Source organism: Streptomyces sp. NBC_01261 (assembly GCF_036226385.1).
Classification (GTDB): domain Bacteria; phylum Actinomycetota; class Actinomycetes; order Streptomycetales; family Streptomycetaceae; genus Streptomyces.
In genome coordinates, this window is sequence record NZ_CP108463.1 from 7977058 (window position 1) to 8033988 (window position 56931).

Consider the following 56931-nt stretch of genomic DNA (forward strand, 5'->3'; position numbering starts at 1 on the left):
AGCCGCGCATGGTGCGGAAGCGGGGGAAGACGTCCTTGAAGACGCGCGCCTCGATGTGGTGGGCGCCCGGCATGCCGTTGGCCGTGGGCGGGCCCTCGTAGAACACCCACTCGGGGCGCCCCTCGGACTGGTCCAGGGTCTTGGCGAAGATCTTCTGCTCGCGCCAGAAGTCGAGCACGGCGTGCTCCAGCGCGGGCAGGTCGACCTGGGCGGGCACCTGGCGGTACGTCGGCGTTGTCATCAGCGAGCTTCCTCCGGCGGACTTCTTGCCTTCCGTCCGGAGGGACGAGAGCTACGACTTTCCGTACGCCGTGTGCGGCGCGCTCCCGCGGTACCACCCTCCTTGGCTCCCCGGTGCGTCCAGCACACCGGTGAGCCCCCTCATTGGGGTCGCGATACCGGGTCTACCGGCCGCTGCTGGTGGGCTGCGGCTTTCTTCCGGCGGCTCCGGGGTGATCTTCACGTCGCGCCGGCCCCCGGGCTTCCACCGTCCCCGGGTCGCTCTTGGCTGCGTACGCCGCTACTCGTCCCCATCCACGCTTCTCGCTCCGGCCAGTGTACGGCGCCGCACGGACAGCGGCCGACCGGTTTTGCGGGGGTCGTGGCGGGAGGCTTGCGCACGCGTTTCATGACTCGAACGGCGCTGAACACGCGTTCGATGTTCGGGGTGTCGGACTCGGCGGATTACCCGGCGGGGAGCTGGGCACAACGCATGAAGGCTTGCCGCGCGGGGCCAGGGGGGTGGACGAACCGGGCGGCGTGCCCCGTTGCCGCGGGACCCAAGTCGATTTATCGTCCCAGCACGATTCGCGTGCGTGATCACACAATGTGAAGGGGCCGCGGCCATGGTGGCGAAGAAGACCGCAACGAAGAAGACCGCGGCGAAGAAGGCGGTCGCTACGAAGGCGGCTTCTTCGAAGAAGGCGACCGGGGAAGGGGCCGAGAGACCGGGGGCCGTCAAGAAGGCGGTGGCCAAGGAGACGGCGGCCGAGGGGACGGCGGCCAAGAAGAGCGCCGCGAAATCCACGGCGACGACAAAGGCGGCGGCTACGAAGTCCGCGGCTACGAGGACGACCGCTACGAGGACGACCGCTACGAAGACGGTCACCAGGAAGACGACCGCTACGAAGGCGACGGCCGTCCCGAAGGCCACGGACGCCAAGAAGACGGCTGTGAAGAAAGCGGCCGTGAAGAAGACCGCTCCTGAGAGCACGTCGGCGAAGAGCGGCCCCACGAAGAGCATCGCCGGCGCGAAAAGCGGTTCCGCGGAGAGCACCACGGGCACGAATCGCACGACCACGACCGGCACGAAGAGCGCGACCGGCACGAAGAAGAGCGCGGCCAAGAAGGCAAAGGCGGGCGCGGCGCAGGCCGCGGAGCAGACGGGAGCCACGACGGTGGTTGCGAAGAAGACTCCTGGCACGGCCACGGCGGCGAAGCGGGCCGTTCCGAAGGCGCGGGTCGCGGCGGTGCCCGGCGAGCTCGCGGTGCGCCCCGGCGAGGACCCCTGGACGCCCGAGGAGGTCGAGGAGGCCCGCACCGAGCTGCAGTCCGAGGCAGCGCGGCTGAGCGAGGAGATCACGTCCACCGAGCAGGCCCTCGCCGGTCTGATGCGGGACTCCGGGGACGGCGCGGGCGACGACGACGCCGACACCGGCACCAAGAACATCACGCGCGAGAGCGAGATGGCGCTGGCCGCCAACGCGCGCGAGATGCTGATCCAGACCGAGCGCGCCCTGGGGAAGCTGGACGCCGGCACCTACGGCCTCTGCGAGAACTGCGGCAACCCGATCGGCAAGGCCCGCATGCAGGCCTTCCCCCGGGCCACCCTCTGCGTCGAGTGCAAGCAGAAGCAGGAACGCCGGTACTGAACGCCGGTACTGAAGCCCCCGACAGGTGTGCCGTACCCTCATCCTGAGTTAGGCACCTAGGTCGAGGGACTCACGTGGCAGAGGCGGAGCGCATCATCGGTACGCCGGATACCCCAGAGGCGGCGGGGGCAGAGCCGGAGCAGGGGGACACCGCGTCGCCCCCCAGGGGCAGGCGCCGGATCGCCGTGCTGTTCGTGGTGGCCGCCTTCGCGTACACCCTCGACCTGGTCAGCAAGCTGCTCGTGGTCGCCAAGCTGGAGCACCACGCGCCGATCGAGGTCTTCGGGGACTGGCTGGAGTTCCACGCGATCCGCAACCCGGGCGCCGCCTTCGGGTTCGGCGCGGCCTTCACGGTCATCTTCACGATGATCGCGGCCGCCGTGATCGTGGTGATCGCCCGGCTGGCGCGCAAGCTCTACAGCCTGCCGTGGGCCATCGCCCTCGGGCTGCTGCTCGGCGGTGCGCTCGGCAACCTCACCGACCGGATCTTCCGCTCGCCCGGCATCTTCCAGGGCGAGGTCGTCGACTTCATCGCGCCCAAGGGCTTCGCCGTCTTCAATCTCGCCGACTCGGCGATCGTGTGCGGCGGCATCCTGATCGTGCTGCTCTCCTTCCGCGGTCTCGACCCGGACGGCACCGTCCACAAGGACTGAGCGCGGATTCGCGAGGGCCGACGGCGGGTCCGCGAGGCCTGAGCGCTCCGGCTCGGGTAAGGCGGTGTCGGACCCGTCCGGCATACTCGACCGGGTGAGCACAGTTCCCGAGATCCGAAACCTGCCCGTGCCCGACGGCCTGGAGGGCGAGCGTGTCGACGCCGCCATCTCCCGCATGTTCGGCTTCTCCCGCACGAAGGCCGCCGAGCTGGCCGCGTCGGGGAAGGTCACGGTCGACGGCTCGGTGGTCGGGAAGTCCGAGCGGGTGCACGGCGGGGCCTGGCTTGAGGTCGAGATGCCGCAGGCGGCGGCGCCCGTGCAGATCGTCGCCGAGCCCGTCGAGGGCATGGAGATCGTCTACGACGACGATGACGTGATCGTGATCGTGAAGCCGGTCGGCGTCGCCGCCCACCCCAGCCCCGGCTGGACCGGGACCACGGTCATCGGCGGGCTGGCCGCCGCCGGGTACCGCATCTCGACGTCCGGTGCCGCCGAGCGCCAGGGCATCGTGCACCGCCTCGACGTCGGCACGTCCGGCCTGATGGCCGTCGCGAAGTCGGAGCGGGCGTACACCTCCCTGAAGCGCCAGTTCAAGGAGCGCACGGTCGACAAGCGCTACCACACGCTGGTCCAGGGCCACCCGGACCCGACCAGCGGCACCATCGACGCCCCCATCGGCCGGCACCCGAACCACGACTACAAGTGGGCGGTCACCGCCGAGGGCAAGCCGTCCGTCACGCACTACGACCTCATCGAGGCGTTCCGCTCGGCCTCCCTGCTCGACGTGAAGCTGGAGACCGGCCGCACCCACCAGATCCGCGTGCACATGGCCGCCCACCGCCACCCGTGCGTCGGCGACCTGACGTACGGCGCCGACCCGACGTTCTCCAAGCGGCTGCGGCTGACCCGCCAGTGGCTGCACGCCGTCCGGCTCGGTTTCGAGCACCCCGCCGACGGCCAGTGGGTCGAGTTCGAGAGCGGCTACCCGGACGACCTCCAGCAGGCCCTGGACCTGGTGCGCGAGGAGACGTACGCATGAGTCCGACGCCCTACGCGGTGCGCGTCGCCGAGGACCCGGCCGACCGTGAGGCCTGCTTCGCGGTGCGCAAGGACGTCTTCGTCGTCGAGCAGGGCGTGCCCCAGGAGATCGAGTACGACGACTACGACGCCGTAGCGACGCATGTGCTCGCCGTGCGCGAGGACGGGGTGCCGCTCGGGACCGGGCGGCTGTTGTACGGCGAAGTGGCCGTGGCGAAGACCGGCGGGGATCCGACCGTGGGGTCTCTGGGGCGGCTGGCCGTCACCAAGGAGGCGCGGGGGCTCGGGGTCGGGGTCGCGCTGGTGCGGGCCATCGAGGACGCGGCACGCGCGCGTGGGCTGGCCGCCGTGGATCTGCACGCGCAGACCCATGCGCTGGGGTTCTACGAACGGCTCGGCTACGAGGCGTACGGTCCGGAGTTCCCGGACGCGGGCATTCCGCACCGGGCGATGCGGCGCCCTCTGTGACCGGCTCCACAACCTGAGGGCGTCGAAAGAGCTGGTCGGGCGGGCGGCGTGGCAGGCTGGGGTGTCCGCTGTGTGAACGTCGAGATCCCGCCGGAGCCCTGACCGTGGATCAATTGGCCCTGCTTTTCGTCCTGTTGCTCGGGGCCGTGGTGAGCGTCCCGCTGGGGGACCGGTTCGGTCTGCCGGCGCCGGTGCTCATGACCCTCCTCGGGATAGTCCTCGCGGTGGCCGACTTCGTGCCGAACGTGAACGTCCCGCCCGATCTGATCCTGCCCCTGCTGCTGCCACCGCTGCTGTACGCGGCCGTACGGCGCACCTCCTGGCGGCAGTTCACGGCCAACATCCGGCCCATCTTCCTGCTGGCCGTGGCGCTGGTCTTCGTCACCACCCTCGCCGTGGCCGCCGTCGCGAGCGCGATCGTGCCGGGGCTGCCGATCGCCGCCGCCGTGGCGCTCGGCGCGCTGGTGGCGCCGCCCGACCCGGTCGCCGCGACCGCCGTCGCGGGGCAGTTGGGACTGCCGCGCCGGCTGGTGTCGATCCTGGAGGGCGAGGGTCTCTTCAACGACGTGACGGCCATCGTGCTCTACCACGTCGCGATCGCCGCCGCCGTCAGCGGGAGCTTCGAGTTCTGGCGCGCCGGGCTCGACTTCGTGCTGTCCGCCGTCGTCGCCGTAGCGGTCGGAGTGGCCCTGGGATGGGCCACGAACAAGCTGATGTCGGCCCTCGACGACGCCACCCTGCAGATCGGGCTCACGCTCCTGGTGCCGTACGCCTCGTACGTCCTGGCCGACGAACTGCACGGCTCCGGGGTGCTCGCCGTGCTCACCACGGCGCTGTTCCTGGCGGAGTACTCCCTGGGTGCCGATGACGTGTTGACCCGGCTCGCCGGGGCGACCGTGTGGGATGTCGTGGACACGCTGGTCACCGGGGTCGCGTTCGGGCTCATCGGGCTCGAACTGCACAACGCGATCCGTACGGCGTCCGGGCGGTGGGGCGAGATGCTCGGCTGGGCCGGCACGATCGTCGGTGTCGTCGTGGTCGTACGGCTGGCGTGGTTGCTGCCGGCGACCTGGCTGACGAAACGGCTGCACGCCAAGCGGGACTACGACGAGGAGATCCCGACGTCCTGGCGGGAGACCGTGATCATGTGGTGGGCCGGGATGCGCGGGGTGGCGTCCGTGGCGCTGGCGCTGGCGATTCCGCTGACCATGGACGACGGGTCGGCGTTCCCGGACCGGGACGAGATCGTGTTCATCGCGTTCGGGGTGATCATGGCGACGCTGGTGCTTCAGGGGCTCACCCTGCCGTGGCTGGTGAAGCGGCTCGGGGTGCGGGCCGACACCGACAGCGAGAAGGCGTTCGAGAAGGAGCTGGCGGTGCGGGCGGCGAAGGCCGCGAAGCGGAGGTTGCGGGAGATCGAGGATGTGGAGGAACTGCCGGAGGAGCTGTCCGAGCAGTTGTTGCGGCGGGCGTTCGACATCGGGGTGCGGATCTCGCCCGAGGTGGGGGACGGGGAGCGGCGGGAGGCGTACGAGAAGCGGGTCAAGCGGGTGAAGCGGATGCGGCGGATCCAGGGGGAGATGATGAGCGCGGCTCGGCATGAGGTGTTGGCGGCGCGGAGTGAGCCGGGGGCGGATCCGGAGATCGTGGACCGGGTGCTTCGGCATTTGGATGTGCGTAGCTTGAGGTGAGCCGCGTTGCCCACCCGCGCACCGCCTGTTCACCGTGGGCTGGAGGGTGGGCGTTTGGGGTGGGGGTTCGGCGTCGTTGGCGGCTGCGGGTCGACATGCTTGCCCGCGGACCGTCGGCGGCTGTGGGTTGAGCGCTGTTGGTGGGGCGCCGTTCGAATTGGCTCGTGTTCGCTCTCGCTCTGTTTGTAGGCTCGCACCATGGCTCGCAACGTTGTAATCAGTGGTGGCGGTACGGGAATTGGGCTCGCCGCGGCGCATGCCTTCGCGGCTGACGGGGACCGGGTGTTGCTCCTCGGGCGTAGACGCGAGGTGTTGGAGAAGGCCGGGGTGCCGGGGGCGTTGACGTACGCCGGGGACCTGAGTGAGCCCGAAGTCGTGCGCGGGGTAGGGCGGTTCGTCGCCGAGGAGTTCGGCACGGTGGATGTGCTGGTGCACGGCGCGGGCGGTACCGGGGCGTTGGAGCCGGGGAGCGCGAGCGCTGATCCGCTGGACCGTGTCGCGCACGACTGGACCGTCAACTTCCGCATCAACACCCTCAGCGCCGCGCTGCTCACCGAGGCGCTGAAGCCCCGGCTCGCGGAGCCGGGCGGGCGGGTGCTGTTCGTGAGTTCCATCGCCGCGTACCGGGGTTCGGGGAGCGGGGCGTACGGCGGGGCCAAGGCGGCGTTGCATCCGTACGCCTATGACCTGGCCCGGGATCTCGGCCCGCGCGGCATCACCGTGAACGTGGTCGCGCCCGGGTACATCGAGGACACCGAGTTCTTCGGGCCGCAGATCGATCCCGCCCGGCGTGAACGGCTCATCAACGACACGTCGACCGGGCGGGCCGGTACGCCAGGGGATGTCGCCGCGACCTTGCACTGGCTCGCGTCCCCGGCTGCTGGGCATGTGACGTCGCAGGTGATTCAGGTCAATGGCGGTGCTGAGCGGGGGCGTTGAGGGGCTTGGCCTGACTGGCCGGGGATGGGCTCGGGATTGGCTGGGGTTTTGGTTCTGGTCAACGGCGTTGCCGGGCACGGGGATTGAGGTGCCGGGGACGGGCCACGGCTCGGGCGTTCGAGCCGGGGAGGGTTCTCGCCGGGCACGGGCGCTGCGAGCTTGGGCCGGTTGGTCGCTCTGGCTGCCCGGGGCCGGTTGGCTCGCTGGGTGCCTGGGGCAATGGCGGTGCTGGGCGCGGGGTGTTGGGCACGGGGTGTTGGTGGGTGCCCGGAGTTGTTCAGCCGTAGCCGGCTCCCGCTGCTCGCCCGTAGCCGGTCCCCTGGTCGCTTCGCGGGTCGCCCGGTCCAACGACGTTGCCCAGCAGGGGCGTTGAGGGGCCGGAGCCGCCCGGACACGGTCGGGCTCTGCCGTTCGTAGGCGAGGGGTGCTCGCCCGGCACGGGTGTTGAGGCCTTGAATCGGCCAGCCGCCAGCCGCCAGCCGCCCTTACCCCCGGCCGGCCGTCGGCGGTGCCACACCCCAACGGCAAACGCCCACCCCTCAACCGACGATGAACGAGCGGGCGTGGGTGGCCAATTCGGCCGTGGCCGTCAGCCGACCGGCATGCCCCGCCCCGCCCCGCCCAACCCTCACCCCCGGTTACCCCCCGGAGGCTCGTGCGCCGCGCGCCCGACGCCTCCACCCGTGCCGTTCGGCGACGGATCCTCCCCCGGGATCGGTGCCGCGTCCGCCGTGTTGACGCGGGGGAGGGCGTACGGATGCTCCACGTACAGCCAGCGGATCATCTGTTCGCGGACCGTGACCCGTACCGTCCAGATGTCGTCCGCGTCCTTGGCCGTGACCAGGGCGCGGACCTCCATCGTGTTGGGGGTGGTGTCCGTGACGACGAGGCCGTAGCTGCGGCCGTCCCAGGCGGGGCAGGCGCGCAGGATTTCGCGGAGCTGGGTGCGCATCGCGTCCACCGGGGCCGAGTGGTCGACCTGGAAATAGACGATGCCGGTCATCTGGGGGGTGCCGCGGGACCAGTTCTCGAAGGGCTTGGACGTGAAGTACGACACGGGCATGGTGATCCGGCGTTCGTCCCAGGTCCGGACCGTCAGGAAGGTCAGGGTGATCTCCTCGATCGTGCCCCACTCGCCGTCCACCACCACCGTGTCGCCGATGCGGACCATGTCGCCGAAGGCGATCTGCAGTCCCGCGAAGAGGTTGGCGAGCGTGGACTGGGCCGCGACACCGGCGACGATGCCCAGGACGCCCGCCGAGGCCAGCAGGGACGCGCCGGCCGCGCGCATCGCGGGGAACGTCAGCAGCATCGCGGCGACCGCCACCACGCCGACGATCGCGGCGACCACCCGCGTGATCAGCGTCACCTGGGTCCGGACCCGGCGGACCCTGGCCGCGTCGCGGGAGGCACGGGCGTAGCGCGCGTACGACGACTCCACGATCGCCGCCGCGACCCGGATCATCAGCCACGCGGTGGCGCCGATCAGTACCAGGGTCAGGGTCTGGCCGATGCCGATCCGGTGTTCCTCCAGGAGCTGTGCCTGGTCGTAGGAGGCTCTGAGGAAGGCCGCGCAGAGTACGAGCTGGTACGGGACTCGCCCTCGGCGCAGCAGCCCCCACAGCGTGGTGTCGTCGTGCCGGGCGTCCGCCTTGCGCAGCAGCAGGTCGGTGACCCAGCCGATGAGCAGCGTGAGGACGACGGAGCCGCCGATGACGATCAGCGGGCGCAGTACGTTCTCCATGTGTCCGACCGTACTGGCACGATGGCTTCATGAACATCATGCTCTTCCACTCCACGTACGGTCTCCGGCCGGCGGTGCGCGACGCCGCCGAGCGGCTGCGCGCGGCGGGCCACGAGGTGTGGACCCCGGACCTCTTCGAGGGGCGTACGTTCGAGACGGTCGAGGAGGGCATGGCCTTCAACGACGGGATCGGGAAGGACGAGGTGCTGAAGCGGGCCGTGCTCGCCGCCGCCCCCTATTCGGAGCGTGGCCTCGTCTACGCCGGGTTCTCGCTCGGCGCCTCCGTCGCGCAGACCCTCGCCCTCGGCGACGAGAAGGCCCGCGGCCTGCTCCTCCTGCACGGCACCTCGGACATCGCGGCCAACGCCTCCGTCGACGATCTGCCGGTGCAGCTGCATGTCGCCGAGCCCGACCAGTTCGAGACCGACGACTGGCTCAGCTCCTGGTATCTCCAGATGGGCAGGGCGGGCGCCGACGTCGAGATCTACCGGTACGCCGGGGCCGGCCACCTGTACACCGACCCCGACCTCCCGGACTACGACGAGGAGGCCGCCGAGGCCACCTGGCGGGTGGCACTCGGCTTCCTGGAGACCCTTTAGAAGCGCGGCCTACACCGGTTGAGAGCCCTCCCTACACCGGGTCGTACGTCCGCTCCACCTTCTGCGTGCCGCTGCGCGTCCGGTACGACCGCTCCCAGGACGAGGTCGCGGTGGCCGAGGTGCGGTCGGACAGGACGTAGTAGTCCATCTGCGCGCGGTCGGCCGTGATGTCCAGGACGCCGTAGCCGTGGCGGTCCGTGTCGACCCAGTGGACGTGCCGGTTGGCGAGCTGGATGACCGGTGCGGCGAGCGCGGAGACCGTGCCCTCGGGGACCTTCACGATGTCGTCGAGGTTGTCGGAGGTCACCGACGTGATCACGAACTCGGTTGCCGCAGAGGGCGAGAGCGGGTAGGTGCCGGCGTCCACCGGCACGTCGTTGGCCCAGGACATGTGGATGTCGCCGGTGAGGAAGACCGTGTTGCCGATGGCGTTCGAGCGCAGATGGGCGAGGAGTTCACGGCGGTCGTCGGTGTAGCCGTCCCACTGGTCGGTGTTGACGGCGAGACCCTCCTGCGGCAGGTCCAACAGCTTGGCGAGCGGCTTCAACAGGTCGGCGGAGAGCGCGCCGACGACGAACGGCGCGATCATCACCGAGTTGCCGACCAGCCGCCACCTGGTGTCCGAAGCCTTCAACCCGGCCTTCAGCCAGTCGAGTTGGGCGCGTCCCGTGATGGTACGGTCCGGGTCGTCGACCGAACCGCTGCCCGAACTCGCCTGCTGCGAACGGAAGGAGCGCAGGTCGAGGAGCGAGAGGTCCGCCAGCTTGCCGAAGCGCAGACGGCGGTAGGTGGTGCCCGCGATCGCCGGGCGGACCGGCATCCACTCGAAGTACGCCTGTTTCGCGGCTGCTTGACGGGCCGTCCAGGTTCCCTCGGCGCCCTCGGTGTGGTTGACCGCGCCGCCGGACCAGGCGTTGTCCGCGAACTCGTGGTCGTCCCAGATCGCGATGACCGGTGCTTTGGTGTGCAGCGCCTGGAGGTCCGGGTCGGTCTTGTACTTGCCGTGCCGGGTGCGGTAGTCGGCGAGCGTGATGATCTCGTTCAGGGGCGCGTGCTGCCGTACGACCGTGCCGCGCGCCGCGTACTCGCCGGACTTGTACTCGTAGATGTAGTCCCCGAGATGCAGCCACGCGTCGAGGTCGTTGCGGGCCGCGAGATGGCGGTACGACGAGAAGTAGCCCGCCTCCCAGTTGGCGCAGGTGACGACGCCGAAGCGCAGGCCGGTCACGGTCGCGTCCGTCGCCGGTGCGGTGCGGGTGCGCGCCGCCGGGGAGTCGGTGCCGCCGGCCGAGAAGCGGAACCAGTAGTCGGTGGCCGGTGCCAGGCCGCGGATGTCGGCCTTGACGGTGTGGTCGGAGGCGGCGGTCGCGGTGAGCGAGCCCCTGGAGACGACGGTGGTGAACGCCTTGTCGGTGGCTACGGTCCAGCTCACCTCGGTGTCCGGGCCTAGCCCCGAGCCGGGGACCGCCTCGGCGGTGGGTGTCACCCGGGTCCACAGCAGGACGCCGTCCGGGAGCGGGTCCCCGGAGGCGACGCCGTGCAGGAAGGCGGGGGTGTCGGTGGCGGCCCCGGCGGGCAGCGCGGCGATCAGCGGGCCGGCCAGGACGGCGGTGGCGGCCGCGGCCTTGACGACCGTACGGCGGCGCGGGGAGGGCGAGTTGACGCTCTCGGGTGCTCTGTATCGACTGGTCACGAGCGACCAGGTTACTGACCGGTATCAACGAGAGCGGGCGAACTCGTAAAAGTTCGCCCGCTCTTCGGCTGCGCGTCGTGCGAGCAGGCTCAGGCACGGAGTCGCGACAAGGCTCAGGCCTTGAGGGCCGCCGTGATCGCCGTGGTGAAGTCGGCCACCGTCATCGGCGCGTTCTGGCCGTCCGAGCCGGTCAGCGTCTTGCCGTCCATCTTCAGGGTCGGCGTGCCGGTCACCCCGCTCTTGTCGAACGTCGCCGACATGTCCAGCGCCCACTTGTCGTAGGTGCCGGCCTTCACGGCCTTCTGGAAGGCCGCGTTGTTCTTCAGGGCGGAGACCGTGTTCGCGACCTTGATCAGGTACGCGTCGTCCTTGAACTTGTCGCTCGTCTCGTCCGGGTGGTACTTCGTCGAGTACAGCGCGGTCTTGTACTCCAGGAACGCCTCGGGGCTGACGTTCAGCGCGGCGCCCATGGCGCTCAGCGCGTTCTTGGAGCCCTCGCCGTTGTCCTTGTTGTCGATGAACGTGGCGCCGACGTACTGGATCTTGAACTTGCCGGCGTCCCAGTCGCTCTTCACGGTCGAGCCGACGGTCTGCTCGAACTGGGCGCAGATCGGGCAGCGCGGGTCCTCGTACATGACGAGGGTCTTCTTGGCGGTGCTCTTGCCGAGGACGACCGTCGTGCCGTTGGTGCCGGTGGTGTTGGCCGGCTTGACGAGCTTGTCGTCCTTCGCCGACTCCCAGTAGCCGGGCTTGTTGTTCTGTACGACCGCGTAGCCGATGCCGCCGGCTATCGCGAGGACCGCGACGACCGAACCGGCGACTATGAGTTGCCGCCTGACCTTGGCGCGCTTGGCCTGGCGCTCGCGCTCGGCGCGCAGCCGCTCACGGGCCTGCGTCTTGGCCGCCGCGCTGTTCCGCTTGCTCATGTTGGTGATCTCCATATGGGACGCGTACACGTCGTACGCGGAATACGTGTGGGGAAGTGATGTGTGCTCAGGTACCTGTGGGGTGTTCAGACCGCGGGCAGGACCGAGCACGGCGGTCCACGCCGTCCCAGGGAGTGCACCAGCAGCCGCTCACGGGCGGTGGCCCTGCGGTGCGTGGCGCGCGGCAGCCGGCGGACCGGCGCGGTGCGCCGGGCCGACACCGCGGCGACGGCCAGCAGCAGCGGGCGGAAGCCCACCGCCGTTGCCGCGCGCAGCAGTTCGGCCACGGCTCGCTCGCCGCGGCGCAGATAGGCGGCGGCCAGCAGGCCCACGCCGATGTGCGCGCCGAGCAGCAGCCAGGCGGCGGTGGCGTCGGTGTGCGCGAGCAGCGCCGCCGCCTGATGGGGATCGTCGGTCACCCGTGCCAGCGAGGTGCCCACACCGCCGCCGCTGCACAGCACGTCCAGGCCGACCGCGCGCAGCGGTCCGGCGACCGGGCCGCCCGCCTTGCCGTAGCAGGCGTGCTGGCCGGTGGTGAAGACCGTGTCGGCGGCCAGCTCCAGCGGGATCAGCAGTGCGGCGATCCGGCCGAAGCCGCGCTCGCGGCCCGCGAGCGCGTAGGCGATCACGAACACGGTGGCGGCGATCGCCGCCACCGTGCCGAGCGGAAGCGGAACCCGGGACAGCAGCACGTGCGACGCGGTGCTGAGCGTCACGACCAGTGCCGTGAACAGCGCCGCGCGTACGGCCCTGAGCTGGATCCCGGATATGTCCATAGCGGAGATGAGTCTGTCATGTGCTCCGGTAAGGGACCCCTAAAGGGTTCCTGTGAGCGTACGGATGGTTACAGACCCGGAATCCGGCCGTTGCGGAACAGGTCGACGAAGGTCTGGTGGTCGCCGCGCGCGCGTGCGCCGTAGCTGTGCGCGAAGTCGACGAGCACGCCCGCGAAGCCGTCCTCGTCGGCCGCGATCGCCGCGTCGATGGCCCGCTCTGTGCTGAACGGCACCAGGGACTCGCCGGACTGGTCGTCGGCCGCCGCGTGCATCGTGGCCGTGGCCCGCCCGAGGTCGGCGACCACGGCGGCGATCTCCTCCGGGTCGTCGATGTCGCTCCAGTCCAGGTCCACCGCGTACGGCGACACCTCGGCGACCAGCTGCCCGGTCCCGCCCAGCTCCGTCCAGCCCAGCCACGGGTCCGCGTGCGCCTGGAGGGCGCGCTGGGAGATCACCGTGCGGTGGCCCTCGTGCTGGAAGTAGTCCCGGATCGCCGTGTCCGTGATGTGCCGCGAGACGGCCGGCGTCTGGGCCTGCTTGATGTAGATCACCACATCGTTCTCCAGGGCGTCGCTGTTGCCCTCCAGAAGGATGTTGTACGACGGCAGCCCGGCCGAGCCGATGCCGATGCCCCGGCGGCCGACGACGTCCTTGACGCGGTAGGAGTCGGGGTGGTCCAGAGAGGACTCGGGAAGCGTCTCCAGGTAGCCGTCGAAGGCCGCGAGGACCTTGTAGCGGGTCGCCGCGTCCAGCTCGATGGAGCCGCCGCCCGGCGCGAACCGGCGCTCGAAGTCACGGATCTCGGTCATCGAGTCCAGCAGCTCGAAGCGGGTCAGCGAGCGGGCGGTGCGCAGCGCGCCCAGAAGCGGGCCGTCGGCCGTGTCCAGCGTGAACGGTGGCACCTCGTCGCTCTTCGCGCCGGTCGCCAGCGCGTGCACCCGCTCGCGGTACGCGCCCGCGTAGACCTGCACCAGCTCGGTGATCTGCTCGTCACTGAGTGCCTTCGCGTACCCGATCAGCGCCACGGAGGCGGCGAAGCGCTTGAGGTCCCAGGTGAAGGGGCCGACGTAGGCCTCGTCGAAGTCGTTGACGTTGAAGACCAGGCGGCCGTTCGAGTCCATGTAGGTGCCGAAGTTCTCGGCGTGCAGGTCGCCGTGGATCCACACGCGCGAGGTGCGGTCGTCCAGGTACGGGCCGCCCCGCTTCTCGGCATCGAGGTCGTGGTAGAAGAGGCACGCCGTGCCCCGGTAGAACGCGAACGCCGAAGCTGCCATCTTCCGGAACTTCACGCGGAACGCGGCCGGGTCGGCGGCCAGGAGCTCGCCGAAGGCGGTGTCGAAGACGGCAAGGATCTCCTCGCCGCGGTGCTCGTCGTTGAGCTGCGGAACCGACATCGCTCTGTGCCTCCTGGTACGGGTGGTGCGTGACATGTGACGGGTCTGTCGTCACTTTCCAACGCTTGAAGGTACGTGGGAGTGCCCGCCGAGTGTCAGTGGGCAGGCATAGGATTCGGTCTCGTCCCCCCAGACCGTCCGCTGCCCTTTGTCGATCGTTTCCCCTGTTGTCCCTGGAGGCCAAGCCGTGTCAAAGCCGCCGTTCACGCACCTGCACGTCCACACCCAGTACTCGCTGCTGGACGGTGCCGCGCGGCTGAAGGACATGTTCGACGCGTGCAACGAGATGGGCATGACCCATATCGCGATGTCCGACCACGGCAACCTGCACGGGGCCTACGACTTCTTCCACACGGCGAAGAAGGCGGGCGTCACACCGATCATCGGCATCGAGGCGTACGTCGCCCCGGAGTCCCGGCGCAACAAGCGCAAGATCCAGTGGGGTCAGCCGCACCAGAAGCGCGACGACGTGTCCGGTTCCGGTGGTTACACCCACAAGACGATCTGGGCGGCGAACAGGACGGGCCTGCACAACCTCTTCAAGCTGTCCTCGGACGCGTACGCCGAGGGCTGGCTCCAGAAGTGGCCGCGCATGGACAAGGAGACCATCTCCCAGTGGTCCGAGGGGCTCATCGCCTCCACCGGCTGCCCCTCGGGCGAGCTGCAGACCCGGCTGCGCCTGGGCCAGCCCGAAGAGGCGCTGAAAGCCGCCGCCGAGTACCAGGACATCTTCGGCAAGGACCGCTACTTCCTGGAACTGATGGACCACGGCATCGAGATCGAACGCCGGGTCCGTGACGGTCTGTTGGACATCGGCAAGAAGCTCGGCATCCCGCCCCTGGTGACGAACGACTCGCACTACACGTACGCCCACGAGTCGGTCGCGCACGACGCCCTGCTCTGCATCCAGACCGGCAAGAACCTCTCCGACCCGGACCGCTTCCGCTTCGACGGCACGGGCTACTACCTGAAGTCCACCGACGAGATGTACGCCGTGGACTCCTCGGACGCCTGGCAGGAGGGCTGCCGCAACACCCTCCTGGTCGCCGAACAGATCGACACCTCCGGCATGTTCGAGGCGAAGAACCTCATGCCGAAGTTCGACATCCCGGACGGCTTCACGGAGATCACCTGGTTCAAGGAGGAGGTCCGCCGGGGGATGGAGCGCCGCTTCCCGGGCGGCATCCCCGACGACCGCCAGAAGCAGGCGGACTACGAGATGGACGTCATCATCCAGATGGGGTTCCCGGGCTACTTCCTCGTGGTCGCCGACTTCATCATGTGGGCGAAGAACAACGGCATCGCGGTGGGCCCAGGCCGTGGTTCCGCGGCCGGTTCGATCGTCGCGTACGCCATGGGCATCACCGACCTCGACCCGATCCCGCACGGCCTGATCTTCGAGCGGTTCCTCAACCCCGAGCGCGTCTCCATGCCCGATGTCGACATCGACTTCGACGAGCGCCGGCGCGTCGAGGTGATCCGGTACGTGACGGAGAAGTACGGCGCCGACAAGGTCGCCATGATCGGCACCTACGGCAAGATCAAGGCCAAGAACGCCATCAAGGACTCCGCGCGCGTACTGGGCTACCCGTACGCGATGGGCGACCGGCTCACCAAGGCGATGCCCGCCGACGTCCTCGGCAAGGGCATCGACCTCTCCGGCATCACCGATCCCAAGCACCCCCGCTACGGCGAGGCGGGCGAGATCCGCGGGATGTACGAGAACGAACCGGACGTCAAGAAGGTCATCGACACCGCCAAGGGAGTCGAGGGCCTGGTCCGGCAGATGGGCGTGCACGCGGCCGGCGTCATCATGTCCAGCGAGCCCATCGTCGACCACGCACCGGTGTGGGTGCGCCACACCGACGGCGTGACCATCACGCAGTGGGACTACCCGCAGTGCGAGTCGCTCGGCCTGTTGAAGATGGACTTCCTGGGCCTGCGCAACCTCACGATCATGGACGACGCCATCAAGATGGTGAAGTCCAACAAGGGCATCGACCTGGAGATGCTCGCCCTCCCGCTGGACGACCCCAAGACCTTCGAACTGCTCTGCCGCGGCGACACGTTGGGCGTCTTCCAGTTCGACGGCGGCCCGATGCGTTCGCTGCTGCGCCAGATGCAGCCCGACAACTTCGAGGACATCTCCGCCGTCTCGGCCCTGTACCGGCCCGGCCCGATGGGCATGAACTCGCACATCAACTACGCCGAGCGCAAGAACAAGCGGCAGGAGATCACCCCGATCCACAAGGAGCTGGAGGAGCCCCTTGAGGAGGTCCTCGCGGTGACCTACGGGCTGATCGTGTACCAGGAGCAGGTGCAGAAGGCCGCCCAGATCGTCGCCGGATACTCGCTCGGCGAGGCCGACATCCTGCGCCGCGTGATGGGCAAGAAGAAGGCCGACGAGCTGGCGAAGAACTTCACCATCTTCCAGGCCGGCGCCCAGAAGAACGGCTACAGCGACGAGGCGATCCAGGGCCTGTGGGACGTCCTGGTCCCCTTCGCCGGCTACGCCTTCAACAAGGCGCACTCCGCCGCGTACGGCCTGGTCTCGTACTGGACCGCCTACCTGAAGGCCAACTACCCGGCCGAGTACATGGCGGCGCTGCTCACCTCGGTCAAGGACGACAAGGACAAGTCCGCGATCTACCTCAACGAGTGCCGCCGCATGAAGATCAAGGTGCTCCCGCCGAACGTCAACGAGTCGGTGCACAACTTCGCCGCCCAGGGCGACGACGTGATCCTCTTCGGCCTGGAGGCCGTGCGCAATGTCGGCACGAACGTGGTCGACTCGATCATCAGGTCCCGCAAGGCGAAGGGGAAGTACGGCTCCTTCCCCGACTACCTGGACAAGGTCGAGGCCGCCGCCTGCAACAAGCGGACCACCGAATCCCTCATCAAGGCCGGTGCGTTCGACACCCTGGGGCACACCCGCAAGGGCCTCACCGCGCACTTCGAGCCGATGATCGACAACGTGGTGGCGGTCAAGCGCAAGGAGGCCGAGGGGCAGTTCGACCTCTTCGGGGGCATGGGCGAGGAGGACACCAGCGAGCCCGGCTTCGGACTCGACGTGGAGTTCACCACCGACGAGTGGGAGAAGACGTATCTCCTCGCGCAGGAGCGGGAGATGCTCGGTCTGTACGTCTCCGACCACCCGCTCTTCGGCCTGGAGCACGTGCTGTCCGACAAGGCCGACGCGGGCATCGCCCAGCTCACCGGAGGTGAGCACTCGGACGGCGCGGTCGTCACCATCGGCGGCATCATCTCGGGCCTCCAGCGCAAGATGACCAAGCAGGGCAACGCCTGGGCGATCGCCACCGTCGAGGACCTCGCGGGCTCCATCGAGTGCATGTTCTTCCCGGCGTCCTACCAGCTGGTGTCGACCCAACTCGTCGAGGACACCATCGTGTTCGTCAAGGGCCGCCTCGACAAGCGCGAGGACGTGCCGCGCCTGGTCGCGATGGAGATGCAGGTCCCGGACGTGTCCAACGTGGGCACCAACGCGCCCGTGATCCTCACCATCCCGGCGACCAGGGTCACGCCGCCCATGGTCACCAGGCTCGGTGAGATCCTCAGTCACCACCGGGGCGACAGCGAGGTCCGCATCAAGCTCCAGGGCCCGACCAGGACCACGATCCTGCGTCTGGACAAGCACCGGGTGAAGCCCGACCCGGCGCTGTTCGGCGACTTGAAGGTGCTGCTCGGCGCGGCCTGCCTGGCCGGCTGAGCGACCGTACGACCGAGGGGCGCGTCCGCCAACGGACGCGCCCCTCGGTGTATGCCTGGATCTCGACAACCCTGTATACGGAGATCAGTTGTGGCCGAAGCGCTTCTCCCGGCCCTTGCGGGCCATGTCGCTCGGAGTCGCCTGGGTTATGCGCTGTTCGGCCTGGTCCTGTGCTGAGGACGACCTGGTCTCCTCCGAACCGCGCTCGGGTGCCGAGGACTTCTGCTGATCGCGATTGTTCTTCCTGTTCTTGGCCATGGTGATCTACCTCCTGAAGGGATCTCGGGGCCAGGATCGGGATCAGATTCACATAGGCTGATAGAGATCGCATTTCGGATAATTACGGTCTGTGACAGGGTTGGTAGAGGAGTCGAGTCCGCAAACGCCACGCCGAAGATCGAGTTCGGGCCGTTAACCCCTGCGCGGTCGGGCAGACTCGAAGCAAGCCCGAAGCAAACCGACCGGGAAGAGGGTGAGTCGCGTGGACCGCTGCATCGTCCTGGTGGACGCCGGGTATCTGCTGGGGGCCGCAGCAAGTCTCCTCGCCGGAGAGCCCTCGCGTTCCAGGATCACCGTCGATCACGCCGCCCTCATCCAGGGTTTGCGCGAGCGAGCCGAGTCCGACACGGAACGACCCCTGCTGCGCATCTACTGGTTCGACGGCGCCCCCGACCGCGTCCCGCAGCCCGAGCACCGCAGGCTGCGTGTGATGCCCCGTGTGACCGTCCGCCTCGGCGCCCTGACCCGCAGCGACGGCCGCTGGGCGCAGAAGGGCGTCGACGCCGCCATGCACGCCGAGCTGACCGAGCTGGCCCGCAACCGCGCCTGCTCCGACGTCGTGCTCGTCACCGGTGACGGCGATCTGCTGCCGGGCATGATGGCCGCCAAGGAGCACGGCGTCGCCGTACACCTGTGGGCCGTGCAGGCGGCGGACGGGGACTACAACCAGTCCGAGGACCTGGTCGCCGAGGCCGACGAGCGGCGGGTGCTGGACCGGACCTGGATCACCAAGGCCGTACGGGCGAAGGATCTCGGCGGGGTGTGTGCGCCGCCGCCGGTGCCGCGGCCGGAGATCGCCGCGATCCTGTCCGCGCCGCTGCCGGAATCCGCGCCGAGAGCGGCGCGCGAGCGGGCCCCGGGGGAGGGCGAGCACGCGACCGCCGAGGCCGGCTCGGAGAACGGTTCGCAGGAGCGGGTGCCCGCGCACAAGGGCGTGCCCACCCCGAAGGACCTGGCGAGCCTGAAGGCCCCGGGTGCCGCCGCGCCCGCGCAGCAGCCCGCGAGCGCGACCCTGCGCTGGTCCTCCGACAAAGGGTGGGTCGACCGGCCGGGCGGCGCCGCAGAGCCGCCCGAGGTCGCCTCGATGCCGACGCTGGCGCAGCTGACCACCGCCGAGCAGCGCTGGGCCGACCGCGAGGAGGACATCACCACGGTCGGCGGCGACCCCTACGAGGTGGGCCAGGTCTTCGCCCGCCGCTGGATGGGCCGCCTCGGCGACCACGGCAGCCACCTGCAGAAACTGTCCGGGATGTACCCGCGCGTCCCGCACCGCATCGACGGCGAACTGCTGCGCTACGCCGCCCGGTTCGGCCTCCTCGCGCACAAGGACGACCAGATCGACGAGCACGACCGGTACGCGATCCGGGCCGGTTTCTGGCGCGAGATCGACGTACGGACGGCGGCCGAGCACGCCCCGGCCGGAGAGTGAGCGGAGCCGGCCGGTCCGGTGGCCGGGCGGCCTCGCGGCGGGACGGCTTTACCGACGAATGTGCCGTTCTCGACCGACCCGCGAACGGGCGGGGCTCCCGGACCCCGTAGTCTCGTCCCGTGAGTACGCGCGCGGGAGTGGCACTTCGACACGGTGACGATGTCGTGTGTGCGGTGCGCGGGCTCAGCAAGACCTATCCGGCGGTGCGCGGCCGACGCGGTGCGCCGGGAACCCCCGAGGTGCGGGCCACCGACGACGTGACCCTCGACATCCGCCGGGGCGAGATCTTCGGACTCCTCGGGCCCAACGGCGCCGGCAAGTCCACCCTCGTACGCCAGCTGACCGGGCTCATGCGGCCCGACGCCGGCAGCGTCGAGATCCTCGGCCACGACATCGTCCGCCACCCGGAGCGGGCCGCGCGGATTCTCGCCTACCTCGGCCAGGAGTCCTCCGCCCTCGACGAACTCACCGTGTCGCTGGCCGCCGAGACCACCGCCCGGCTGCGCGGCCTGGACCTGCGCGAGGCACGCGCCGAGCGGGACGCCGTACTGGACGAGTTGGGGCTGACGGCCATTGCCGGGCGGCCGCTGAAGAAGCTGTCCGGCGGGCAGCGGCGGCTGGCGTGTGTGGCCGCCGCGCTGGTCGGGGAGCGGTCGCTGCTGGTGCTCGACGAGCCGACCACCGGGATGGATCCGGTGGCGCGCAGGGCCGTGTGGTCCGCCGTCGACCGGCGCCGGGCCGAGCGCGGGTCCACCGTGCTGCTCGTCACCCACAACGTCATCGAGGCCGAGACCGTCCTCGACCGGGTCGCCGTCCTCGACCAGGGCAAGGTCATCGCCTGCGACACTCCCGCCGGGCTCAAGGAACAGGTCGCGGGCGAGGTGCGGGTCGAGCTGGTGTGGCGGGAGAAGCCACCGCTGGACGTCCCGGAGGTCGCCGCGCTGCGGGACCGGGCCGTCGAGTCCGGCCGCCGCTGGACGCTGCGGCTGGCCCCCGAGGAGGCCCGGGTGGCCGTCGCCACGGTGACCGGCGGGGCCGCGTTCGCCGCCCTGGACGACTTCACCCTGGCCACGCCCAGCCTGGAGGACGTGTACCTGGCACTGGGCGGAATCGCGCAGGGGCTGGTGAAGGCATGAGTGCACGGGCCGTCGTATCCGTATGGGACAGGGCGACCGCCGTTGTATCCGTAGGGGACAGAACGGCTTCCGGCGTCGAGAGGAGCAGCGCGACGTGAGTGTCGTATCCGCCGATGTTCTGCCCAGTGGCCCCCTGGCCGTGCCGGAGGCCACCGCCTCGGGCGCGGCCGAGCTGGGGCCGAAGGCCAGGCTGTGGCCCTCCATGGCCGCCGTGTACCGGGCCCAGCTGTCCCGGGCGCGGGTCGCGCGGATCCCGCTGCTGTTCGTGGCGACCTTCCAGTCGGTCGGCATCCTGATCATGATGCGCGGGGTCGTCGACGGCGGGAGCCACGACGCCCAGTTCGTCGTCGCCGGCTCGTCCGTGCTCGTCGTCGCCTATGTCGGGCTCAACCTGCTCGCGCAGTACTTCGGGCAGCTGCGCGGCAGCGGCGGACTCGACCACTACGCCACCCTGCCGGTGCCGCCCGCGGCCGTGGTGCTGGGCGCGGCGGGGGCGTACGCCTCCTTCACCGTGCCCGGGACCGCGCTCACCGCCGTCTTCGGGTGCGTGCTGTTCGGGCTGCCGATGGGGAACATCTGGATCCTGGCGGCGGTGATCCCACTCGCCGGGGCCGCGCTCGCCGGGCTCGGGGCGGCCCTCGGGCTGCTTGCGCCGCGCCCTGAACTCGCCACGCTGCTGGGGCAGTTGGGCATGTCCGCCGCGTTGTTGCTGGGTGTGCTGCCTGCCGACCGGATGCCGGACGCGGTGCGGTTCCTGCGGGATCTGGTGCCGTCCACCTACGGCGTGGAGGCGTTCGCGCAGACGTTCGGGGCGCATCCGGACTGGGCGCTCGTCCTCGGTGACCTCGCCGTATGCGCCGGGGTCGGGGTCGTTTCGCTGGCCGTCGCCGCCTGGGCGTACCGTCGGGCTGCCGTCCGGTGACGCGCCGCACAGCCGGGCCTGGCACGATGGCACTGTGACCGCACCGCTGACTCCGCCTCCGCCGCCGCGTGACCAGTCCTCCCCGCACGACGCGTGGCAGCCGCCGGGCGACCCGGACTCCCCGAGCGACCCGGGTGCCGGGCATCCCGTGCACGCCGTTCCGCAGGAGGCGTCCTACGGCCAGGACGGGCCCGGGATCAAGACCGAGCTGATCGAGGCCGTCGTCGTCACGGTCGCCTCGGCGGTCGGTGGGCTGTTGCTCGGGGTGTTGTGGTGGTGGCTGGCGCCGCATGTTCCGCTCGTCGGGGACGTGGTCGACAAGAGCTGGGTCGTGTACCTCAAGGACTCCGAGGGTGAGCAGGCCGTGGGGGTGGACGGAACGTTCACTCTGCTCGCGGTGGCTTTCGGGGTCGTGAGCGCGCTGGTCGTCTTTCTGCTGCGGCGGCGTGGGGGAGTGCCGCTGGTCGCCGCGCTGACCCTGGGCGGGCTGCTGGCATCGTTCATCGCCTGGCGGCTGGGGCTGTGGTTCGGGCCCACCAAGGATGTGCTCGCGCACGCCAAGGCCGTGGGCAAGGGGGTCACGTTCTCCGCGCCGCTGAAGTTGGGGGCGAAGGGGGCGTTGCTGGCCTGGCCGGTTGCCGCGCTGGTCGTTCATCTGGGGCTGACGGCGTTGTTCGGGCCTCGGGATCCTGAGCCGGGGTATGTGCAGCAGGGGGCTGGGCCCACGGACGGGTACGGGGCTCCACTGGCCTAAGGGTTTTCGCCCCCGCCGCCCCTCCCCGTCCCGTCCCCAGGGGTTGCCGCCCCTTCAGCCCCGCCCGGGGGCTGCGCCCCCGGACCCCCGTCGGCCTGAACGGCCTCGTCCTCAAACGCCGGACGGGCTGGATGCAGCGGGCCTGTACCGAGAGGCACCGGACCCTACGCCGGCCGGCGCCCGTGATTGGCCCTGTGCTTCCGTACGCGCCACTTTCGTTTCCGCGTTTTCTTCGACATGTCTCTCGTGCTTAACCGAGGACGGGCGCGGCGTCGAGAGGCTACGCGCGGCCGATGGGGGCCAGTACCGCGGACGTGAGGGTTTTCAGGTCGTCGGGGGAGAGTTCCACCTCCAGGCCGCGGCGGCCGGCGGAGACGCAGATCGTGGGGTGGGTGGTGGCGGAGGTGTCCAGGACCGTGCGGAGTTTTTTGCGTTGGCCCAGGGGGGAGATGCCGCCCCGGACGTAGCCCGTGGTGCGTTCGGCGAGGGTCGGGTCGGCCATCGTGGCGCGTTTCCCGCCCACCGCCGAGGCGAGTGCCTTCAGGTCCAGCTGGCCCGCCACCGGGACTACGGCCACTGTCAGCGTCCCGTCCACGTCCGCCAGCAGGGTCTTGAAGACCCGGTCCGGGGAGACGCCCATCGCCTCGGCCGCCTCCTCGCCGTAGGAGGGGTGGGACGGGTCGTGGTCGTAGGCGTGGAGGTCGTACGGCACCCCTGCGGCTGTCAGGGCGACTGTCGCCGGGGTGCCGCCCGACTGCTGTTGTTTTGACTTCTTGGCCATTGGTTTGTCTGGTTTCCGGGGTCAGTTCAGGCTTGTCGGGCCTCGGGTCAGGTCCGATGCCGGGAGGGACGGGAGGTTGCGGATGATGGCCGTCTCGGAGCGGAGGAGCTTCAGTTCGTCGCGGAGCCGGGAGGCGGTGTCGGGGGCCTGGAGGAGGCGTTGTTTCGTCGCCGTGTCGAGCATCATCGCGGCGGCTACCAGGTAGGAGACGACCGCCGGCTCGTCGGGGAGTTCGGCCTCGCCCGTCGACAGGGTGCGTTCGCGGGCGCCCGCCAGGCGCTTCTGGTACTGACGGAACGCGCGTAGCACGCCCTCGGCCAGCGCGCCCGCCTCGTCGCCCTTCTCCTCGGGCAGCTCCTCCAGCTCGGCCGTCAGGAACGGGCCCGAGGCGTCCACGGAGAGCAGGCGCATGCGGGTCGTGCCCGTCGCCAGCACCTCGAAGGTGCCGTCGGCGCGCTCGCGGATGGTGGCCGCGTCGGCGACACAGCCCACGGAGTGGAAGGCCTTGAGCGGGTCGGGGCCGAAGCCGGCCGTGGGGCCGCGTTCGGGCACGGCCGTCTGGTCGGGCATGCCCGGGGCGGTCGATGCCACCTCGTGGCCGTCGCGGATGGTCACGACGGCGAATCGGCGCGAATCCTCCTCAGGGGTCTTGAGCAGATCGCGCATCATGGCGCGATAGCGCTCCTCGAAAATGTTCAGAGGAAGCACGAGCCCCGGGAACAGAACCGAGTTCAGGGGGAAGAGCGGCAGCCGGACGGTGGTCACGGCGCCAAAGCCTAATGGTCGCCGGAGCGGGCACGTCCGTCGTGCTCGCTCCGTGGATACCCGGGTGCGTCCTCGAAGGCCCACGGCTGCGTCGGAATCGCCCGCAGAGCGGGGGGAACCGGGCCGCCGAGGGGGACGTCCGAGGCCACCGCCATCCGTACGCCGTCCCGGATTTCCAGGAACTGGCCCAGCGGGTCGTCCGAGATCCGGTCCCAGGGGAACGACGTGGCGTACGGGCCGATCAGGCGGAGCTGGTCCAGCGCGTCCGTCCAGCGTTCGAGGCGGATGAGGACGTAGGTCAGGAGGTTGCGGACCTCGGCGGGCCACGGGTCCGCCGCCGCGTACCTGGCCGAGAGGGCGATGGCCAGGTCGGCCGCCGCGTCCAGGCGGGCGCGGGGCACCGTAGGAGCGCAGCCGTCGGTCAGGCACGCGAAGGCCGCGCGTACCGGCAGCGCCTGGACGAGTGAGCCCGGCAGGGCGTCCTGGGCGGCCGGCTCGGCGAAGTCGAAGCACTCGCGGTGGGAGCAGCGGGCGGTGTGGGGCGTGTCGCCCCACTGCGCGCAGCAGGCCGCCGACAGGTACTGGAGGGCCGCCACGTGGCAGCCGTAGTGGTGCGGGGAGCGGCGGACCGCTTCGCCCCACAGCCGTTCGAACTCGGCGTGCCCGGCGTTCGTGCCCCGCGCCCGGTCCAGCGCGATCCGCCACGGCACCGGGTCGAGTGGTTCGGCCTCGGCCGCCGCCGTGATCAGCGGGCTCAGCTCGCGGAGCAGTTCGGCGCGGGCCGGTGACTCCCAGCCGTGGTCCATCGCCAGCTGGGCCGCGAGGAGGAGCGCGTCCGGGTCCTGCGGGGCGGCCGCGCACCAGTCGTCCAGCCACTCGGGGCGGCAGCGGGCGAACGCGGCGAGCCGGCGCGTGTGGCGGTCGCGGTCCTCCCACTCGGCCGCGGCGCGGGTGGCGGCCAGCAGTTCGGAGGCCGGTCCGTACTCGCCACGCCCGGCCGCGACCAGCGCGGGGCCGAGCCGGTCGTCGGGCGCGTCGAGGAGGACCTCGTCGTCGGCCGGCAGCCCGGCGGCGAGCCGCGAGGTGTGCCTTGCCATCCGGGCGGTGCGGATGAACGCGCGCAGCAGAGCCATGGTGTCGACCATTGAAAGACCGCCGATCCGGAGTGCGCCAGACCGATTGAGTACCCGGCTGAAAGTTGTACGCGCTTCGGTCAAGCCCAGGCAAAAGGTGACTGTTGCTCAACTGTTCGAGTGCTGTGCGCGGGCCTCGGCCGGAAGGGTTCTAGGCGCGTCTGAGCAGCCGTGTGGCGCCCGCCGCGACCGTCGTGGCCAGGATCCACCCCAGCAGGATCAGCGCCACCGACAGCCACTGCCAGCCGCCGTGCAGCTGCCACTGGCCCGCCTGCCCCAGGTCGATCACCGGCAGCAGCAGGTCCAGCGCGAACAGGGCGGGGCTCCACGGCGGATGCCCGTTCGCGTTCACCGGCGCGTGGCCGGCGTGCGCGAAGGCCAGCGAGCCGGCCGCCCACAGCACCGCCATCCATACGGAGGCCCGGCCCGGCCGGTACCCGTAGGCAACGGTCCAGTCCTGCGCGAACCCCCACACCTTGGCCGCGATCGGCAGGCTCTCCCGGCGCCGCCGCTGCTTGGCGAGCAGCACCTCGCGCGCGTCCTCGTCCTCGCCGGCGTTGCGCAGCACGGCCGCGAGCCGCTCGTACGGCTCCGGGGCGTACTCGGCGGTCGCCGCCGCCACCCAGTCCAGGCGGGCGTCCAGCGGGAACGGGCCCTGCGGTACGAGGTTCTCGTACACGAAGCCGCCCATGTGGAGGTTGCCGGGAGCCGGCCAACTGGTCGCCGCGTCGATCAGGTTGACCACCCGCGCCCCCGACAGCACCACCTTCCCGCGCTGCGGTCGCTCCCCGAGGAAGCGCAGCTCGGGCGCCTGTATCCGCAGCAGCGACAGCTCCTGGTCGTCCGTGAACGTGAACCGGGCCCGCTCCAGGTCCACCGCGTCCCCGAACCGCCCGTCGTCCAGCCGCACCCCGCCCTGGCACGCGAAACGCTGAATGCGGGTCCCGCGCGCGGGAGTTGTGCCGCTCAGCCAGGGACCGCCGACACCGGCCGGGGTCAGGTACAGGGTGCGGCCCACGGTCAACTGGGGCGCGTTCAGGGCGAGTCGGCTGTACGGGTTCGCCAGCCGGGCGCCGCGCAGGCTCAGCGAGACGCCCACCTTGGCGCTGCGCAGGCTCAACTCGCCGTGCGATTCGAGCAGTTCGGCCTGCAGATCCTGTCCTACGGTCAGGCCGTCGGCGGCGATCGAACGGCCGGTGCGGTCCCGGTAGACGATCGCCTGGTTCAGCAGCAGATCGGTGCCGATGTGCGCGTCGGTCAGCCGGACGCCGTTGTGGAAGCGGCAGCGCGGAAGATGCAGGTCACCCTCCGTGTGCACCCGCGCCGCCTCCAGCCGCGGCACCGAGCAGTTCACCAGCCGTAAGGTCTGGAAGCGGGCCTCCGGCAGCAGCACCTCCCGCTCGAAACGGCAGCCCTTCAGCTCGACGTACGGCGTGACGGTGCCGCCCGCCAGGTCCAGGACGCCGCTGATCTGCACGCCGGTGAGTTTCAGGGAGGCCACCCGGCCCGACAGGGCCGGCGGGCCGTCGAGGAGCAGCCAGCACACGAACCGCGCCCGTACGGTCCGCTCGGGGCCCCACGGATGTCCGCCGTGCGGGTCGTCGACGACACTGTCGCCGCTGCTCAGGTCGTACACGCTGCCGTTGCGGAAGGCCTGCCACATACCGGCCTCGGCGGCGGTCGCATCGTCCGGCACATCCCCCGCGCGGAGGCCGGCACCCTCGGTCACTGCTCTTTCATCCCTCTCGACTGCTCACGGGTTTCGCACACCTGTCCATGCCCGCTCCGTGACGCCCGGAACACTAGACGTGAGGGGGATCTTCCGGGTTCCGGCCACGTTCTGTATCAGCCATTGATATGCGTGAGCAGGGCCCGATCCCGGTCTGCGAGAATTGGTTCGTGATCTCCCGAATCGATCTGCGCGGTGACGCCCTCCCCGAAGGGCCCGCCCTGCGCGACCTGCTGCCCCGAGCCGACTTCGACGTCTCGGCCGCCCTGGAGAAGGTGCGGCCGATCTGCGAGGCCGTGCATCATCGGGGCGACGCGGCGCTGATCGACTTCGCCGAGAAGTTCGACGGCGTGCGGCTGGAATCGGTACGGGTCCCGGCGCAGGCGCTCAGCGACGCGCTGGAGCAGCTCGACCCGGACGTGCGCGCGGCCCTGGAGGAGTCCATCCGGCGCGCCCGGCTCGTTCACCGCCGGCAGCGTCGTACGACCCACACCACCCAGGTCGTGCCCGGCGGCACGGTCACCGAGAAGTGGGTGCCGGTCGACCGGGTGGGGCTCTACGCGCCCGGCGGGCGGTCGGTCTACCCGTCGTCCGTGATCATGAACGTGGTGCCCGCACAGGAGGCGGGCGTCGAGTCCGTCGCGCTGGCCTCCCCGCCGCAGGCGGACTTCGGCGGCCTGCCTCACCCGACGATCCTCGCCGCCTGCGCGCTGCTCGGCGTCGACGAGGTCTACGCCGTCGGCGGTGCCCAGGCCGTCGCGATGTTCGCCCACGGCACCGAGTCCTGCGCTCCGGCCAACATGGTCACCGGGCCCGGCAACATCTGGGTCGCCGCCGCCAAGCGCTACTTCACCGGCAGGATCGGCATCGACACCGAGGCCGGCCCGACCGAGATCGCGGTCCTCGCCGACGACACCGCCGACCCGGTGCACGTCGCCGCCGACCTGATCAGCCAGGCCGAGCACGACCCGCTCGCCGCAGCCGTCCTGGTCACGGACTCCGTGGCGCTCGCGGACGCCGTCGAGAAGGAACTCGAACCGCAGGTCGCGGCCACCAAGCACATCGAGGACCGGGTCGCCCCGGCGCTGGCCGGCCGGCAGTCCGCGATCGTCCTCGTCGACGGCGTCGACGAGGGGCTCAGGGTCGTCAACGCCTACGGCGCCGAGCACCTGGAGATCCAGACGGCGGACGCCGCCGCGGTCGCCGACCGGGTGCGGAACGCGGGCGCGATCTTCGTCGGACCCTGGGCGCCCGTGTCGTTGGGCGACTACGCGGCCGGCTCCAACCACGTGCTGCCGACCGGGGGTTGCGCCTGCCACTCCTCCGGGCTCTCCGTGCAGTCCTTCCTGCGCGGCATCCACATCGTCGACTACACGAAGGACGCGCTGGCGGACGTGGCGCATCACGTGGTGACGCTGGCGGAGGCGGAGGATCTGCCCGCGCACGGCGCGGCGGTCAAGGCGAGGTTTGTCGGAGACGAACAGATGTCGCGTGGTTGGAAGGTGCCCGGCAAGTGAGCTTCGGAATCGACGATCTTCCCGTACGGGACGAGCTGCGCGGCAAGTCCCCCTACGGCGCGCCCCAGTTGGATGTCCCCGTACGGCTGAACACCAACGAGAGCCCCTACCCGCTGCCCGAGGCGCTGGTCGACCGGATCGCCGAGCGCGTCCGCGAGGCCGCCCGTGATCTCAACCGCTACCCGGACCGGGACGCGGTCGAGTTGCGCACCGAGCTGGCCAACTACCTGACGAAGACCGGCAGTTACCGGGTCGGCGTCGAGAACGTGTGGGCGGCCAACGGCTCGAACGAGGTCATCCAGCAACTGCTCCAGACCTTCGGCGGGCCCGGCCGTACCGCGATCGGCTTCGAGCCGTCGTACTCGATGCACGCGCTCATCGCGCGGGGTACGGGGACCGGTTGGATCTCCGGCCCGCGCAACGAGGACTTCACGATCGATCTCGCCGCCGCCGAGCGCTGGATCGCCGAGAACAAGCCCGACGTCGTGTTCGTCACGACCCCCAACAACCCCACGGGCAACGCCGTTCCGCCCGAGACGGTCCTCGCGCTGTACGAGGCCGCGCAGGCCGCGCGTGCTAGTCAGGGTTCGGCGTCGATGGTGATCGTCGACGAGGCGTACATCGAGTTCAGCCACGGCGACTCGCTGCTGCCGCTGCTCGAAGGTCGGCCGAATCTCGTCGTCTCGCGGACGATGTCGAAGGCCTTCGGCGCGGCGGGCCTGCGCCTCGGCTATCTCGCCGCGCACCCGGCCGTCGTCGACGCCGTCCAACTCGTGCGGCTGCCCTACCACTTGTCGGCCGTGACCCAGGCGACCGCGCTGGCCGCCCTGGAGCACACCGACACACTGCTGGGGTATGTCGAGCAGCTGAAGTCCGAACGGGACCGGCTGGTGGGCGAGTTGAGGGCCCTCGGGTGTGAAGTCGTCGAGTCCGACGCGAACTTCGTGCAGTTCGGGCGGTTCGCGGACTCGCACACCGCCTGGCAGAAGATCCTCGACCAGGGCGTCCTGGTCCGGGACAACGGCATCCCGGGGTGGCTGCGGGTCTCCGCCGGAACCCCCGATGAGAACGACGCGTTCCTCGACGCGGTCCGTGAGTTGATGAAGGAGCAGAGCACATGAACCGCGTAGGACGGGTGGAGCGGACGACCAAGGAGACGTCGGTCCTTGTCGAGATCGATCTCGACGGGCACGGCAAGGTCGACGTGTCGACAGGAGTCGGTTTCTACGACCACATGCTCGACCAGCTCGGCCGGCACGGTCTGTTCGACCTCACCGTGAAGACCGAGGGCGATCTGCACATCGACTCGCACCACACCATCGAGGACACCGCCCTCGCCCTCGGCGCCGCCTTCAAGCAGGCGCTCGGCGACAAGGTCGGGATCTACCGCTTCGGCAACTGCACGGTTCCCCTGGACGAGTCCCTCGCGCAGGTGACCGTCGACCTCTCCGGCCGCCCGTACCTCGTGCACACCGAGCCCGAGAACATGGCGCCGATGATCGGCGAGTACGACACCACGATGACCCGGCACATCCTGGAGTCCTTCGTCGCCCAGGCCCAGATCGCCCTGCACGTGCACGTGCCGTACGGGCGCAACGCGCACCACATCGTGGAGTGCCAGTTCAAGGCCCTCGCCCGCGCCCTGCGCTACGCCTCCGAGCGCGACCCGCGCGCGGCCGGCATCCTCCCCTCCACGAAGGGCGCGCTGTGACCGGCCTCTCCAGCCTCCTGATCGTCGTCGGACTCTTCCTCCTCGGCGGGGTCTACTCCTTCGTCAAGCAGAAGATGCCGGCGAGCCTCATCGTGCTGGTCTCCATCGGCGCGGCGATGTGTCTGGTCGCGGGGGTCATGCGGTTGGCGGTGTGGAGTTGAGCGCGGCGAAGAACGCTTCCAAGAAGGTCGTCGTCTTCGACTACGGCTTCGGGAACGTCCGTTCCGCCGAGCGTGCCCTCGCGCGCACGGGTGCCGAGGTCGAGATAACGCGTGACTACGACAAGGCCATGAACGCGGACGGCCTGCTGGTGCCCGGCGTCGGTGCCTTCGCCGCCTGCATGCAGGGCCTGAAGGAGGCGCGCGGCGACTGGATCGTCGGGCGTCGGCTGGCCGGCGGGCGCCCGGTGCTGGGCATCTGCGTGGGCATGCAGATCCTGTTCGCGCGGGGCATCGAGCACGGCGTGGAGACCGAGGGCCTGGACGAGTGGCCCGGCTCCGTCGAGCCCTTGCAGGCCGAGATCGTGCCCCACATGGGCTGGAACACCGTGGACACCCCGGCGGGCTCCCAGCTCTTCGCGGGCCTCGACGCGGAGGCGCGCTTCTACTTCGTGCACTCCTACGCCGTCCACGACTGGTCCCTCGAAGTCGTGAACCCGGCGATGCGCGCCCCCCTGGTGACCTGGTCGACGCACGGCAAGCCCTTCGTGGCCGCCGTGGAGAACGGCGCCCTGTGGGCCACGCAGTTCCACCCCGAGAAGTCCGGCGACGCCGGAGCGCAGCTGCTGAACAACTGGATCGGAACCCTCTGATGCCTTCGAAGCTCGAACTCCTCCCCGCCGTGGACGTCCGCGACGGCCAGGCCGTCCGCCTGGTGCACGGCGAGTCCGGGACCGAGACCTCCTACGGCTCCCCCCTGGAGGCCGCCCTCGCCTGGCAGAGCTCCGGCGCCGAGTGGCTGCACCTCGTCGACCTGGACGCCGCCTTCGGCACCGGCGACAACCGCAAGCTCATCGCCGAGGTCGCCGGCGCCATGGACATCAAGGTCGAGCTGTCCGGCGGCATCCGCGACGACGACACACTCGCCGCCGCCCTCGCCACCGGCTGCACCCGGGTGAACCTCGGCACCGCCGCGCTGGAGACCCCGGAGTGGGTCGCCAAGGTCATCGCCGAGCACGGCGACAAGATCGCGGTCGGCCTCGACGTACGCGGCACGACCCTGCGCGGACGCGGCTGGACCCGCGACGGCGGCGACCTCTACGAGACGCTGGACCGCCTCAACTCCGAGGGCTGCGCCCGGTACGTGGTCACCGACATCGCCAAGGACGGCACCCTCCAGGGCCCCAACCTGGAACTGCTGCGCAACGTCTGCGCGGCGACCGACCGCCCGGTCGTGGCCTCCGGAGGCGTGTCCTCGCTCGACGACCTCCGCGCCATCTCCGAGCTGGTCCCCCTCGGCGTCGAGGGCTCCATCGTCGGAAAGGCCCTGTACGCGAAGGCGTTCACCCTGGAAGAGGCCCTGGAGGCGGTGGCCCGGTGACCGAACTGCGACGCGTGTCGACCGGCGCCCCCTGGGAGGACGCCTTCGGCTACTCCCGCGCGGTGGAGTTGCCGAACGGCCTGGTGCTGGTCTCCGGGTGCACATCGATTGTGGACGGCGAGATCGCCGGGGGCGGTCCCTACGAGCAGACGGTCAACGCGTTCAACGTCGCGTTCTCGGCACTGGAGCAACTGGGTCTCGGCCCCGCCGATGTGGTGCGCACCCGTATGTACATCACCCACGCCCGGGACGTCGAGGACGTGGGCCGCGCACACAAGGAACTCTTCGACGCGATCCGGCCCGCCGCTTCCATGATCATCGTCTCCGGTTTCGTCGACCCGAGCCTGGTCGTCGAGGTCGAGGTGGAGGCGTACCGCTCCGGTACCGAGGGCGGAGGTTCGGCATGACGCTCGCCGTACGAGTCATCCCCTGTCTGGACGTGGACAACGGCCGGGTCGTCAAGGGCGTCAACTTCCAGAACCTGCGCGACGCGGGCGACCCCGTCGAGATGGCCAAGGTCTACGACGCCGAGGGCGCCGACGAGCTGACCTTCCTGGACATCACCGCGTCCTCCGGCAACCGCGAGACGACGTACGACGTGGTCCGCCGCACCGCCGAGCAGGTGTTCATCCCGCTCACGGTCGGCGGCGGCGTCCGCACGGCCGAGGACGTGGACAAGCTGCTGCGGGCGGGCGCGGACAAGGTCGGCGTCAACACGGCGGCGCTCGCGCGCCCCGAGCTGATCCGGGAGATCGCGGAGCGGTTCGGGCGGCAGGTGCTGGTGCTGTCGGTGGACGCGCGCCGTACGGAGTCGGGTTCCTTCGAGGTCACCACGCACGGCGGCCGTAAGGGCACCGGCATCGACGCCGTCGAATGGGCGCACCGGGCGGCCGAGTTGGGGGCGGGGGAGATCCTGCTCAACTCGATGGACGCGGACGGTACGAAGGACGGCTACGACCTGGAGCTGATCGCGGCGGTGCGCAAGCACGTGACCGTGCCGGTCATCGCCTCCGGGGGCGCGGGCAAGCTCGCGGACTTTCCGCCGGCGGTCGCGGCGGGGGCGGACGCGGTGCTCGCGGCTTCCGTCTTCCACTTCGGGGATCTGCGGATCGGTGAGGTCAAGCAGGCGTTGCGGGAGGCGGGTCACCCGGTGAGGTGACCTTCTTGGACACGCTGTAAGCCCCGGCTGCCTGGCGGTCGGGGCTTACTTGTGGCGAGATGCACAAGATAAGTTGCGCAAAATATGTTGCGCAACTTTTCTTTCGTATCTAGCGTGGGGTGCATGACCTCGAAAGAGACCCGCGCCATCACCGATCTGGGCACGCTCAAGGCGTTCGCGCACCCGCTGCGCATCAAGCTGTACCGGGCGCTGCACGTGGCCCGTACCGCGACCGCCTCGCAGCTCGCCGACCAGGTCGACGAGGCCGTGTCGCTGGTCAGTTACCACCTGCGCAAGCTCGCCGAGCACGGGCTCATCGAGGAGGCCGAGCGGCAGGGCGAGGACGGCCGGGAGCGCTGGTGGCGGCCGGCCTCGGAGGGCCTGACCGTGCGGAACGAGGACGTCAAGGACGCTCCCGAGAAGCTCGCGGCCCAGGGCGCGCTCACCCGGTTCCTGCTGGAGCAGCGCGTCGACCTCTACCGGCGCCACCTCGACGAGTCCGAGTCCTGGAGCGACGAGTGGCGCTCGGCCGGCTTCGAGGGCGAGTACCTCCCGCGTCTGAACGCGTCCGAACTCGCCGAACTGCAGGGCGAGTTGGACACGTTGATCAACAAGTACCAGGCCAGGGGACGAGCCGCCGAGACGGCGGGCGACACCCAGGGCCGCGAGAACGTCGCCATCCACCTGTACGGCTTCCCGTTCCGCGCCTGAGAGGACGACCTCCCGTGACCGGCACCCTCATAGCCCCCGCCGACGCCCCCGGCCGCGCCGCCCACCGCGACCCCGACGTCCTGCGCTGGCTCGCGGCCTACACGTCCTCGATGGTCGGCGACAGCGTGTACTACATCGCCCTGTCCTGGGCGGCCGTACAGCAGGGCTCGCCCGCGCAGGCCGGTGCCGTGATGGCGGTGAGTGCCGTGCCGCGCGCCCTGTTGATGCTGGGCGGGGGAGTGATCGCCGACCGGTTCGGGCCGCGCAGGGTGGTCATCGGGAGCGACACGGTGCGCTGCGCGGCGGTGCTGGCGGTGGCCGCGCTGCTGTTCCTGACGAGCCCGGGACTGTGGCCGCTGGCGCTGCTCGCCGTGATGTTCGGAACGGTCGACGCCGTGTTCATGCCGGCCGTGGGCGCACTCCCCGCGCGCGTGACGAGCCGCGACCAACTCGCGCGCGTGCAGGGCATGCGGGGGCTCGCGATCCTCCCCCACTGCCTCAAGGGCGTGGGGGGACCCCCATCGCCAACGTCGTCGGCGGTCCGCTCGGCGGCCTGGGTGTCGCGATCGGCGGCGCGGCGACGGCGTTCGCGTTCGCCGGGCTGCTGATCGCGGTGTCGGTGCCGCTGCTGATCTCCGTACGGATGCGGGAACTGCCCGCCGACGGCAAGGCCGACGCGCTCGGCGGCACCGCCGATACGGGTGCTGCCGCGGGCGGTCGTGACACGGCGCCCGGCGCAGGTGTCGCAAGTGCGGCCGACTCCGAAGCGCGTGGCGCCACTGCCCCCGCCAAAACCGACGCCCGCCCGACATCCCCATCCCCTGTCGACGACCTCCGGGCCGGCCTGCGCTACATCAGGGGCCACCGTGTCCTCGCCCCGCTGATGCTGGCCATCGCGCTCGGGGACCTCGGTTTCGTGGGCCCGCTCAACGTGGGCCTGACGCTGCTGGCGGACGAGCGCGGGTGGGGCGCGTCGGGCATGGGCTGGGTGCTCTCCGGCTTCGGGGTCGGTGCAGGGGCGGCGGCTCTGCTGCTGACCGTGCGGGGCCGGCTGCCGCACGCGGGGTGGCTGGCCGGCTCCTCGATCGTCGCGGGCTCCGTCGCCATCGGTGCTCTCGCCTTCGTCCCGAGCGTCCTCGCGGCCGTCGGCGTCGCGCTGCTCGTCGGGCTGCTCGCCGGTCTCAGTGGAGCCGTGTGCGGCGCCCTGCTGCAGACCCAGGCCGACCCCGCCTACCTCGGCCGGGTCACCGCCGTCTCCGGCCTGGTCAGCCTCGGGTTCGCCCCGCTGAGCATGCCGCTGTCGGCCGCGGCGATCGGCGTGTGGGGCACGGGCCCGGTGTTCGTGGTCAGCGCGGTGGTCTGCGGTCTTGGCGGGGCCATCGCGCTGTGCGTCCGCGACCTGCGGCGGGCCGAACTGCCCGGATGACCCGGCCTGTTGACAACCGCGGGCTCAGATCCCCAGCTGCTTGGCCTCCTGGAGCTTGGCGATCGCGTTCTCGTCGCCGTCCAGCTCCACCTTGGCCACGCTCTGCCGCCCGTGCGCGAACAGCAGCAGCTCCGAGGGCTCACCGGTCACCGTCACGACCGGCGCCCCCTTGTGGGCGACCGCCGTCTGACCGTCGGGCCGGCGCAGCACCAGCCCGGTCGGCGCGCCGCGGCCCATCAGCCGGGCCATGCGCTCCAGCCGCGCCCACAGGGCGTCCTGGAACACCGGGTCCAGCTCGCGCGGCGTCCACTCCGGCTGTGCCCGCCGTACGTCCTCCGTGTGGACGTAGAACTCGACCGTGTTGGACGCCTCGTCGAGCTGCTTGAGCTGGAACGGCGAGAAGCGCGGCGGGCCCGTACGGATGAGCTGGATCAGCTCCTCGTACGGCTTCGCCGCGAACTCCGTCATCACCCGCTCCAGTCGCGGCGCGAGCTGCTTGATCATGATGCCGCCGGCGGCGTCGGCGCGGCGCTCGCGCACCACCACGTGCGCGGCGAGGTCACGGGTTTGCCACCCCTCGCAGAGAGTCGGGGCGTCCGGGCCCGCGGTCTCCAGGAGATCGGCGAGAAGAAGTCGTTCACGCTTGGCGAAGGTCGACATGCCGTCAGCCTACGACCGCCGGGAGGGTCCGCACAGTGGACGCCCGGCCAGGACTGTCGGTGCGGCGCGGCACAATGGCCCCATGACCAGCAAGCCCCAGCCCAGCAGCCTCGATCCCGAGATCGCCGCCCGCCTCAAGCGCAGCGCCGACGGACTCGTCCCCGCGATCGCCCAGCAGTACGACACCGGTGAGGTGCTCATGCTCGGCTGGATGGACGACGAGGCGCTGCATCGCACCCTGACGACGGGCCGCTGCACGTACTGGTCCCGCAGCCGCCGTGAGTACTGGGTGAAGGGCGACACCTCCGGCCACTTCCAGCACGTGAAGTCGGTCGCCCTGGACTGCGACGCGGACACGGTTCTCGTGAAGGTCGACCAGGTCGGCGCCGCCTGCCACACCGGCGCCCGCACCTGCTTCGACGCGGACGTGCTCCTCAAGGACGGCGCTGATTCCGGTGCCGCCCCCGTGGAAAAGTAAGGTCAGCCGCCATGGACCTCGAGACGTTCCGCAAGCTGGCCACCGACCGTCGCGTCATCCCGGTCACGCGCAAGCTCCTCGCCGACGGCGACACCCCGGTCGCGCTCTACCGCAAGCTGGCCGCGGAGCGCCCCGGCACCTTCCTCCTGGAGTCCGCGGAGAACGGCCGCTCCTGGTCCCGGTACTCGTTCGTCGGCGTGCGCAGCGCCGCCACCCTCACCGCCCGCGACGGCGGGGCCCACTGGCTCGGCACCCCGCCCGTCGGCGTCCCGGCCGACGGCGACCCGCTCGCCGCCCTGCGCGCCACCATCGAGACCCTGCACACCCGCCACCAGGAGGGCCTGCCGCCCTTCACCGGCGGCATGGTCGGCTATCTCGGCTACGACATCGTCCGCCGCCTGGAGAGGATCGGCCCCGGCGAGCGCGACGACCTCAAGCTCCCCGAGCTGACCATGCTCCTCACCAGCGACCTCGCCGTGATGGACCACTGGGAGGGCTCGGTCCTGCTGATCGCCAACGCGATCAACCACAACGACCTCGACACCGGCGTCGACGAGGCCTACGCGGACGCGATCGCCCGCCTCGACGCCATGGAGGCGGACCTCTCCCGCGCGGTGGCCCAGCCGCCCGCCCAGCTCCCGCCCTCCGAGCTTCCGGAGTACACCGCGCTGTGGGGCGGCCCCGACTTCAAGGTGGCCGTCGAGGACATCAAGGAGCGCATCCGCGCGGGCGAGGCCTTCCAGGTCGTCCCCTCGCAGCGCTTCGAAACACCGTGCACCGCAAGCGCGTTGGACGTGTACCGGGTGCTGCGGGCGACCAACCCGTCGCCGTACATGTACCTGTTCCGCTTCGACGGCTTCGACGTCGTCGGCTCCTCCCCGGAGGCCCTCGTCAAGGTCGAGGACGGCCGCGCGATGGTCCACCCGATCGCCGGCACCCGGCACCGCGGCGCGACCCCGCAGGAGGACCAGGCCCTCGCCGACGAGCTCCTCGCCGACCCCAAGGAGCGCGCCGAACACCTCATGCTGGTCGACCTCGGGCGTAACGATTTGGGCAGGGTCTGCGAGCCCGGCTCGGTCGAGGTCGTCGACTTCATGTCCGTCGAGCGGTACTCCCACGTGATGCACATCGTCTCGACGGTGACCGGCCGCGTGGCGCCCGGCCGTACCGCCTTCGACGTCCTCACGGCCTGCTTCCCGGCCGGCACCCTCTCGGGCGCGCCCAAGCCCCGCGCGATGCAGATCATCGACGAACTGGAGCCGTCCAGAAGGGGGTTGTACGGCGGCTGCGTCGGCTACCTCGACTTCGCGGGCGACTCCGACACCGCCATCGCCATCCGTACGGCCCTGCTCCGCGACGGCACCGCCTACGTCCAGGCGGGCGCCGGCATCGTCGCCGACTCGGACCCCGAGATGGAGGACCAGGAGTGCCGCAACAAGGCGGCGGCGGTCCTCCGCGCCGTGCACACGGCGAACCGGCTCGGGCAATAGGACAAGGGTCATATGAACCCCGGGTGACGGTTCGCCCGGGGTTCGAGCGATAGTGGAGCACGTGACTGCTGCTGTTCCTCACCCCCGTTCCGAAGGCGAAGGCGAAGGCCCCGCCGCGCGCGCCGGCCGCCGCAGCCTTGCCGTGGCCCTGCTGAGCGGTGCGCTCGGCGCGGCCGTGGCGCTGCTGGCCACCCGTCAGCGCTGGTCGATGGGGACCGCGACGGTGGCCGGCGACGCGTTCCCGCTGTCCGCCAAGGGCAGCGACATCACGGGCGTGCCCGCGGCGCTCGCCATAGTGGGCCTCGCCGCGCTCGTCGCCGTCTTCGCCGTCCGCAGGGCGGGCCGCTTCGCGGTCTCCGCCCTCCTCGCGCTCTCCGGCGCGGGCATCGTCGTCGCCGCGCTCCTCGGCGCCACCGACAGTTCCGCGCTCGACGACAAGGCCGCGCAGGCCTCCGGCGACACCTCGTCCGTCGTCCACGCCTTCGACCACACCGCCTGGCCCTACGTCGCCGCGGTCGGCGGCGGCCTGATCCTGCTGGCCGGCCTGCTCGCCCTCCTCTACGGCCGCCGCTGGCCCGCGATGTCGGGCCGCTACGAACGCAACGGCACGCCGCGCCCCCGGCGGGCTCCCGTGGTGGACCCCGACCGCCCCGAGGACATCTGGAAGGCCCTGGACCGCGGTGAGGACCCCACCGGCGCGTAAGCGCTCCGCTGGGTGCGGGAGGAAGCGTCCGCCGTCCGCCGTCCGCCGTCCGCCGTCCGTCGGCTGCGGCGTGGCTGGTCGCGCCCACGCGGCGGAGCCGCAGACCGACACAGCCCCGCGCCCCTTTGGGGCGCTGGTGGCACCGCAGCCGACATCCCGCGGCCCACTCCGCGCGCCGCGCGCGGGGCCACCCCGGAGCACCGCTTCCGCGCGCGTGCGGAACAATGAGGCGTGAGCGTCTGCTCACACACGTACACGGCAACGAGGAGCACGTCATGGCGGGCAACAGCCACGGTCACACTTTGGCCGCCTGGACCGGTACCACCATCATCTTCATCGGGTTCATGGTCGGCGGCGCCTTCATGGTCATGGCACAGCCGATCGGCTTCTGGGCCGGTATGGCGATCGCGGTCATCGGCGGCATCGTCGGCTGGGTCATGAGCGCGATGGGAATGGGCATGCCCAAGGACCGTCCCCAGGACCTGACCGAGCTGCTCGGCAAGACGGCACACGCCGACAGCTGAGCCGTAGGCAGTAGCTGTCAGCCACCACTTCGTGGAGGGGCGGTCCCGGGAGCACCGGGAACCGCCCCTCACGCGCGCGTGCCGCACGAAAGGGCCAGGGGGCACAATGCGAGACGTGAACGCCGACAGTCAGAGCATGCCGAAGACGCGCGCCCCAGGGACCGCCTCCGTGCTGAACCGCGTCGCCGTGCCCGCGGCCGTCCTCGCGACCGTCGCCGGAGCCTTCGCCTACGTCGGCACGGTCGACCCGAACCAGCCCGGCCACTACCCCGTCTGCCCCCTGTACCGCTTCACCGGCCTGTACTGCCCCGGCTGCGGCGGCCTGCGCAGCGCGCACGAGTTCATCCACGGGGACTTCCTGGCGGCGCTCCAGGACAACGCGATCGCCGTAGTGGGCTATCTGGCCTTCATGGTCGTATGGACCGTCTGGGTGGTCCGCGCGGCGCGCGGCCGGCCCGCGCGGATCGAACTCGGCAGGGTCCAGCTGTGGGGTCTGGGCGCGTTGGTGCTGGTCTTCACGGTTGTCCGGAACCTGCCGTTCGGTGGCTGGCTACACCCTTGATCAACCGACACATGTCCAGGTATTGGGACCGGCGTCAACCGGATGCGAGGGCTACGCCTTCCTCCGGATACCATCGAGGTCAGATGTGACCATGTCTTTTCCACCGTCCGGAAGGGGGCCGCTCGCGTGAGTGTGCTCGACGAGATCATCGACGGAGTCCGTGCCGACCTGGCGGAACGGCAGGCGCGCGTCAGCCTCGACGAGCTCAAGGAGCGCGCGGCGAAGGCTCCCGCGGCCAAGGACGGTGTCGCCGCCCTGCGCGGTGACGGCGTCAAGGTCATCTGCGAGGTCAAGCGCTCCAGCCCCTCCAAGGGCGCGCTGGCCGCGATCGCCGACCCGGCGGCCCTCGCCGCCGACTACGAGGCGGGCGGCGCCGCCGTCATCTCCGTCCTCACCGAACAGCGCCGCTTCGGCGGTTCGCTCGCCGACCTGGAGGCCGTCCGCGCCCGCGTGGACATCCCGGTCCTCCGCAAGGACTTCATCGTCACGTCGTACCAGCTCTGGGAGGCCCGGGCCTACGGCGCCGACCTCGCCCTGCTGATCGTCGCGGCCCTGGACCAACCCGCCCTGGAGTCCCTCATCGAGCGCGCCGAGTCGATCGGCCTCACGCCGATCGTCGAGGTCCACGACGAGGACGAGGTCGACCGCGCGGTCGACGCCGGCGCGAAGATCATCGGCGTCAACGCCCGCAACCTCAAGACCCTTGAGGTCGACCGCGGCACCTTCGAGCGCGTCGCCCCCGAGATCCCGGCCCACATCGTCAAGATCGCCGAGTCCGGCGTCCGCGGCCCCCACGACCTCATCGCCTACGCCAACGCGGGCGCCGACGCGGTCCTGGTCGGCGAGTCCCTGGTCACCGGCCGCGACCCCAAGTCAGCGGTCTCCGACCTGGTGGCGGCGGGCGAACACCCCGCACTCCGCCACGGCCGTAGCTGATCGAGCGGTAGGGTCTCCTCCGATGACGATCACCCTGACGCCCATGGACCGGTACGCCCGCCTCGCGCGCGGCTGCCGTCCCCGTGGCTGCCGTGCGCCCGCGAGGCGGGTTCACGGTCGGCGGGTGCGTTACGTCATCGGGGACGAGCCTGGACAGGTAAACGGCATGCGATGGCGCCCCTTCAGGGGCGCGGGGCTGTATTTGATCTGCGGCTACCACCGCGCGGGCGCGACCGGCCACGGTCGGCCCGCAGCCAACTAACAACCCCCCGCCCCACGGCGCTTAGTGTCTCCACAAACACTCACCGTGAGGTTTCCGTATGCCCAGCGAGTTCTTCATCCCAGACCCCGACGGCCAGATCCCCAGCCCCGAGGGCTACTTCGGCGCCTTCGGCGGCAAGTTCATCCCGGAGGCCCTCGTCGCCGCCGTGGACGAGGTGGCCGTCGAGTACGACAAGGCCAAGCACGACCCCGAGTTCGCCCGCGAGTTGGACGACCTCCTCCTCAACTACACCGGCAGGCCGAGCGCGTTCACCGAGGTACCCCGCTTCGCGGAGCACGCGGGTGGCGCGAGGATCTTCCTCAAGCGCGAGGACCTGAACCACACCGGCTCGCACAAGATCAACAACGTCCTCGGCCAGGCCCTGCTCACCAAGCGCATGGGCAAGACCAGGGTCATCGCGGAGACCGGCGCGGGCCAGCACGGTGTCGCGACCGCCACCGCCTGCGCGCTGTTCGGCCTCGAATGCACCATCTACATGGGCGAGATCGACACCCGGCGCCAGGCGCTGAACGTGGCCCGGATGCGCATGCTCGGCGCCGAGGTCATCGCCGTGAAGTCCGGCAGCCGCACCCTCAAGGACGCGATCAACGAGGCGTTCCGCGACTGGGTCGCCAACGTCGACCGCACGCACTACCTCTTCGGTACGGTCGCCGGCCCGCATCCCTTCCCCGCCATGGTCCGCGACTTCCACCGCGTGATCGGCGTCGAGGCCCGCCGCCAGATCCTGGAGCGCGCCGGGCGCCTCCCCGACGCGGCGATCGCGTGCGTCGGCGGCGGCTCGAACGCCATCGGCCTGTTCCACGCCTTCATCCCGGACGCGGACGTACGCCTCATCGGCTGCGAGCCCGCCGGACACGGCGTCGAGACGGGCGAGCACGCGGCCACGCTGACCGCCGGCGAGCCGGGGATCCTGCACGGTTCGCGGTCCTACGTCCTCCAGGACGAGGAGGGCCAGATCACCGAGCCGTACTCGATCTCGGCCGGACTGGACTACCCGGGCATCGGCCCCGAGCACTCCTACCTCAAGGACAGTGGCCGCGGCGAGTACCGCGCGATCACCGACGACGCCGCCATGCAGGCCCTGCGCCTGCTGTCGCGCACCGAGGGCATCATCCCGGCGATCGAGAGCGCCCACGCGCTCGCGGGCGCTCTGGAGGTCGGCAGGGAGCTGGGCAAGGACGGGCTGATCGTCGTCAACCTGTCCGGGCGCGGCGACAAGGACATGGACACGGCCGCGCGGTACTTCGGCCTGTACGACACCGATGCCGAAGTCGCGGCGAACGCGGCCGACGTCGCGGAGATCGAGGGGGACGCCAAGTGAGCGGCAACATCCGGCTGTTGAGCGACACCCTCGCCGCCGCGAAGGCCGAGGGACGCGCCGCGCTCATCGCCTATCTCCCGGCCGGGTTCCCGACCGTGGACGGCGGTATCGAGGCGATCAAGGCGGCCTTCGACGGCGGCGCGGACATCGTCGAGGTGGGCCTGCCGCACAGCGACCCCGTCCTCGACGGTCCCGTCATCCAGACCGCCGACGACATCGCCCTGCGCGGCGGCGTCAAGATCGCGGACGTCATGCGCACGGTCCGCGAGGCGCACGCGGCGACCGGCAAGCCCGTCCTCGTCATGACGTACTGGAACCCGATCGACCGCTACGGAGTCGAGCGTTTCACCGCCGAGCTGGCCGAGGCGGGCGGCGCCGGGTGCATCCTGCCCGACCTGCCCGTCCAGGAGGCGGGGCTGTGGAGGGAGCACGCCGAGAAGCACGGGCTCGCCACGGTCTTCGTGGTCGCGCCCAGCAGCAAGGACGCCCGCCTCGCCGAGATCACCGAGGTCGGCACCGGCTTCGTCTACGCCGCCTCGCTCATGGGCGTCACCGGCACCCGCGCGTCCGTGGGCGCGCAGGCGCAGGACCTCGTCGAGCGCACCCGGGCCACCACCGACACGCCCGTGTGCGTCGGACTCGGTGTCTCCAACGCCCGGCAGGCCGCCGAGGTGGCCCGCTTCGCGGACGGCGTGATCGTCGGCTCGGCCTTCGTCAAGGGGATGCTGGACGCGCCGGACGACGCGGCCGGCGTCGAGGCGGTCCGCGTGCTCGCGGGCGAGCTGGCGAAGGGCGTGCGCGGACAGGCGTAGCAGAACGCCGGGCGTCACGGAGCAACCGGAATAACAGAACAACCGGTCCCTCGTATGGGTGGACCTGGGACCGGGGAGGCGCGCTGCGCCTCCCCGGTTCGTTCTGCGGGTGTGAGCGAGAAGAACCGTGACGGAAAGCGCACCGCCCGCGAGCGGCTGGCGGTCGAGCGTGAGAAGCAGAAGACCGCGGAGAGGCGGCGGCGCACGCTGATCGTGGCCGCGAGCGTCGTCTGCGTGCTGGGTCTTGCATCGGTGGTCGGCGTCCTCGCCGCGAACCACGGCAAGGACGACAGCGGCAGCGGCAAGGCGGGCCCGGTCGTCGCGCCCTCCGGGGCGAGCGGCAAGGACAGCCTGGCGATCCAGGTCGGCAAGGACACCGCCAAGCCGACGCTCACGGTGTGGGAGGACTTCCGCTGCCCGGCCTGCCAGGCCTTCGAGACGGCGTACCGCTCCACCCTCCACGAGCTGACGGACTCCGGGCAGCTCAAGGTGCAGTACCACCTGGTCACGATCATCGACGGCAACCTCGGCGGCACCGGCTCCAAGCGCGCGGCCAACGCGGCGGCCTGCGCCCAGGACGCCGGAAGGTTCCGCGACTTCCACGACGTGCTGTACGAGAACCAGCCCAAGGAGACGGACGACGCGTACGCCGGCAACGCCAAGCTGATCGAGCTGGCGGGCAAGGTGAAGGGCCTCGACACGCCCGCCTTCCAGAAGTGCGTCAACAGCGGTACGCACGACAGCTGGGTCACGAAGTCCGCCGCCGCGTTCCAGGCCGGCGGCTTCACCGGTACCCCGACCGTCCTCTTCGACGGCAAGAACATCTACGCGGACCAGACGATGACCCCGGCGAAGCTGAAGCAGCTGGTCCAGGCGGCGAACAAGGGGTAGCGAGGGGTAAGCGGGCGGGCCGGTTTTCATACCGGCCCGTTATGGAGCCGTAGCCGGGCCGCTTGCCGCGGTCGCGGTCCGGCACGGTAGCGTCGACCCTGCCATGGAAACCATTGCCTACATTCCCAGCCCGTCGCACGGGGTCATCCACCTCGGCCCCATTCCGCTGCGCGGCTACGCGTTCTGCATCATCATCGGCGTCTTCGTCGCCGTCTGGCTCGGCAACAAACGCTGGGTCGCCCGCGGCGGCAAGGTCGGGACGGTGGCCGACATCGCTGTCTGGGCCGTGCCGTTCGGCCTCGTCGGCGGTCGCCTCTACCACGTGATCACGGACTACGAGCTGTACTTCAGCGAGGGCCGCGACTGGGTGGACGCCTTCAAGGTGTGGCAGGGCGGCCTCGGCATCTGGGGCGCGATCGCGCTCGGCGCGGTGGGCGCGTGGATCGGCTGCCGCCGCCGTGGCATCCCGCTGCCCGCCTGGGCCGACGCCCTCGCCCCCGGTATCGCCCTGGCCCAGGCCATCGGCCGCTGGGGCAACTGGTTCAACCAGGAGCTGTACGGCCGCGAGACGCACCTCCCCTGGGCGCTGCACATCACGTCCTCGACGGACGGCCGCGTCCCCGGCTACTACCACCCGACCTTCCTGTACGAGTCCCTGTGGTGCGTCGGCGTCGCCTTCCTCGTCATCTGGGCCGACCGCCGCTTCAAGCTGGGCCACGGCCGGGCGTTCGCGCTCTACGTCGCCGCCTACTGCGTGGGCCGCGGCTGGATCGAGTACATGCGCGTCGACGACGCCCACCACATCCTGGGCCTGCGGTTGAACGACTGGACCGCGATGATCGTCTTCCTGCTCGCGGTGACGTACTTCGTGATCTCGGCGAAGAAGCGCCCGGGCCGCGAGGAGATCGTCGAGCCGGACACGGAGACGGACGCGGACGCGGATGCCTCCGGCGGTGACACCGACGGCGACGACAGCGCGGCGACCTCGGAAGACGAGCCGAAGGAAGACGCGGACGCCGAGGAAGCGGACGCGGTGACCGAAGCGGACGTGAAGAAAGACGAGGCCGAGTCGGCCAAGAAGGGCTGACGGCCGGTTCTACGACGATGAGGGCGCCCCGTGTCTCACGGGGCGCCCTCATCGTGTTCAGGTGCGACGCGCCAACGTGAGTGTTCGCTGCGCCGCCGCCACCACCGCCGCGTCGATGAACCGGCCGTCGGGCAGGGCCTGGGCGCCCTCCTCCTGGGTGGCGGCCTTGACGATCGTCTCGGCCTGTTCGATCTCCTCGTCCGTCGGGAGGAACGCGCTCTCGATGACCGGGAGTTGACGGGGGTGGATCGCCGCCCGGCCCAGAAAACCCAGGGCGCGGCCGTGCGCGCAGGAGGCGGCCAGGCCCTCCAGGTCGCGGATGTCCGGGTGGACGGACTGGGGCGGCGGGGCCAGACCCGCGGCCCGGGCGGCGACGATCACCCGGGAGCGGGACCAGTCCAGGCCCGCGTCGTCGCGTACGCCCAGGTCGGCCCGTAGATCCGCCTCGCCGAGCGCGATGCCGTGCACGGAGGAGTGCGCGGCGGCGATCGAGAAGGCCCGCTCGATCCCGAGGGCCGTCTCCAGGAGGGCGTACAGGGGGAGTTCGCGGGTCTTCTCCGCCACGGCTACGACGTCCTCCGCGGACGTGACCTTCGGGAGCCGTAGGCCGGACACGCCCGGGAGGGGCGCGAGGGTGCGGAGATCGTCGGCAGCCCAGGGGGTGTCCAGGGCGTTCACGCGTACGTGGACGTCGAGTTGGGGCTCCGAGAGAAGCTCCGCCGTGGCCGCGCGGGCGTAGGCCTTGCGGTCCGGGGCGACCGCGTCCTCCAGGTCCACGACGACCACGTCCGCGCCGGCGGCGAGGGCCTTGGCGACGACCGGGGGTCGGTCGCCGGGGACGTAGAGCCAGGTCAGGGGGTGCGCGGTCACAGGGCGCCCTCCTGGCGGAGAGCGGTCAACTCGGCTTCGGTCAGGCCGAGTTCGGTGAGGACCGTGTCCGTGTCGGTGCCGTGGGGGCGGCCGGTCCAGCGGATCGCGCCGGGGGTGGCGGAGAGGCGGAAGAGGACGTTCTGCATGCGGAGGGGGCCGAGTTCGGGGTCGTCGACGGTGGTGATCGTGTCGAGGGCCTGGTACTGCGGGTCCGTCATGACGTCCCGTACGTCCTGGATCGGGGCGACCGCCGCCTCCGCCTTCTCGAACGCGGCCAGCACCTCGGTGCGGGTGCGCCGCGCGATCCAGTCGCCGACCGCCGCGTCCAGGACATCGGCGTGCCGGGCCCGTTCCGCGCCCGTCCCGAACCAGGGCTCGTCGATCAGTTCCGGGCGGCCGACCAGGCGCATCACGCGCTCGGCGATCGACTGGGCCGAGGTGGAGACGGCGACCCAACTGCCGTCCGCCGTACGGTAGGTGTTGCGCGGGGCGTTGTTCTGCGAGCGGTTGCCGGTGCGTGGCTGGACGTGGCCGAGCTGGTCGTACCAGAGGGGCTGCGGGCCCAGCGCGGTGAGGATCGGTTCGATGATCGCCATGTCGACGACCTGGCCCTCGCCCGTGCGGTCACGCGCGGCCAGCGCCGTCATCACGGCGTACGCCGTCGCCAGGCCCGCGATCGAGTCGGCGAGGCCGAACGGCGGGAGCGTCGGGGGCGCGTCCGGTTCGCCGGTGATCGCGGCGAAACCGCTCATCGCCTCGGCGAGGGTGCCGAAGCCGGGGCGGTGCGCGTAGGGCCCGAACTGGCCGAACGCGGTGACCCGGGCGAGCACCAACTGCGGGTTGGCGGCGGAGAGTTCGGCCCAGCCGAGGTCCCATTTCTCCAGGGTGCCGGGGCGGAAGTTCTCGATGATCACGTCGGCGGTCGCGGCGAGCCGGAGCAGGGTGGCGCGCCCGCCCGGTTTCGACAGGTCGAGGGTGATCGCGCGCTTGTTGCGGCCGAGCAGCTTCCACCACAGGCCGATGCCGTCCTTCGAGGGGCCGTGGCCCCGGGACGGGTCGGGCCTGGTCGGGTGCTCGACCTTGATGACCTCGGCACCGAAGTCGCCGAGCATGGTGGCGGCGAGGGGCCCGGCGAAGAGCGTCGCGAGATCGAGAACGCGCAGCCCTGACAGGGGAGTTGTGGTCGTCGTCCCGGTCATGAGGCGTACTGCTTCTCGATCTCCGCGCGGTACGGCATCGACGCCGTCGCGCCCGGCCGCTGCACCGACAGGGCTGCCGCCGCTGCCGCCCAGGCCAGCGCGTCCCGCATCGGGCGGCCCTCGGCGAGCGCCACGGCCAGCGCGCCGACGAAGGTGTCGCCCGCGCCGGTCGAGTCCACGGCGGTCACGTGAGGCGCGGGCACGGTGAACGGCTCGGCGCCCCGGGCCGCGTACAGGCTGCCCGCCGCGCCCAGGGTGACGATCACCTCGGGCACCTGGTCGAGCAGTGCCGCCGCCGCTTCGCGCGGGTCGGTGCGGCCGGTGAGGGCGATGGCCTCGTGCTCGTTGGGGACCAACAGGTCTACGGCGGCGAGGAGTTCGGGGGGCAGTGGCTGGACGGGTGAGGGCGTGAGGATCGTCCGGACGCCGTGGCGGCGGGCCGCCTCCGCGCCCGCGATCACCGCCGCGAGGGGGATCTCCAGCTGGAGGAGCAGGGCGTCGGCCGTGGCGATCGTGGCCTCGTCGCCGGGAGCGAGGTGGTCGACGGTGCCGTTCGCGGCGGGGATCACGACGATCGCGTTGCCGCCCTCGTCGTCCACGACGATGTGCGCGGTGCCGGACGGGCCCTCGACGGTGCGCAGATGGTCGGTGTCGACACCGGAGTGTTCGAAGGTGGCGCGGAGTTGGGTGCCGTAGGCGTCGTTGCCGACCGCGCCGACGATCGTGACGTCCGTCGCGCCCGCATGGGCCGCGGCGATCGCCTGGTTGGCGCCCTTGCCGCCGGGGATCGTGCGGAACTCCCGTCCCGTCACGGTCTCTCCGCGCTGCGGGGCCTTCGCGACGTAGGCGACGAGGTCCATGTTCGTGCTGCCGAGCACGGCGATGTGGGTCATGGGCGGGCGGTCTCCTGATGGGTGAGCCGGGCGAGGGTGTCGAAGCCGATGCCGTTGAAGTCGCCTACGGAGGTGGCGAGTCGGTTCTTGAGCGGGGTCGTCCAGCGGTCGGGGAGCGGGGTGTCCGAGAGAAGGGCGGCGATGCTGCCGACCGTCGCGCCGTTGGAGTCGGTGTCCCAACCCCCCGACACCGCACGGCAGATGGAGCCGGTGAAGTCGCCGTCCGCGTGGGTGAGGGCGGCGGCGATCAGGGCGGTGTTGGGGATCGCGTGGACCCAGTGGTGGGTGGGGGAGTAGGTGGCGTGGAGTTCGTCCACGACCTCGTCGAAGTCCCGGTGTTTCCGGGCAAGTCGGAGGGCGTGGTGAATCGCTCTGGTGAGGCGGGAGTTGGGCGGGACGACCGTGAGTCCGGTGCGCAGGCAGGTGTGGATGTCGTGGGTGCCGGTGGTCGCGGTGGCGATGGTGGCCGCCGTGAACATCGCCGCGTAGACGCCGTTCGCGGTGTGGGTCAACGTGGCGTCGCGGTGGGCCTGTTCGGCCGCCGCGGCGGGGTCTCCGGGGTTGGTCCAGCCGTGCACGTCGGCGCGGATCAGGGCGCCGATCCACTCGCGGAACGGGTTGCGGTGGCGGGCCGTCCGCGGGGGTTCCAGGCCGGTGAGGAGGTTGCGGTAGGCGATGCGCTCGGCGGTGAAGGTCCGGCCTGCGGGGAGTTCGTCGAGCCAGAGCCTCGCCACGTCGGCGGTGGTGAAGTCCTTGCCGTGGCGCTGTAGCAACAGGAGGTTCAGCAGAGGGTAGTTGAGGTCGTCGTCCTCGGGCATGCCGTCGATGTTCTCGGCGAGGGAGGTGGGGGCGGAGCGGCGGTTCCAGGGGTGGGCGGCGAGGAGTTCGGCGGGGACACCCCGGGCGGTGAAGTAGGAGGTGAGGGGCCAGTTGCCGGTGGCGCGGGCGAGTTGGCGGATGCCGTCGAGGGGGAGTTTCTCCACGGGTTTGCCGAGGAGGCAGCCGACGGCGCGGCCCAGCCAGGCGGCCTGGAAGCGGGCCGGGCGGGGTGAGAGGGGCGGAGAGGCGGCTTGTGGGGTGGGCCAGTTGGGGCAGAGGGCTTTGACGCGCGCCAGGTCGGTGGGTTCCTGGTCCGCCAACCCGCTGGGCAGGTCGGCCAGTTCGTCCAGCAGGTCCTCGGCGAGCAACCGGAGGTAGCGGGTGGGGGGTTGGGCCGACGCACCCGCCCGTTCCGGGGCCTCCGCTCCGCCCGCCGCTCTCCAGCGGGCCGCGATCGCGGACGGTTCGCGTCCGTCCTGGGCGGCCTGGCACAGTTCGTGGCCGAGCAGGTCCTCCGGCTGGACCCAGGTCAGTCGGAGCACCGCAGTCCTCCGATCTCGGTGAACGCGGCCTCGTGGGCCCGGCGTCGGAGGACATCGCGTTCGAAGAGCTCGCGGGTGACGGCGGTGAGGGTCGCGGCCGGTTCCCAGAGATCCAGGCGGCTGGCTTCCGCGACCGTCTTCGACCAGTCCTGCGGGACCGTGGAACCGAGGGCGCCGGCCACCGCGCCGGCCATCGTCGCGATCGAGTCGCAGTCCCGGCCGTAGTTCACCGAACCCAGCACCGCGTGGCGGTAGTCGCCGCCGGAGACCACCAACATGCCCAGCGCGACGGGGAGTTCCTCGATCGCCTTGGTGCGGGAGGGGCGGCGGGCGTCCAGGGAGGGGGCGCGGTAGTCGGGGCCCACCGTGTCGTACGGCGCGATGGCCTCCCGCAGGGGGACCAGCGCCGACTCGAAGTCCGAGTGGCGGGCGGCCGCTTCGCAGACCTGCTCGATGGCGGTGCGGGTGCCGTCCTTCGCCAGGGCGAGGCAGGCGGTCACGACCGAGTCGGGGGTCGCGCCCGGGACGCAGGCCGCGGCCACCGCCGCCGCGAAGACACCGGCCGCCTCTCGGCCGTACGACGACTGGTGGGCGCCCGCGATGTCGAGGGCCTCGGCGTAAGCGGCCGCCGGATGGGCCGCGTTGACCAGGCCGACCGGGGCCATGTACATCGCGGCACCGCAGTTGACGATGTTGCCGACGCCTGCTTCGCGGGGGTCGACGTGGCCGTAGTGGAGGCGGGCCGCGAGCCATTTCTCGGCGAGGAAGACGCGGTGGAGGGGGATGGCCTCCGCCTCCAACTCCGGGATCCAGCGCGGGTTCCGCATCAGGTCCGGGACGAGGTGGTCGGCGACGGAGTAGGCGTCGAGGTGGTCGCGGACCTGGGCGTAGACCCGTACGAGAGCGTGGGTCATCAAGGTGTCGTCGGTGACGTGGCCGTCGCCCTTGTGGTACGGGGCGATGGGGCGGGCGGTGCGCCAGGCCTCGCCGTTCCAGGGGCCGACGATGCCGTGGACGCGGCCCGCGTGGCGTTCGAGGATCTGGTCGGGGGAGTAGCCCTCTACGGGGCCGCCGAGGGCGTCGCCGACGGCGGCGCCCACCAGGGCTCCGGTGATCCTCTCTTCGAGGCTGGTTTCTGGAGTTTCGGCTCCGACTCCGGCTCTGGTTCGGTTGAGTTCTTCAGGGGCTTTGGGTTCTTTGGGTGGCATGCACCGAATCATCCTCCTGGTGGGGGCGGTTGTGTGGCTTCCAGGAGTTCGGCGAGTTCTACGAGGTCCGTGCCGGTGAGGCGGGGGAGTGCGCAGCCGGAGAGGGTGCGGCAGGCGTCCCGCCAGGTCGACGGGATTGCTTCGCCGCCACTGAGCGCTCCGGTGAGGGCGCCTGCCAGGGCCGGTGCCGAGTCCGCTACGCGGGAGAGGCAGGCCGCAGCGGGGACCGCTTCCGCGATACGGCCGCGGGCTGCTGTCGCCAACGCGAGGGCTACCGGGACGGTTTCGGCCGCCGCGATGCCGTAGCTGTAGACGTGGTCGACGATCTGGTGTTCCAGGAGGGGGATCAGGGCGAAGGCGTTGTCGCTGTCCTGGGCCAACTTCAGGGCGTGGCGGGCGTTGCGGCCGATCTCCGTGGCTTCGGGGAGTTCGGCGAGGGCTGCCGCCACGCACTCGTCCACGTCCGCGCCGACCAGGGCGAGGGAGAGGGCCGCCGCCATGGCTCGGGCGCCGTGGACTCCGTCGCCGTCCTGGGTGTAGTGGGCGTCGAACTCGGCGAGGGCGGCGGCGCGTTGGGGGTCGCCGGGGTGCGCCACTGCTAGTACGCAGGCTCTTACGCAGGCCGCGTCGTCGAAGTAGTGGGGGTTGTCGTGGCCGGTGGCGGGTGGGCGTAGGCCTGCTGCGAGGTTGCCCAGGCCGGCCCTTACCGAGATGCGGGCGCGGAGGGGGAGTACGGCGGACTCGACCTCGGGGGCGCGGTCCGCCGCGGCGGCGACCTCGCTGGCGATGGCGTTCCAGGTGAGGTCGATCGCGGCTCGGGTTCTGCGTTCTCTGCTGAGGTCGCCCAGGACTGTGTCGTCGCCGGCCCTTAGTACGGCTTCCGCGGCGAACGCTGCCCATTCGGCGTCGTCGGAGGGGCCGAGGCGCAGGGGCTCGGGGGGTTGGTTCAGGGCGATGGGGACGGGGAGGGTGGTGGTCGCGTTCTGTTCGGCGAAGGTGTCCAGCTCACGGGTGAGGCGGCGGGTCCACTCGGGCATGCGAGCGGCGCGGTGCCTCGCGGCGGGCCAACCGGCGGCATCACCTGCGGCGAGCCCGAGCAGCAGCCCCTCGATACGGCGAGCCTTACGAACAGCCTCGGCTCCGCCATCGGCCTCTGTACTCCCACCCGCACCCGTACGACTTTCGTCGCCGGGTGCGGGTGGCCCCTGCGGGGCGAACTCACCGTCGGCGGCTGGCCGGTTGAGGCGGGTGGGGTGGGGTGCGTGGAGGTGGGAAGCGGGTGCGGGTGGGTCGTGCGGGGCGGATTCGCCGTCACCCGTTGTGCGTTGGAGCGGCTCGGGGTGGAGCGGGAGGTGGGGTGCGGGTGGCGCCTGCCGCGCCAACTCGCCCCCAGCAACCGCTCGTTCAATCCGTTGCGCGTTCCGCGCCACCCCGTGGCCTCCGATCTCCTCACGCCTCACAGCTGCACCTCGTCCTCATCCGCAGCCAGCACGTACTCCCGTTGGTCCCGGTGCTCCTCCTGGTCCCGTCGGACCGTGACCCCCGTGCCCCACTTCCCGCCCTCCCCCGGAACCAGCAACTCCGCGATGTCCAGCACATGGTGGCCGGCCATCGCCGGTAGGCAGCTGCCCCGTGCCGGGCCGATCGCCGATGCCCAGTCCGCCGGGATCGCGGACGCGCCTCGGGTCGCGCCTGCCAGGGCTCCCGCCACCGCGGCCGTCGTATCCGCGTCCCTTCCCATGTTCACCGCCGTGAGGACCGACTCCACGAAGTCGCCGTCCGCTGCCGCGTATGCGCCGAAGGCGAGGGCCACCGCCTCGGGGGCCAGGTCGGTCCAGGGGTAGCCGCCGATGACCACCGCGGAGCGGACCGCTCGTTCGCCCCGGTGGGCCACCGCAACCGCTCGGCGGAGGGAGCGGGCCGTCCAGGAGTCGTCGGGGACTACGGCCAGGGCCGATGCCACCACCGCGATCGTCGGCGCTCCCGCCATCGCCGCCGCCACTCCCGCCGCGACCGCCTGGCCGCCGTAGATGCCCTCGCCGTCGTGGCTCACCGAACCGTCGATCGCGACGAGACGGGCCGCTTCCGCCGGGCGGCCCGCCGCGAAGACGCCGAAGGGGGCCGCGCGCATGGCCAGGCCGTCGCTCCAGGCGTGGCGGTGTTGGGCCGAGATGGGGGCGGCCAGGCCTCGGCGGAGGTTCTCCAGGGTGCCGCGTTCGCTGAAGCCCGCTCCCCGGAAAGGGCCCTCGTCGCGGTCCGCGATCCACTCGTGCCAGGCCGCCTCCACGTGGGTCGGCGTGAGGGCCGAGCCGTGGCGGGCCAGGAGGAGGCCGGAGAAGATCGCGTACTCCGTGTCGTCCGTGCCGGCCGGGTTCTCCGCGACGTAGCCCGTGATGCGGCCCCAACGGGCGCGGATCTCCGAGGGCTTCATGTTTTCCGCCGGTGCCCCTAGGGCGTCTCCCACCGCCAGGCCGAGCAGCGCGCCGCGCGCCCGTTCGCGGAGTTCGGTGGCGTTCTTGGGCGCCGGGACCGGGGGAATGCAGGCGATCGATGCCATACGCGGCCTCTCCTACGGGGTTCCCTCAGGGCGCGGAACCCTTTGCGGATGTCTCCCACGGGAGGCCTTCGGCAGAGCCTGACGGAGTGCAGTGTCACCCGGTCGACATTTGATTGGCTCACCGCACGGATGAGCGTTCGAGGGTAAAGCCGCAGGTTAGCCCAGCCTTTCCTTGCTGGTGAGCCTGAAATGAAAGTCGTATGTTGAGTGTTGTCAAAGAGTAGAACTTGTCCAAAGTTAGCCTTTCCTTAGTTTCTTGAACCTCCTGGGAGATCAGCGCATGGCCATCATCGAGACCGAGGCGACGCTCCACGAGGCGCACCGCGACAACCACACCCACCGGGATGTGAGCGGCGGTTGGCTGCGCCCCGCGGTGTTCGGCGCGATGGACGGTCTCGTCTCCAACCTCGCTCTGATGACCGGTGTCGTCGGCGGTGCCGTCAGTCATCAGACCGTCGTCATCACCGGGCTGGCCGGGCTCGCCGCCGGTGCCTTCTCCATGGCGGCCGGCGAGTACACCTCCGTCGCCTCCCAACGTGAGCTGGTCGAGGCCGAGTTGGAGGTCGAGCGGCGCGAGCTGCGCAGGCACCCGGAGGACGAGGAAGGGGAGCTCGCCTCTCTGTACGTGTCCCGCGGGGTCGAGCCCGCGCTTGCCCGTGAAGTCGCCCGGCAGCTCTCGCGCGATCCCGAGCAGGCCCTGGAGATACACGCCCGCGAGGAGCTGGGGATCGACCCCGGCGATCTGCCCTCGCCGCTCGTCGCCGCCGTGTCGTCCTTCGGGGCGTTCGCGCTGGGGGCGCTGCTTCCCCTGCTGCCGTTCCTGCTCGGGGCGACCGCGCTCTGGCCGGCGCTGCTGCTCGCGCTCGTCGGGTTGTTCGGGTGCGGTGCGGTGGTGGCCCGGGTGACCGCGCGGACCTGGTGGTTCAGCGGGTTGCGGCAGCTCGCGCTCGGAGGTGCGGCGGCCGGTGTGACGTACGCCCTGGGCACTCTGTTCGGAACGGTCGTAGGATAGTTCGACGCGCACTTATGCGCTGGGTCGCATAAGTAGCCGTTACTCGCTGGTTTCGAACGCTTAACCACTGGGCATGAGCCGTAAGCGCTGTGGGCAATGACGCTCGCGGCGCACCCGCGGGATGGGCTACGACGCTCCCTCTGCCCTGGACCGGCGGACATCGATCTGTCCGCTTTTGTCCCCTTCACCTTCACCGCTTGTGCGGTGCCGCGCCGCGACCCCGTGGCGTCCGCATGTTGGAACGGAGTATCCGGTTCCCGAGAACCGTTCCATCATGTAACCTGCACGAAATTTTGCGCTAACTCGCAGAGGGCCAACGTCGTCCCTATGCCCATGCATATGCCACGACGACGACGGGAGAGCCGATGCGTACGCCGCGCCAGCCGTCCCAGCACACCGCGAATGGCCAGAACTGGTCCTTCATGGATGCTCGCCCTGCCGCGCAGGGTATGTACGACCCCCGCAACGAGCACGACGCCTGTGGCGTCGGCTTCGTGGCCACCCTCACCGGCGAGGCGAGCCACGCGCTGGTCGAGCAGGCGCTCACCGTGCTGCGCAACCTGGAGCACCGCGGTGCGACGGGTGCCGAGCCCGACTCCGGCGACGGCGCGGGCATCCTGTCCCAGGTTCCGGACGCCTTCCTCCGCGAGGTGGCCGGATTCGACCTCCCCGCCGCCGGTGGATACGCGGTCGGCATCGCCTTCCTGCCCGAGGACGGCGCCGACGCGATCGTCTCGCAGGTTGAGACGATCGCCGTAGAAGAAGGCCTCACGGTGCTCGGGTGGCGTGAGGTTCCCACCGCGCCCGAACTCCTCGGTGCCACGGCCCGTTCGACCATGCCGCTGTTCCGTCAGCTCTTCGTGAGCGACGGGCAGAGCCAGGGCATCGACCTCGACCGCAAGGCCTTCGCGCTGCGCAAGCGCGCCGAGCGCGAGGCCGGCGTCTACTTCCCGTCGCTGTCCGCGCGGACCATCGTCTACAAGGGGATGCTCACCACCGGTCAGCTGGAGCCCTTCTTCCCGGACCTGTCCGACCGGCGCTTCGCCTCCGCGATCTCGCTCGTGCACTCCCGGTTCTCCACGAACACCTTCCCGTCGTGGCCGCTCGCCCACCCGTACCGCTTCGTCGCGCACAACGGCGAGATCAACACGGTCAAGGGCAACCGCAACTGGATGGCGGCCCGCGAGTCCCAGATCGCCTCCGACCTCTTCGGAGACCAGGAGAAGATCGACCGGATCTTCCCGATCTGCACGCCCGAGGCCTCCGACTCCGCCTCCTTCGACGAGGTGCTTGAACTGCTCCACCTCGGTGGGCGGTCGCTGCCGCACTCCGTGCTGATGATGATCCCGGAGGCGTGGGAGAACCACGACTCCATGGACCCGGCCCGCCGCGCCTTCTACCAGTTCCACGCCACGATGATGGAACCCTGGGACGGCCCGGCCTGCGTCACCTTCACCGACGGCACCCAGGTCGGCGCGGTCCTCGACCGCAACGGCCTGCGCCCCGGCCGCTACTGGGTCACCGACGAGGGCCTCGTCGTCCTCGGCTCCGAGGTCGGCGTCCTCGACATCGACCCCGCGAAGGTCGTCCGCAAGGGCCGCCTCCAGCCCGGCCGCATGTTCCTCGTGGACACCGCCGAGCACCGCATCATCGAGGACGACGAGATCAAGGCCGGCCTCGCCGCCGAGAAGCCGTACGCCGACTGGCTCGAAGCCGGTGAGATCGAGCTGTCCGACCTCCCCGAGCGTGAGCACATCGTGCACACCCACGCCTCGGTCACCCGCCGCCAGCAGACCTTCGGCTACACCGAGGAGGAGCTGCGCGTCATCCTCGCGCCGATGGCCAAGGCCGGTGCCGAGCCGATCGGTTCGATGGGCACCGACTCGCCGATCGCCGCGCTGTCCGCCCGCCCGCGGCTGCTCTTCGACTACTTCACCCAGCTGTTCGCGCAGGTCACCAACCCGCCGCTGGACGCGATCAGGGAAGAGCTCGTGACCTCCCTGCGCTCGTCCCTCGGCCCGGCGAGCAACCTGCTGGAGCCGACGGCCGCTTCCTGTCGTAGCGTCACCCTGCCCTTCCCGGTGATCGACAACGACGAGCTGGCCAAGCTCATCCACATCAACGCCGACGGCGACATGCCCGGCATGAAGGCCGCGACCCTCTCCGGTTTGTACCGGGTCTCCGGCGGCGGCGACTCCCTCGCCGCCCGCCTCGCCGAGATCTGCACCGAGGCCGACGCCGCGATCGAGAACGGCGCCCGCCTGATCGTCCTCTCGGACCGGCACTCCGACGCCGAGCACGCGCCGATCCCCTCGCTGCTGCTCACCGCCGCCGTCCACCACCACCTCATCCGCACCAAGCAGCGCACCCAGGTGGGCCTGCTGGTGGAGGCCGGTGACGTCCGCGAGGTCCACCACGTCGCCCTGCTCATCGGCTTCGGCGCCGCGGCCGTCAACCCGTACCTCGCGATGGAGTCCGTCGAGGACCTCGTCCGCGCGGGCACCTTCCTCACCGACATCGAGGCCGAGCAGGCCATCCGCAACCTGATCTACGCGCTCGGCAAGGGCGTCCTCAAGGTCATGTCCAAGATGGGCATCTCGACCGTCGCCTCCTACCGCGGCGCCCAGGTCTTCGAAGCGGTCGGCCTGGACGAGCGGTTCGTCACCAGCTACTTCAGCGGTACGGCCACCAAGATCGGCGGCGTCGGCATCGACGTCATCGCCAAGGAGGTCGCCGCCCGCCACGCGAAGGCTTACCCGGCGAGCGGCATCGCGCCCGCGCACCGCGCCCTCGACATAGGCGGCGAGTACCAGTGGCGCCGCGAGGGCGAGCCGCATCTGTTCGACCCGGAGACGGTCTTCCGCCTCCAGCACTCGACGCGCACCAACCGCTACGACATCTTCAAGAAGTACACGGACCGCGTGAACGAGCAGTCCGAGCGGCTGATGACCCTGCGCGGCCTGTTCGGCTTCAAGTCGGACCGCCCCTCGATCTCCATCGACGAGGTCGAGTCCGTCTCCGAGATCGTCAAGCGCTTCTCCACCGGCGCCATGTCGTACGGCTCCATCTCCCTGGAGGCGCACGAGACCCTCGCCATCGCCATGAACCAGCTGGGCGGCAAGTCCAACACCGGTGAGGGCGGCGAGGACGCGGACCGGCTCTACGACCCGGCCCGGCGCAGCGCCATCAAGCAGGTCGCCTCCGGCCGCTTCGGCGTCACCTCCGAGTACCTGGTCAACGCGGACGACATCCAGATCAAGATGGCCCAGGGCGCCAAGCCCGGCGAGGGCGGCCAGCTGCCCGGCCACAAGGTCTACCCGTGGGTCGCCAAGACGCGTCACTCGACGCCCGGTGTCGGGCTCATCTCGCCGCCGCCGCACCACGACATCTACTCCATCGAGGACCTCGCCCAGCTGATCCACGACCTGAAGAACGCGAACCCGCAGGCGCGGATCCACGTGAAGCTGGTCTCCGAGGTCGGCGTCGGCACGGTCGCCGCGGGTGTCTCCAAGGCGCACGCGGACGTCGTCCTCATCTCCGGCCACGACGGCGGTACGGGCGCCTCGCCGCTCAC

55 protein-coding genes (2 of these 55 cut by a window edge) are annotated in these 56931 nt (G+C 70.8%); 36 read left to right on the forward strand and 19 right to left on the reverse strand.

Annotation, left to right across the window (positions count from 1 at the left end; translation table 11 throughout):
- Positions 1-241, reverse strand: the 5' portion of a protein-coding gene (gene ileS, locus OG226_RS35565; protein WP_329351145.1) for an isoleucine--tRNA ligase. The gene continues 2906 nt to the left of window position 1, outside the view; the window shows 241 of its 3147 coding nt (coding positions 1-241); the start codon lies at positions 239-241; the stop codon falls past the left edge of the window.
- A gap of 604 nt (positions 242-845) precedes the next feature.
- Here ileS and OG226_RS35570 point away from each other — a divergent pair.
- The 6 genes from OG226_RS35570 (at position 846) to OG226_RS35595 (ending at position 6660) form a co-directional block, all read left to right on the forward strand.
- A complete protein-coding gene (locus tag OG226_RS35570) occupies positions 846-1871 on the forward strand; it encodes a TraR/DksA family transcriptional regulator (protein ID WP_329351146.1) in 1026 nt (341 codons plus the stop codon).
- Between the two features lie 74 nt (positions 1872-1945).
- Complete coding sequence (lspA, locus tag OG226_RS35575) at positions 1946-2524, forward strand: signal peptidase II (RefSeq protein WP_328683893.1); 579 nt, start codon at positions 1946-1948, stop codon at positions 2522-2524.
- A 94-nt stretch (positions 2525-2618) separates the two neighbouring features.
- Complete coding sequence (locus OG226_RS35580; protein WP_329351147.1) at positions 2619-3563, forward strand: RluA family pseudouridine synthase; 945 nt, start codon at positions 2619-2621, stop codon at positions 3561-3563.
- Positions 3560-4030 (forward strand): GNAT family N-acetyltransferase, encoded by a 471-nt coding sequence (locus tag OG226_RS35585; RefSeq protein ID WP_329351148.1) that lies wholly within the window; start codon positions 3560-3562, stop codon positions 4028-4030. The genes OG226_RS35580 and OG226_RS35585 overlap by 4 nt, the downstream gene beginning before the upstream one ends.
- Positions 4031-4134: 104 nt before the next feature.
- Positions 4135-5721 carry a Na+/H+ antiporter gene (locus tag OG226_RS35590; RefSeq protein WP_328683896.1) on the forward strand — a complete coding sequence of 529 codons (1587 nt, stop codon included), beginning with the start codon at positions 4135-4137 and terminating at the stop codon, positions 5719-5721.
- 198 nt (positions 5722-5919) lie between these two features.
- Complete coding sequence (locus OG226_RS35595) at positions 5920-6660, forward strand: SDR family NAD(P)-dependent oxidoreductase (RefSeq protein ID WP_328683897.1); 741 nt, start codon at positions 5920-5922, stop codon at positions 6658-6660.
- Positions 6661-7288: 628 nt separating this feature from the next.
- On the opposite strand, the gene OG226_RS35600 is transcribed toward OG226_RS35595, so the two are convergent.
- Positions 7289-8404, reverse strand: a complete 1116-nt coding sequence (locus OG226_RS35600; RefSeq protein WP_329351149.1) for a mechanosensitive ion channel family protein — start codon at positions 8402-8404, stop codon at positions 7289-7291.
- Between the two features lie 29 nt (positions 8405-8433).
- On the opposite strand from OG226_RS35600, the gene OG226_RS35605 reads away from it, so the two are divergent.
- Positions 8434-9003, forward strand: coding sequence for a dienelactone hydrolase family protein (locus OG226_RS35605; RefSeq protein WP_328683899.1), 570 nt, complete (start codon positions 8434-8436; stop codon positions 9001-9003).
- A gap of 31 nt (positions 9004-9034) precedes the next feature.
- Here OG226_RS35605 and OG226_RS35610 read toward each other — a convergent pair whose 3' ends face one another.
- The 4 genes from OG226_RS35610 to OG226_RS35625 all read right to left on the reverse strand — a co-directional run bounded on the left by OG226_RS35610 (position 9035) and on the right by OG226_RS35625 (position 13792).
- The gene (locus OG226_RS35610; protein ID WP_329351150.1) at positions 9035-10696 is read right to left on the reverse strand and encodes an alkaline phosphatase D family protein; all 1662 of its coding nucleotides are present in this window, start codon (positions 10694-10696) and stop codon (positions 9035-9037) included.
- Between the two features lie 113 nt (positions 10697-10809).
- Positions 10810-11622 carry a thioredoxin domain-containing protein gene (locus OG226_RS35615; protein ID WP_328683901.1) on the reverse strand — a complete coding sequence of 271 codons (813 nt, stop codon included), beginning with the start codon at positions 11620-11622 and terminating at the stop codon, positions 10810-10812.
- Between the two features lie 86 nt (positions 11623-11708).
- The gene (locus OG226_RS35620) at positions 11709-12398 is read right to left on the reverse strand and encodes a hypothetical protein (RefSeq protein ID WP_328683902.1); all 690 of its coding nucleotides are present in this window, start codon (positions 12396-12398) and stop codon (positions 11709-11711) included.
- Between the two features lie 68 nt (positions 12399-12466).
- Positions 12467-13792, reverse strand: coding sequence for a DUF2252 domain-containing protein (locus tag OG226_RS35625; protein ID WP_328683903.1), 1326 nt, complete (start codon positions 13790-13792; stop codon positions 12467-12469).
- Positions 13793-13979: 187 nt separating this feature from the next.
- Here OG226_RS35625 and dnaE point away from each other — a divergent pair, with 187 nt between their 5' ends.
- Positions 13980-17519 carry a DNA polymerase III subunit alpha gene (gene dnaE / locus OG226_RS35630; RefSeq protein ID WP_328683904.1) on the forward strand — a complete coding sequence of 1180 codons (3540 nt, stop codon included), beginning with the start codon at positions 13980-13982 and terminating at the stop codon, positions 17517-17519.
- Between the two features lie 84 nt (positions 17520-17603).
- On the opposite strand, the gene OG226_RS35635 is transcribed toward dnaE, so the two are convergent.
- Positions 17604-17777: a hypothetical protein gene (locus OG226_RS35635; RefSeq protein ID WP_328683905.1), complete on the reverse strand. Its 174-nt coding sequence runs from the start codon at positions 17775-17777 to the stop codon at positions 17604-17606.
- 223 nt (positions 17778-18000) lie between these two features.
- Here OG226_RS35635 and OG226_RS35640 point away from each other — a divergent pair, with 223 nt between their 5' ends.
- From OG226_RS35640 to OG226_RS35655, 4 genes are all read left to right on the forward strand, one after another.
- A complete protein-coding gene (locus tag OG226_RS35640; RefSeq protein ID WP_329351151.1) occupies positions 18001-19227 on the forward strand; it encodes an NYN domain-containing protein in 1227 nt (408 codons plus the stop codon).
- A 164-nt stretch (positions 19228-19391) separates the two neighbouring features.
- Positions 19392-20363 (forward strand): ABC transporter ATP-binding protein, encoded by a 972-nt coding sequence (locus OG226_RS35645; protein ID WP_328686530.1) that lies wholly within the window; start codon positions 19392-19394, stop codon positions 20361-20363.
- 94 nt (positions 20364-20457) lie between these two features.
- The gene (locus tag OG226_RS35650; RefSeq protein ID WP_328683907.1) at positions 20458-21285 is read left to right on the forward strand and encodes an ABC transporter permease; all 828 of its coding nucleotides are present in this window, start codon (positions 20458-20460) and stop codon (positions 21283-21285) included.
- A 34-nt stretch (positions 21286-21319) separates the two neighbouring features.
- On the forward strand, positions 21320-22039 hold the full coding sequence (locus tag OG226_RS35655) for a DUF2567 domain-containing protein (protein WP_329351152.1): 720 nt from the start codon (positions 21320-21322) through the stop codon (positions 22037-22039).
- A 280-nt stretch (positions 22040-22319) separates the two neighbouring features.
- On the opposite strand, the gene ybaK is transcribed toward OG226_RS35655, so the two are convergent.
- The 4 genes from ybaK to OG226_RS35675 form a co-directional block, all read right to left on the reverse strand.
- Positions 22320-22820 (reverse strand): Cys-tRNA(Pro) deacylase, encoded by a 501-nt coding sequence (gene ybaK, locus OG226_RS35660; protein WP_328683909.1) that lies wholly within the window; start codon positions 22818-22820, stop codon positions 22320-22322.
- Between the two features lie 21 nt (positions 22821-22841).
- A complete protein-coding gene (locus OG226_RS35665; protein ID WP_328683910.1) occupies positions 22842-23585 on the reverse strand; it encodes an LON peptidase substrate-binding domain-containing protein in 744 nt (247 codons plus the stop codon).
- A gap of 11 nt (positions 23586-23596) precedes the next feature.
- Entirely contained in the window at positions 23597-24730 is a 1134-nt protein-coding gene (locus OG226_RS35670) for a hypothetical protein (RefSeq protein WP_329351153.1), read from the reverse strand.
- Between the two features lie 139 nt (positions 24731-24869).
- Positions 24870-26447, reverse strand: coding sequence for an oxidoreductase (locus OG226_RS35675; protein ID WP_328683912.1), 1578 nt, complete (start codon positions 26445-26447; stop codon positions 24870-24872).
- Positions 26448-26617: 170 nt separating this feature from the next.
- Between OG226_RS35675 and hisD the strand changes: the two genes are divergently transcribed.
- The 11 genes from hisD to OG226_RS35730 all read left to right on the forward strand — a co-directional run bounded on the left by hisD (position 26618) and on the right by OG226_RS35730 (position 34510).
- Positions 26618-27964, forward strand: a complete 1347-nt coding sequence (gene hisD, locus OG226_RS35680; protein WP_329351154.1) for a histidinol dehydrogenase — start codon at positions 26618-26620, stop codon at positions 27962-27964.
- Positions 27961-29085: a histidinol-phosphate transaminase gene (locus OG226_RS35685; protein ID WP_328683914.1), complete on the forward strand. Its 1125-nt coding sequence runs from the start codon at positions 27961-27963 to the stop codon at positions 29083-29085. The genes hisD and OG226_RS35685 overlap by 4 nt, the downstream gene beginning before the upstream one ends.
- Positions 29082-29675, forward strand: coding sequence for an imidazoleglycerol-phosphate dehydratase HisB (gene hisB / locus OG226_RS35690; protein ID WP_043675308.1), 594 nt, complete (start codon positions 29082-29084; stop codon positions 29673-29675). The genes OG226_RS35685 and hisB overlap by 4 nt, the downstream gene beginning before the upstream one ends.
- Positions 29672-29836, forward strand: coding sequence for a hypothetical protein (locus tag OG226_RS35695; RefSeq protein ID WP_019062288.1), 165 nt, complete (start codon positions 29672-29674; stop codon positions 29834-29836). Before hisB ends, OG226_RS35695 begins: the two co-directional genes overlap by 4 nt.
- On the forward strand, positions 29827-30486 hold the full coding sequence (gene hisH / locus OG226_RS35700; protein ID WP_328683916.1) for an imidazole glycerol phosphate synthase subunit HisH: 660 nt from the start codon (positions 29827-29829) through the stop codon (positions 30484-30486). The genes OG226_RS35695 and hisH overlap by 10 nt, the downstream gene beginning before the upstream one ends.
- Complete coding sequence (priA, locus tag OG226_RS35705; protein WP_328683917.1) at positions 30486-31214, forward strand: bifunctional 1-(5-phosphoribosyl)-5-((5-phosphoribosylamino)methylideneamino)imidazole-4-carboxamide isomerase/phosphoribosylanthranilate isomerase PriA; 729 nt, start codon at positions 30486-30488, stop codon at positions 31212-31214. The genes hisH and priA overlap by 1 nt, the downstream gene beginning before the upstream one ends.
- Complete coding sequence (locus OG226_RS35710) at positions 31211-31621, forward strand: RidA family protein (protein ID WP_329351155.1); 411 nt, start codon at positions 31211-31213, stop codon at positions 31619-31621. Before priA ends, OG226_RS35710 begins: the two co-directional genes overlap by 4 nt.
- Positions 31618-32373: an imidazole glycerol phosphate synthase subunit HisF gene (hisF, locus tag OG226_RS35715; RefSeq protein ID WP_328683919.1), complete on the forward strand. Its 756-nt coding sequence runs from the start codon at positions 31618-31620 to the stop codon at positions 32371-32373. The genes OG226_RS35710 and hisF overlap by 4 nt, the downstream gene beginning before the upstream one ends.
- A 123-nt stretch (positions 32374-32496) precedes the next feature.
- Positions 32497-33084: an ArsR/SmtB family transcription factor gene (locus OG226_RS35720; RefSeq protein ID WP_329351156.1), complete on the forward strand. Its 588-nt coding sequence runs from the start codon at positions 32497-32499 to the stop codon at positions 33082-33084.
- 14 nt (positions 33085-33098) lie between these two features.
- Positions 33099-33692, forward strand: coding sequence for an MFS transporter (locus OG226_RS35725; RefSeq protein ID WP_329351157.1), 594 nt, complete (start codon positions 33099-33101; stop codon positions 33690-33692).
- Positions 33650-34510: a hypothetical protein gene (locus OG226_RS35730; protein ID WP_443067021.1), complete on the forward strand. Its 861-nt coding sequence runs from the start codon at positions 33650-33652 to the stop codon at positions 34508-34510. Before OG226_RS35725 ends, OG226_RS35730 begins: the two co-directional genes overlap by 43 nt.
- A gap of 24 nt (positions 34511-34534) precedes the next feature.
- Here the strand turns inward: OG226_RS35730 and OG226_RS35735 are convergent, their stop codons facing one another.
- A complete protein-coding gene (locus OG226_RS35735; protein WP_328683922.1) occupies positions 34535-35170 on the reverse strand; it encodes a TIGR03085 family metal-binding protein in 636 nt (211 codons plus the stop codon).
- 82 nt (positions 35171-35252) lie between these two features.
- Between OG226_RS35735 and hisI the strand changes: the two genes are divergently transcribed.
- The 11 genes from hisI (at position 35253) to lgt (ending at position 44257) form a co-directional block, all read left to right on the forward strand.
- Positions 35253-35648 (forward strand): phosphoribosyl-AMP cyclohydrolase, encoded by a 396-nt coding sequence (gene hisI / locus OG226_RS35740; protein WP_328683923.1) that lies wholly within the window; start codon positions 35253-35255, stop codon positions 35646-35648.
- 11 nt (positions 35649-35659) lie between these two features.
- Entirely contained in the window at positions 35660-37138 is a 1479-nt protein-coding gene (locus tag OG226_RS35745; RefSeq protein ID WP_329351158.1) for an anthranilate synthase component I, read from the forward strand.
- Between the two features lie 52 nt (positions 37139-37190).
- Positions 37191-37841 (forward strand): TIGR02234 family membrane protein, encoded by a 651-nt coding sequence (locus OG226_RS35750; RefSeq protein ID WP_329351159.1) that lies wholly within the window; start codon positions 37191-37193, stop codon positions 37839-37841.
- Between the two features lie 275 nt (positions 37842-38116).
- Complete coding sequence (locus tag OG226_RS35755) at positions 38117-38365, forward strand: HGxxPAAW family protein (protein ID WP_328683926.1); 249 nt, start codon at positions 38117-38119, stop codon at positions 38363-38365.
- A 106-nt stretch (positions 38366-38471) separates the two neighbouring features.
- Positions 38472-38927 carry a DUF2752 domain-containing protein gene (locus OG226_RS35760; protein WP_328683927.1) on the forward strand — a complete coding sequence of 152 codons (456 nt, stop codon included), beginning with the start codon at positions 38472-38474 and terminating at the stop codon, positions 38925-38927.
- Between the two features lie 126 nt (positions 38928-39053).
- On the forward strand, positions 39054-39863 hold the full coding sequence (trpC, locus tag OG226_RS35765) for an indole-3-glycerol phosphate synthase TrpC (RefSeq protein WP_328683928.1): 810 nt from the start codon (positions 39054-39056) through the stop codon (positions 39861-39863).
- A gap of 43 nt (positions 39864-39906) precedes the next feature.
- Positions 39907-40125, forward strand: a complete 219-nt coding sequence (trpM, locus tag OG226_RS51685) for a tryptophan biosynthesis modulator TrpM (protein WP_443044960.1) — start codon at positions 39907-39909, stop codon at positions 40123-40125.
- A gap of 58 nt (positions 40126-40183) precedes the next feature.
- Complete coding sequence (gene trpB, locus OG226_RS35770) at positions 40184-41467, forward strand: tryptophan synthase subunit beta (RefSeq protein WP_328683929.1); 1284 nt, start codon at positions 40184-40186, stop codon at positions 41465-41467.
- Complete coding sequence (gene trpA, locus OG226_RS35775; protein ID WP_328683930.1) at positions 41464-42279, forward strand: tryptophan synthase subunit alpha; 816 nt, start codon at positions 41464-41466, stop codon at positions 42277-42279. Before trpB ends, trpA begins: the two co-directional genes overlap by 4 nt.
- Before the next feature lie 111 nt (positions 42280-42390).
- Positions 42391-43170 carry a DsbA family protein gene (locus OG226_RS35780; RefSeq protein ID WP_328683931.1) on the forward strand — a complete coding sequence of 260 codons (780 nt, stop codon included), beginning with the start codon at positions 42391-42393 and terminating at the stop codon, positions 43168-43170.
- A 103-nt stretch (positions 43171-43273) separates the two neighbouring features.
- Positions 43274-44257 (forward strand): prolipoprotein diacylglyceryl transferase, encoded by a 984-nt coding sequence (gene lgt / locus OG226_RS35785; RefSeq protein WP_328683932.1) that lies wholly within the window; start codon positions 43274-43276, stop codon positions 44255-44257.
- A gap of 57 nt (positions 44258-44314) precedes the next feature.
- On the opposite strand, the gene OG226_RS35790 is transcribed toward lgt, so the two are convergent.
- From OG226_RS35790 to OG226_RS35820, 7 genes are all read right to left on the reverse strand, one after another.
- Positions 44315-45127, reverse strand: a complete 813-nt coding sequence (locus OG226_RS35790; RefSeq protein ID WP_328683933.1) for an HpcH/HpaI aldolase/citrate lyase family protein — start codon at positions 45125-45127, stop codon at positions 44315-44317.
- The gene (locus OG226_RS35795; RefSeq protein WP_328683934.1) at positions 45124-46326 is read right to left on the reverse strand and encodes a CaiB/BaiF CoA transferase family protein; all 1203 of its coding nucleotides are present in this window, start codon (positions 46324-46326) and stop codon (positions 45124-45126) included. The genes OG226_RS35790 and OG226_RS35795 overlap by 4 nt, the downstream gene beginning before the upstream one ends.
- Positions 46323-47219, reverse strand: coding sequence for a ribokinase (rbsK, locus tag OG226_RS35800; RefSeq protein ID WP_328683935.1), 897 nt, complete (start codon positions 47217-47219; stop codon positions 46323-46325). Before rbsK ends, OG226_RS35795 begins: the two co-directional genes overlap by 4 nt.
- Positions 47216-48580, reverse strand: coding sequence for an ADP-ribosylglycohydrolase family protein (locus OG226_RS35805; protein WP_328683936.1), 1365 nt, complete (start codon positions 48578-48580; stop codon positions 47216-47218). Before OG226_RS35805 ends, rbsK begins: the two co-directional genes overlap by 4 nt.
- Positions 48568-49788 carry an ADP-ribosylglycohydrolase family protein gene (locus tag OG226_RS35810; protein ID WP_329351160.1) on the reverse strand — a complete coding sequence of 407 codons (1221 nt, stop codon included), beginning with the start codon at positions 49786-49788 and terminating at the stop codon, positions 48568-48570. Before OG226_RS35810 ends, OG226_RS35805 begins: the two co-directional genes overlap by 13 nt.
- An 8-nt stretch (positions 49789-49796) precedes the next feature.
- A complete protein-coding gene (locus OG226_RS35815) occupies positions 49797-50900 on the reverse strand; it encodes an ADP-ribosylglycohydrolase family protein (RefSeq protein WP_328686532.1) in 1104 nt (367 codons plus the stop codon).
- Positions 50901-51244: 344 nt separating this feature from the next.
- A complete protein-coding gene (locus OG226_RS35820; RefSeq protein ID WP_328683938.1) occupies positions 51245-52345 on the reverse strand; it encodes an ADP-ribosylglycohydrolase family protein in 1101 nt (366 codons plus the stop codon).
- A gap of 280 nt (positions 52346-52625) precedes the next feature.
- Here OG226_RS35820 and OG226_RS35825 point away from each other — a divergent pair, with 280 nt between their 5' ends.
- Positions 52626-53357 carry a VIT1/CCC1 transporter family protein gene (locus tag OG226_RS35825; RefSeq protein WP_328683939.1) on the forward strand — a complete coding sequence of 244 codons (732 nt, stop codon included), beginning with the start codon at positions 52626-52628 and terminating at the stop codon, positions 53355-53357.
- 365 nt (positions 53358-53722) lie between these two features.
- Positions 53723-56931 carry the 5' portion of a glutamate synthase large subunit gene (gltB, locus tag OG226_RS35830; RefSeq protein WP_329351161.1) on the forward strand. 1387 nt of this gene lie beyond the right edge of the window, so the window shows 3209 of its 4596 coding nt (coding positions 1-3209); the start codon lies at positions 53723-53725; its stop codon lies beyond the right edge, outside the window.

Excerpts from the sequence above, each read along its gene's own strand:
- OG226_RS35570 (WP_329351146.1), top strand. The coding sequence starts at position 846 with ATGGTGGCGAAGAAGACCGCAACGAAGAAGACCGCGGCGAAGAAGGCG.
- OG226_RS35585 (WP_329351148.1), top strand. The coding sequence starts at position 3,560 with ATGAGTCCGACGCCCTACGCGGTGCGCGTCGCCGAGGACCCGGCCGAC.
- OG226_RS35595 (WP_328683897.1), top strand. The coding sequence starts at position 5,920 with ATGGCTCGCAACGTTGTAATCAGTGGTGGCGGTACGGGAATTGGGCTC.
- OG226_RS35600 (WP_329351149.1), bottom strand. The coding sequence starts at position 8,404 with ATGGAGAACGTACTGCGCCCGCTGATCGTCATCGGCGGCTCCGTCGTC.
- OG226_RS35605 (WP_328683899.1), top strand. The coding sequence starts at position 8,434 with ATGAACATCATGCTCTTCCACTCCACGTACGGTCTCCGGCCGGCGGTG.
- OG226_RS35615 (WP_328683901.1), bottom strand. The coding sequence starts at position 11,622 with ATGAGCAAGCGGAACAGCGCGGCGGCCAAGACGCAGGCCCGTGAGCGG.
- OG226_RS35620 (WP_328683902.1), bottom strand. The coding sequence starts at position 12,398 with ATGGACATATCCGGGATCCAGCTCAGGGCCGTACGCGCGGCGCTGTTC.
- OG226_RS35625 (WP_328683903.1), bottom strand. The coding sequence starts at position 13,792 with ATGTCGGTTCCGCAGCTCAACGACGAGCACCGCGGCGAGGAGATCCTT.
- OG226_RS35635 (WP_328683905.1), bottom strand. The coding sequence starts at position 17,777 with ATGGCCAAGAACAGGAAGAACAATCGCGATCAGCAGAAGTCCTCGGCA.
- ybaK (WP_328683909.1), bottom strand. The coding sequence starts at position 22,820 with ATGGCCAAGAAGTCAAAACAACAGCAGTCGGGCGGCACCCCGGCGACA.
- OG226_RS35670 (WP_329351153.1), bottom strand. The coding sequence starts at position 24,730 with ATGGTCGACACCATGGCTCTGCTGCGCGCGTTCATCCGCACCGCCCGG.
- hisB (WP_043675308.1), top strand. The coding sequence starts at position 29,082 with ATGAACCGCGTAGGACGGGTGGAGCGGACGACCAAGGAGACGTCGGTC.
- priA (WP_328683917.1), top strand. The coding sequence starts at position 30,486 with ATGCCTTCGAAGCTCGAACTCCTCCCCGCCGTGGACGTCCGCGACGGC.
- hisF (WP_328683919.1), top strand. The coding sequence starts at position 31,618 with ATGACGCTCGCCGTACGAGTCATCCCCTGTCTGGACGTGGACAACGGC.
- OG226_RS35720 (WP_329351156.1), top strand. The coding sequence starts at position 32,497 with ATGACCTCGAAAGAGACCCGCGCCATCACCGATCTGGGCACGCTCAAG.
- OG226_RS35735 (WP_328683922.1), bottom strand. The coding sequence starts at position 35,170 with ATGTCGACCTTCGCCAAGCGTGAACGACTTCTTCTCGCCGATCTCCTG.
- hisI (WP_328683923.1), top strand. The coding sequence starts at position 35,253 with ATGACCAGCAAGCCCCAGCCCAGCAGCCTCGATCCCGAGATCGCCGCC.
- OG226_RS35745 (WP_329351158.1), top strand. The coding sequence starts at position 35,660 with ATGGACCTCGAGACGTTCCGCAAGCTGGCCACCGACCGTCGCGTCATC.
- OG226_RS35755 (WP_328683926.1), top strand. The coding sequence starts at position 38,117 with ATGGCGGGCAACAGCCACGGTCACACTTTGGCCGCCTGGACCGGTACC.
- OG226_RS35760 (WP_328683927.1), top strand. The coding sequence starts at position 38,472 with ATGCGAGACGTGAACGCCGACAGTCAGAGCATGCCGAAGACGCGCGCC.
- trpM (WP_443044960.1), top strand. The coding sequence starts at position 39,907 with ATGGACCGGTACGCCCGCCTCGCGCGCGGCTGCCGTCCCCGTGGCTGC.
- trpB (WP_328683929.1), top strand. The coding sequence starts at position 40,184 with ATGCCCAGCGAGTTCTTCATCCCAGACCCCGACGGCCAGATCCCCAGC.
- lgt (WP_328683932.1), top strand. The coding sequence starts at position 43,274 with ATGGAAACCATTGCCTACATTCCCAGCCCGTCGCACGGGGTCATCCAC.
- OG226_RS35795 (WP_328683934.1), bottom strand. The coding sequence starts at position 46,326 with ATGACCGGGACGACGACCACAACTCCCCTGTCAGGGCTGCGCGTTCTC.
- rbsK (WP_328683935.1), bottom strand. The coding sequence starts at position 47,219 with ATGACCCACATCGCCGTGCTCGGCAGCACGAACATGGACCTCGTCGCC.
- OG226_RS35810 (WP_329351160.1), bottom strand. The coding sequence starts at position 49,788 with ATGCCACCCAAAGAACCCAAAGCCCCTGAAGAACTCAACCGAACCAGA.
- OG226_RS35820 (WP_328683938.1), bottom strand. The coding sequence starts at position 52,345 with ATGGCATCGATCGCCTGCATTCCCCCGGTCCCGGCGCCCAAGAACGCC.
- OG226_RS35825 (WP_328683939.1), top strand. The coding sequence starts at position 52,626 with ATGGCCATCATCGAGACCGAGGCGACGCTCCACGAGGCGCACCGCGAC.